Annotated in this window: 50 protein-coding genes (2 of these 50 cut by a window edge); 32 read left to right on the plus strand and 18 right to left on the minus strand. The window is 71.1% G+C overall.

Annotation, left to right across the window (positions count from 1 at the left end):
- The 9 genes from larAH to FXF68_RS23280 all read right to left on the minus strand — a co-directional run.
- Window positions 1–869, minus strand: partial view of an NPN-dependent hydroxyacid isomerase, LarAH14/15/16 family gene (gene larAH, locus FXF68_RS23240; RefSeq protein ID WP_187438064.1) — the 5' portion only. 709 nt of this gene lie to the left of the window's left edge; the window shows 869 of its 1,578 coding nt (coding positions 1–869); it begins with the start codon at window positions 867–869; its stop codon lies off the left edge, out of view.
- A complete protein-coding gene (locus FXF68_RS23245) occupies window positions 866–2,218 on the minus strand; it encodes a zinc-dependent alcohol dehydrogenase (protein WP_148762620.1) in 1,353 nt (450 codons plus the stop codon). The genes larAH and FXF68_RS23245 overlap by 4 nt, the downstream gene beginning before the upstream one ends.
- A 151-nt stretch (window positions 2,219–2,369) precedes the next feature.
- Window positions 2,370–4,679: an HAD-IB family hydrolase gene (locus FXF68_RS23250; protein ID WP_148762622.1), complete on the minus strand. Its 2,310-nt coding sequence runs from the start codon at window positions 4,677–4,679 to the stop codon at window positions 2,370–2,372.
- A complete protein-coding gene (locus FXF68_RS23255) occupies window positions 4,676–5,593 on the minus strand; it encodes a ferritin-like domain-containing protein (RefSeq protein ID WP_148762624.1) in 918 nt (305 codons plus the stop codon). The genes FXF68_RS23250 and FXF68_RS23255 overlap by 4 nt, the downstream gene beginning before the upstream one ends.
- Before the next feature lie 10 nt (window positions 5,594–5,603).
- Window positions 5,604–7,625, minus strand: coding sequence for a sensor histidine kinase (locus tag FXF68_RS23260; protein WP_148762627.1), 2,022 nt, complete (start codon window positions 7,623–7,625; stop codon window positions 5,604–5,606).
- 71 nt (window positions 7,626–7,696) lie between these two features.
- Complete coding sequence (locus FXF68_RS23265) at window positions 7,697–10,654, minus strand: helix-turn-helix transcriptional regulator (RefSeq protein ID WP_187438065.1); 2,958 nt, start codon at window positions 10,652–10,654, stop codon at window positions 7,697–7,699.
- Window positions 10,655–11,095: 441 nt separating this feature from the next.
- Complete coding sequence (locus tag FXF68_RS23270; RefSeq protein ID WP_148762631.1) at window positions 11,096–11,752, minus strand: response regulator transcription factor; 657 nt, start codon at window positions 11,750–11,752, stop codon at window positions 11,096–11,098.
- Window positions 11,753–11,844: 92 nt separating this feature from the next.
- Window positions 11,845–12,513 (minus strand): TetR/AcrR family transcriptional regulator, encoded by a 669-nt coding sequence (locus FXF68_RS23275; RefSeq protein ID WP_148763679.1) that lies wholly within the window; start codon window positions 12,511–12,513, stop codon window positions 11,845–11,847.
- A gap of 191 nt (window positions 12,514–12,704) precedes the next feature.
- Window positions 12,705–13,721: an ABC-2 transporter permease gene (locus FXF68_RS23280; protein ID WP_148762633.1), complete on the minus strand. Its 1,017-nt coding sequence runs from the start codon at window positions 13,719–13,721 to the stop codon at window positions 12,705–12,707.
- A 201-nt stretch (window positions 13,722–13,922) separates the two neighbouring features.
- On the opposite strand from FXF68_RS23280, the gene FXF68_RS23285 reads away from it, so the two are divergent.
- The 3 genes from FXF68_RS23285 to FXF68_RS23295 all read left to right on the plus strand — a co-directional run bounded on the left by FXF68_RS23285 (window position 13,923) and on the right by FXF68_RS23295 (window position 16,928).
- A complete protein-coding gene (locus FXF68_RS23285) occupies window positions 13,923–14,591 on the plus strand; it encodes a lysophospholipid acyltransferase family protein (protein ID WP_148762635.1) in 669 nt (222 codons plus the stop codon).
- Window positions 14,592–14,878: 287 nt separating this feature from the next.
- Window positions 14,879–15,643: a crotonase/enoyl-CoA hydratase family protein gene (locus FXF68_RS23290; RefSeq protein WP_222870048.1), complete on the plus strand. Its 765-nt coding sequence runs from the start codon at window positions 14,879–14,881 to the stop codon at window positions 15,641–15,643.
- A gap of 37 nt (window positions 15,644–15,680) precedes the next feature.
- Complete coding sequence (locus tag FXF68_RS23295; RefSeq protein ID WP_148762639.1) at window positions 15,681–16,928, plus strand: cytochrome P450; 1,248 nt, start codon at window positions 15,681–15,683, stop codon at window positions 16,926–16,928.
- Window positions 16,929–17,021: 93 nt separating this feature from the next.
- Here the strand turns inward: FXF68_RS23295 and FXF68_RS23300 are convergent, their stop codons facing one another.
- On the minus strand, window positions 17,022–17,975 hold the full coding sequence (locus tag FXF68_RS23300) for a 2-hydroxyacid dehydrogenase (RefSeq protein ID WP_148762641.1): 954 nt from the start codon (window positions 17,973–17,975) through the stop codon (window positions 17,022–17,024).
- Window positions 17,976–18,005: 30 nt separating this feature from the next.
- Here FXF68_RS23300 and FXF68_RS23305 point away from each other — a divergent pair, with 30 nt between their 5' ends.
- The 5 genes from FXF68_RS23305 to trxA all read left to right on the plus strand — a co-directional run bounded on the left by FXF68_RS23305 (window position 18,006) and on the right by trxA (window position 23,466).
- Window positions 18,006–19,031, plus strand: coding sequence for a nitronate monooxygenase (locus FXF68_RS23305; protein WP_148762643.1), 1,026 nt, complete (start codon window positions 18,006–18,008; stop codon window positions 19,029–19,031).
- Between the two features lie 172 nt (window positions 19,032–19,203).
- Window positions 19,204–20,400, plus strand: a complete 1,197-nt coding sequence (locus FXF68_RS23310) for an HNH endonuclease signature motif containing protein (RefSeq protein WP_148762645.1) — start codon at window positions 19,204–19,206, stop codon at window positions 20,398–20,400.
- A gap of 575 nt (window positions 20,401–20,975) precedes the next feature.
- Window positions 20,976–22,325 carry a carbohydrate-binding protein gene (locus FXF68_RS23315; RefSeq protein ID WP_246178902.1) on the plus strand — a complete coding sequence of 450 codons (1,350 nt, stop codon included), beginning with the start codon at window positions 20,976–20,978 and terminating at the stop codon, window positions 22,323–22,325.
- A gap of 432 nt (window positions 22,326–22,757) precedes the next feature.
- Entirely contained in the window at window positions 22,758–23,270 is a 513-nt protein-coding gene (locus tag FXF68_RS44005) for a MerR family transcriptional regulator (RefSeq protein WP_148762647.1), read from the plus strand.
- Window positions 23,152–23,466 carry a thioredoxin gene (gene trxA / locus FXF68_RS23325; RefSeq protein ID WP_148762650.1) on the plus strand — a complete coding sequence of 105 codons (315 nt, stop codon included), beginning with the start codon at window positions 23,152–23,154 and terminating at the stop codon, window positions 23,464–23,466. The genes FXF68_RS44005 and trxA overlap by 119 nt, the downstream gene beginning before the upstream one ends.
- A 311-nt stretch (window positions 23,467–23,777) precedes the next feature.
- Here the strand turns inward: trxA and FXF68_RS23330 are convergent, their stop codons facing one another.
- Together FXF68_RS23330 and FXF68_RS23335 are read right to left on the minus strand one after the other, a co-directional pair.
- Window positions 23,778–24,611, minus strand: coding sequence for a phosphoribosylaminoimidazolesuccinocarboxamide synthase (locus FXF68_RS23330; RefSeq protein ID WP_148762652.1), 834 nt, complete (start codon window positions 24,609–24,611; stop codon window positions 23,778–23,780).
- A 306-nt stretch (window positions 24,612–24,917) separates the two neighbouring features.
- Window positions 24,918–26,402: an aminotransferase class I/II-fold pyridoxal phosphate-dependent enzyme gene (locus FXF68_RS23335; RefSeq protein WP_148762654.1), complete on the minus strand. Its 1,485-nt coding sequence runs from the start codon at window positions 26,400–26,402 to the stop codon at window positions 24,918–24,920.
- 216 nt (window positions 26,403–26,618) lie between these two features.
- Between FXF68_RS23335 and FXF68_RS23340 the strand changes: the two genes are divergently transcribed.
- Together FXF68_RS23340 and FXF68_RS23345 are read left to right on the plus strand one after the other, a co-directional pair.
- Window positions 26,619–26,978 carry a DUF3140 domain-containing protein gene (locus FXF68_RS23340; protein ID WP_148762656.1) on the plus strand — a complete coding sequence of 120 codons (360 nt, stop codon included), beginning with the start codon at window positions 26,619–26,621 and terminating at the stop codon, window positions 26,976–26,978.
- Between the two features lie 36 nt (window positions 26,979–27,014).
- Window positions 27,015–27,785 (plus strand): MgtC/SapB family protein, encoded by a 771-nt coding sequence (locus FXF68_RS23345; RefSeq protein ID WP_246178903.1) that lies wholly within the window; start codon window positions 27,015–27,017, stop codon window positions 27,783–27,785.
- 263 nt (window positions 27,786–28,048) lie between these two features.
- Here FXF68_RS23345 and FXF68_RS23350 read toward each other — a convergent pair whose 3' ends face one another.
- Together FXF68_RS23350 and FXF68_RS23355 are read right to left on the minus strand one after the other, a co-directional pair.
- Window positions 28,049–28,933 (minus strand): arylamine N-acetyltransferase family protein, encoded by an 885-nt coding sequence (locus tag FXF68_RS23350; protein ID WP_148762658.1) that lies wholly within the window; start codon window positions 28,931–28,933, stop codon window positions 28,049–28,051.
- A 338-nt stretch (window positions 28,934–29,271) separates the two neighbouring features.
- Window positions 29,272–30,651: a sensor histidine kinase gene (locus tag FXF68_RS23355; protein WP_246178904.1), complete on the minus strand. Its 1,380-nt coding sequence runs from the start codon at window positions 30,649–30,651 to the stop codon at window positions 29,272–29,274.
- A gap of 118 nt (window positions 30,652–30,769) precedes the next feature.
- Here FXF68_RS23355 and FXF68_RS23360 point away from each other — a divergent pair, with 118 nt between their 5' ends.
- The 3 genes from FXF68_RS23360 (at window position 30,770) to FXF68_RS23370 (ending at window position 34,880) form a co-directional block, all read left to right on the plus strand.
- Window positions 30,770–31,510, plus strand: coding sequence for an ATP-binding protein (locus FXF68_RS23360; RefSeq protein ID WP_148762661.1), 741 nt, complete (start codon window positions 30,770–30,772; stop codon window positions 31,508–31,510).
- Window positions 31,511–32,004: 494 nt separating this feature from the next.
- Window positions 32,005–33,075 carry a GlxA family transcriptional regulator gene (locus FXF68_RS23365; RefSeq protein WP_148762663.1) on the plus strand — a complete coding sequence of 357 codons (1,071 nt, stop codon included), beginning with the start codon at window positions 32,005–32,007 and terminating at the stop codon, window positions 33,073–33,075.
- A gap of 1,382 nt (window positions 33,076–34,457) precedes the next feature.
- The gene (locus FXF68_RS23370) at window positions 34,458–34,880 is read left to right on the plus strand and encodes a hypothetical protein (RefSeq protein WP_148762665.1); all 423 of its coding nucleotides are present in this window, start codon (window positions 34,458–34,460) and stop codon (window positions 34,878–34,880) included.
- Here FXF68_RS23370 and def read toward each other — a convergent pair.
- Complete coding sequence (gene def / locus FXF68_RS23375) at window positions 34,866–35,417, minus strand: peptide deformylase (RefSeq protein WP_148762667.1); 552 nt, start codon at window positions 35,415–35,417, stop codon at window positions 34,866–34,868. The two genes, FXF68_RS23370 and def, sit on opposite strands and share 15 nt — an antisense overlap.
- A gap of 846 nt (window positions 35,418–36,263) precedes the next feature.
- Here def and FXF68_RS23380 point away from each other — a divergent pair.
- From FXF68_RS23380 to FXF68_RS23390, 3 genes are read left to right on the plus strand one after another with little or no spacing between them, the layout of a single operon-like run.
- Entirely contained in the window at window positions 36,264–36,515 is a 252-nt protein-coding gene (locus tag FXF68_RS23380; RefSeq protein WP_148762669.1) for a hypothetical protein, read from the plus strand.
- Between the two features lie 10 nt (window positions 36,516–36,525).
- A complete protein-coding gene (locus FXF68_RS23385) occupies window positions 36,526–37,326 on the plus strand; it encodes a hypothetical protein (RefSeq protein ID WP_148762671.1) in 801 nt (266 codons plus the stop codon).
- The gene (locus FXF68_RS23390) at window positions 37,319–37,546 is read left to right on the plus strand and encodes a hypothetical protein (RefSeq protein ID WP_148762673.1); all 228 of its coding nucleotides are present in this window, start codon (window positions 37,319–37,321) and stop codon (window positions 37,544–37,546) included. Before FXF68_RS23385 ends, FXF68_RS23390 begins: the two co-directional genes overlap by 8 nt.
- Window positions 37,547–37,652: 106 nt before the next feature.
- Here the strand turns inward: FXF68_RS23390 and FXF68_RS23395 are convergent, their stop codons facing one another.
- Window positions 37,653–37,853, minus strand: a complete 201-nt coding sequence (locus FXF68_RS23395) for a hypothetical protein (RefSeq protein ID WP_148762675.1) — start codon at window positions 37,851–37,853, stop codon at window positions 37,653–37,655.
- Between the two features lie 83 nt (window positions 37,854–37,936).
- Here FXF68_RS23395 and FXF68_RS23400 point away from each other — a divergent pair, with 83 nt between their 5' ends.
- The 13 genes from FXF68_RS23400 to FXF68_RS23460 all read left to right on the plus strand — a co-directional run bounded on the left by FXF68_RS23400 (window position 37,937) and on the right by FXF68_RS23460 (window position 52,408).
- Entirely contained in the window at window positions 37,937–38,191 is a 255-nt protein-coding gene (locus tag FXF68_RS23400; protein ID WP_148762676.1) for a hypothetical protein, read from the plus strand.
- Between the two features lie 1,071 nt (window positions 38,192–39,262).
- Complete coding sequence (locus FXF68_RS23405) at window positions 39,263–39,622, plus strand: DUF488 domain-containing protein (RefSeq protein WP_148762678.1); 360 nt, start codon at window positions 39,263–39,265, stop codon at window positions 39,620–39,622.
- 286 nt (window positions 39,623–39,908) lie between these two features.
- A complete protein-coding gene (locus tag FXF68_RS23410; protein ID WP_148762680.1) occupies window positions 39,909–40,580 on the plus strand; it encodes a DUF4360 domain-containing protein in 672 nt (223 codons plus the stop codon).
- Between the two features lie 13 nt (window positions 40,581–40,593).
- Window positions 40,594–41,238 carry a DUF4360 domain-containing protein gene (locus tag FXF68_RS23415; protein ID WP_148762682.1) on the plus strand — a complete coding sequence of 215 codons (645 nt, stop codon included), beginning with the start codon at window positions 40,594–40,596 and terminating at the stop codon, window positions 41,236–41,238.
- A 144-nt stretch (window positions 41,239–41,382) separates the two neighbouring features.
- The gene (gene gdhA / locus FXF68_RS23420; protein ID WP_148762685.1) at window positions 41,383–42,759 is read left to right on the plus strand and encodes an NADP-specific glutamate dehydrogenase; all 1,377 of its coding nucleotides are present in this window, start codon (window positions 41,383–41,385) and stop codon (window positions 42,757–42,759) included.
- 346 nt (window positions 42,760–43,105) lie between these two features.
- Window positions 43,106–43,651 (plus strand): potassium channel family protein, encoded by a 546-nt coding sequence (locus tag FXF68_RS23425; RefSeq protein ID WP_148762687.1) that lies wholly within the window; start codon window positions 43,106–43,108, stop codon window positions 43,649–43,651.
- 117 nt (window positions 43,652–43,768) lie between these two features.
- Complete coding sequence (locus FXF68_RS23430; protein ID WP_148762689.1) at window positions 43,769–45,436, plus strand: thiamine pyrophosphate-binding protein; 1,668 nt, start codon at window positions 43,769–43,771, stop codon at window positions 45,434–45,436.
- Between the two features lie 8 nt (window positions 45,437–45,444).
- The gene (locus FXF68_RS23435) at window positions 45,445–45,990 is read left to right on the plus strand and encodes an HD domain-containing protein (RefSeq protein WP_148762691.1); all 546 of its coding nucleotides are present in this window, start codon (window positions 45,445–45,447) and stop codon (window positions 45,988–45,990) included.
- 343 nt (window positions 45,991–46,333) lie between these two features.
- Entirely contained in the window at window positions 46,334–47,716 is a 1,383-nt protein-coding gene (locus FXF68_RS23440; RefSeq protein ID WP_222870050.1) for a zinc-dependent alcohol dehydrogenase, read from the plus strand.
- A 58-nt stretch (window positions 47,717–47,774) separates the two neighbouring features.
- A complete protein-coding gene (locus tag FXF68_RS23445; RefSeq protein ID WP_148762693.1) occupies window positions 47,775–49,037 on the plus strand; it encodes an ABC transporter substrate-binding protein in 1,263 nt (420 codons plus the stop codon).
- A gap of 16 nt (window positions 49,038–49,053) precedes the next feature.
- The gene (locus FXF68_RS23450; RefSeq protein WP_222870051.1) at window positions 49,054–49,911 is read left to right on the plus strand and encodes a class II aldolase/adducin family protein; all 858 of its coding nucleotides are present in this window, start codon (window positions 49,054–49,056) and stop codon (window positions 49,909–49,911) included.
- Complete coding sequence (locus FXF68_RS23455) at window positions 49,911–51,176, plus strand: amidohydrolase family protein (protein ID WP_148762695.1); 1,266 nt, start codon at window positions 49,911–49,913, stop codon at window positions 51,174–51,176. The genes FXF68_RS23450 and FXF68_RS23455 overlap by 1 nt, the downstream gene beginning before the upstream one ends.
- Window positions 51,176–52,408, plus strand: a complete 1,233-nt coding sequence (locus FXF68_RS23460; RefSeq protein ID WP_148762697.1) for a cytochrome P450 — start codon at window positions 51,176–51,178, stop codon at window positions 52,406–52,408. The genes FXF68_RS23455 and FXF68_RS23460 overlap by 1 nt, the downstream gene beginning before the upstream one ends.
- 10 nt (window positions 52,409–52,418) lie before the next feature.
- On the opposite strand, the gene FXF68_RS23465 is transcribed toward FXF68_RS23460, so the two are convergent.
- Window positions 52,419–53,153, minus strand: coding sequence for a FadR/GntR family transcriptional regulator (locus FXF68_RS23465; protein ID WP_222868335.1), 735 nt, complete (start codon window positions 53,151–53,153; stop codon window positions 52,419–52,421).
- A 175-nt stretch (window positions 53,154–53,328) separates the two neighbouring features.
- Here FXF68_RS23465 and FXF68_RS23470 point away from each other — a divergent pair, with 175 nt between their 5' ends.
- Window positions 53,329–53,766, plus strand: coding sequence for an acyl-CoA thioesterase (locus FXF68_RS23470; RefSeq protein ID WP_187412043.1), 438 nt, complete (start codon window positions 53,329–53,331; stop codon window positions 53,764–53,766).
- Between the two features lie 29 nt (window positions 53,767–53,795).
- Here FXF68_RS23470 and FXF68_RS23475 read toward each other — a convergent pair whose 3' ends face one another.
- Window positions 53,796–55,421 carry a class I adenylate-forming enzyme family protein gene (locus FXF68_RS23475; RefSeq protein ID WP_222870052.1) on the minus strand — a complete coding sequence of 542 codons (1,626 nt, stop codon included), beginning with the start codon at window positions 55,419–55,421 and terminating at the stop codon, window positions 53,796–53,798.
- 97 nt (window positions 55,422–55,518) lie between these two features.
- Here FXF68_RS23475 and FXF68_RS23480 point away from each other — a divergent pair, with 97 nt between their 5' ends.
- Together FXF68_RS23480 and FXF68_RS23485 are read left to right on the plus strand one after the other, a co-directional pair.
- Window positions 55,519–56,391, plus strand: a complete 873-nt coding sequence (locus tag FXF68_RS23480) for a branched-chain amino acid ABC transporter permease (protein ID WP_222868333.1) — start codon at window positions 55,519–55,521, stop codon at window positions 56,389–56,391.
- Window positions 56,388–57,153, plus strand: the 5' portion of a protein-coding gene (locus FXF68_RS23485) for a branched-chain amino acid ABC transporter permease (RefSeq protein WP_148762699.1). Its footprint extends 239 nt past the window's final position; 766 of the gene's 1,005 nt are visible here — the first part of the coding sequence; its start codon is at window positions 56,388–56,390; its stop codon lies off the right edge, out of view. The genes FXF68_RS23480 and FXF68_RS23485 overlap by 4 nt, the downstream gene beginning before the upstream one ends.

Below are 57,153 nucleotides of genomic sequence, written 5' to 3' on the forward strand. Positions count from 1 at the left end.
CGCTTCCCGGCGAGGAACTTCGCCTGGTCCTTGAGCGTCCACTCCCATTCGCGCTTGTTCAGGAACTGGAACGGCGACGGGAACACGTCGTTGTTGACCGTGCACTCGATGTGGAACACCCGCACCGACTCCGACAGCAGCGAGTGCATCCGCTCGTACGAGTGGTGCATCGCCGAGTTCGGCGGGTCGTTGAACGACCGCGAGTGCCGCAGCGTGTGGACGTTGTGGTGGTGCCGCAGGCTCTTGTACGACGCGAGCCCCACCGACACGGACTTCGCGCCGCCGCTCATCGCGACCAGCGTGATGTTCACGTACACGATCAGGTCGCTCTGCGCGGCCCGCGAGTTGATCTCGACGTCCTCGCCGTGCCGGGTCTGGCCGAGCGAGGTGAGGTTGTCGCGGTCCTCGGCGTCGTGGTTGCGGAGCCGGTCCGGCCAGAAGGAGTTGAACACCCGCTCGCCGACGATGTGCTTGATCTCCGCCGGGGTCATCCGGCGGTGCAGCGCGTTACCGGCGATCAGCTCGACGTCGTCCACCCCGGCGGCGGCGGCCATCTCCAGGACCTGCTCGATGATCCGCCCCCGGACGTCCGGCGCCTGCATCGGCGGGAGCGGCAGCGACAGGTCGTCGAACACGATCGTCAGCCGCATGCCCGAGTGCAGCAGCTCCGGCAGCGGCTCGCTGCCGAGGGGGTTGAGCAGCGCGTCCTGGATCCGCCGGTTCACGTCGCGGATGCCCGGTAGCGAATCCGGGGGATAGATCACCCGGGTGCCGAGGGGGAACCGCTCCAGCCGGAACCCCTCCCCCTCGTGCACCAGCAGCGGGGGCGTCCGCTCGTCCACCTCCAGCACGAGTCCCGGTCTGCTCATCCATCGGCTCCTTCGCGGTCGAGATGGTCGGTGTCACCGGTCGAGGCGGTGTCGCTGGTTGAGGTGGTGTCGCTGGTCGAGGTGGTGGTGCTGGTAGAGCGGGTGTGGCCGGGCAGGGCGGCGGGCTCGGCGGCGTCGCCGTTCTGCGCGTACCGGTCGCCGTTCCGCGGGTCGAAAGCGATCTTGACGCTGCCGGAGCGTCCGGCGGACAGGGCGTGCGACAGCGCGTCCCGCCAGCGGGTGAGCGGGTAGACGCTGTCGACGAAGCCCGCGAGGGCGTCGTGCGAGGCCAGGTCGAGCGCGGTGGAGAAGTCGTCCGCGCCGCGGCTGGCGTAGGAGCCGACGATGTTCAGCTCGCGGAACCAGGCGGGCGTCAGGTCGGCGGGCTTTCCCGGCATGCCGGACAGCAGCACTGTCCCGCCGCCGCGGACGAGCCGCAGCGCCGTGTCGAGCCCCTCGCCGCCGGTGCACTCGACGACGATGTCCGCGCCGCCGAGCAGGTAGCCGGGGCCGAGCTCCGGCCGGACGAGCGACCCGCCGGTGATCCGGCGCAGCCCGCGCAGCGCCGCCTGCGGCGCGATCGTCTCCGTCGCGCCGAGCGCCACGGCGCGCCGCCGCTGCCCCGGATGCCGGGCGATCACGGTGATCGGCCCGGCCGGGGTCAGCTCGCGCAGCGCAAGGACGGTCAGCAGCCCGACCGTCCCGGCGCCGACCACGACGATCGACGTCCCGCGCGGCACGTCGATGCGGCGCACCGACCGGACCGCGCAGGCCAGCGGCTCCGCCAGCACGGCCCGCTCGGACGGCAGCGCGTCCGGCACCCGGTGCAGCTGGCTGCGGTGCGCGACGAGCCGCTCCGACCAGCCGCCGCCCGTGTCGGCGCAGAAGCCCGTCTGGAGCCCGGCGGAGATCCGCCCGGCGTTGACGTGGTCGCACCGGTTCTCGTGCCCGCTCGCGCAGGACGGGCACGGGCCCGTGCCCCGCGCCCGGCACGGCAGCACCGGGTCGATCACGACGCGCGTCCCGGCGCGGAGGTCGGTCCCGTCGTCCATCCGGACGTCGTCCATCAGCTCGGCGAGGACCTCGTGGCCGGGCACGAACGGCATCGACGTCAGCGGCCCCAGGTAGGGGGACACCTTGCCCGCCGCCATCGCCAGGTCCGACCCGCAGATCCCGGACAGGATGGTCCGGAGCCGCACCCAGCCGGGGCCCGGCGTGTTCGGCACGGGCCGGTTCGTCAGCCGCAGCGGCGCCAGCGACGGCACCGCCGCGGGCCGCAACCGCCCCGGCAACCGCGCCGCCGCGAGATACCGCGCAGGCGACCGGTGATACTCCAACGCCAGAATCATCGGGCCCTGCCTTCCTGGGGGACGACCCCCAGATCCCCGAGCCGCAGGCTCGAAGATCCTCGCTTCGCTGCGGTCATCGGGTCCTGCCTTTCTGGGGGACGACCCCCAGACCCCCGCGACGCAGAGCCCGAAGATCCTCGCTTCGCTGCGGTCATCGGGTCCTGCTTTCCGGGGAGGCGCCCGCGAGGGCCGCGTCGAGGAGGGTTGTGACGGCGCCGGAGTCGCCGTCCCAGTCGGCGATCGACCAGCGTTGCCGTTTGGCGTGCCGGTACAGGCGGGCGTCCGGGTTCACGGCGACAGGATGCCCGACCTGCTCCAGCACCGGACGGTCGGAGTAGTGGTCACCGTACGCCCAGCTCCCGGCGAGGTCGATGCCCTCCTGCTTGGCCCAGGCGCGCACCCACGCGGCGCGGGCCTCGCCGATCAGCGGCGGCTGCTCGAAGGTGCCGGTGCAGCGCCCGTCGACGACCCGGAGCCGGGCGGCGAGGACGTCGTCGAACAGCGTGCGGAGCGGCTCGACGAACACGTCCACGGTGCCGGTGAGCAGGACGGTCCGGTGCCCGGCCGCGCGGTGCCGCCGGATCCGCCGGATCGCCTGCGGCCACGCCCGGCGGAGCAGCACGTCCGACAGTCGCTCCTGCGCGAGCCTGCGCAGCTCCGCCTCGTTCGCGCCCTCGTACCGCTGGACGAACTCGCGCAGGAACTCGCCCCGGTCGCGGTGCTCGGTGCGCAGGTAGCGGGGCACGCTCCGCAGGACGGGCAGCATCGTCTGCGGCCACGCCTTCAGCGGGGCGTCGAGCAGCCGCGCCCACAGGTGCGCCTCGACGACGTCGGACGCGACGATCGTCCCGTCCAGGTCGAAGACGGCCGCGACGTCGCCGCGCTCCTCGAACACGATCGGCGGGGGCGCGGGACGTCCCGCCGTCAGGGCGGGCTTCGGCTCCCGGACGGGCGGCGGCACCCCCCGGAACGCGGCCGTGACCGCGGCGCAGTGTACGTCGCGCAGGTAGTACGCCCAGTCGATGACGGCGGAGTCGCAGCCCGCGCCGTCCGGCAGCGAGGCGTCGAGCGCGAGGGTGGCGGAGTCGGCGTAGACGACCTCGGCCGCGCCGTACGCGCCGTACAGGTCGCGGTAGCGGCGCAGCATCCGCACCTCGCGGCCCTGCTTGTAGAGGTTGCGCTGCCAGCCGCGGGTGCGGTCCCCGCTCGGCAGCATCAGCAGGGCCTTCTCGGCGAAGTCCATGGCGCGCTCGGCGGTGCCGAGCATCTTGTCGGCGCGGCCCTCGCTGAGCAGCGTCACATCGCGCGGGCGGATCGCGCCGCGGCCGTCCGTGCCGGGCAGCGGGTGCTCGTCGAAGTACTCCTGCACCAGCTCGATGAGCCGTTGCAGCGTCAGCGGGTTCCGCGCCCCGGACCCCACGTGGTAGTACGCGGGAGTGCCCGGCTCGGGCGGCGCGGCGGCGGCGGCGAGCAGCGCGTTCACGACGAGGTCGACGGGGATGATGTCGACGATGCCGTCCGGGATCCCGGCGAGCGCCCGGAGCATGCCCTGCCCGTAGGCGAGGATCAGCGGGTCCGCCATCTTGAACCCGTCGATCCAGCCCGGGTACGGGTGCCGCAGGCTGCTCTCCACGATCGCCGGGCGGACGATCGACAGCGGCACGTCGTGCGCCGTCTGCTCCGCCGCGCGCTCGCCGAGCGCCTTGGTCAGCGTGTAGACGTCCGGCCAGCCGAGACTGCGGGCCCGCTCCCGGCCGTAGGCGATGAGCCGGTCGTCGACCTCCTTGCGGCGGCGCTGCTCGGTGTCGGCGGCGACGGCGGTCGGGCCCGCCTTGCCCTGCTCCTTGAGCGCGGCGGCGCGCAGCCGTCCGAGGACCTCCGGACGCCGCGAGTCGCGCTCCACGGACCGCCGGGCCTCCACCGCGCACTCCAGCTCCGTCGCCCAGTCGACGTCGTGCTGGAGGGACGTCTCAGCGACGATCCCCTTCTTGGAGCCCGCGACGTACGCGGTGGACACGTGCACGATGTGCGGCTTCCTGCCGCCCCGCTCCCCGGCCCGCCGGACGGCGTCGTACAGGTCGACGGTCCCGACGACGTTGGTGCGGAACGCCTCGTCGATCGGCGGGTCGAACGACACGATCGACGCGCCGTGGATGACGACGTCGATGTCGTCCGGCAGCTCGGGGACGGAGTCGGTGAGGTCGGCGGCGACGACCCGCACCCGCTCCCGGACGGCCGCCCGCGCCGCGTCGTCCCCGACCCGCTCCCGCCAGGACCAGAACACCGGCTTGTCGATCAGCTCGTCCAGCCGCTGCTCGGCGGTCATGCCGGGACGTTCGCGCAGCACCGCGACGACGCGGGTGTCCGGATACCCGGACAGGACGCGTTCCAGCAGAGCCTGCCCGATGAACCCCGTGACCCCGGTGAGCAGAACGGTTCGTCCAGCGAGGCCGTCAGTCATGCGGCACGCTCCCTGTGTACGCCGGCGTGGGCCAACGCCCAGTCGGAGGCCATCTGCGGTATGCGGTCGCGCGGCACGCGCTCCAGCGACCGGCGCCGCGCGTCCTGCGCGAGCGTCGCGTCGCTGAAACCGGGCAGCCGCGCGATGGTGGCGTCGATGCCGCGGAGCCGGTCGAGGCCCGCGTCGTCGCCGAACAGCCAGACGAGCGCGAAGTCGCTCTCCTCCTGCGGGCGCAGACCGGTTCCGACGGGCGCCCAGAGGCGCTCCATCGCGAACCGGGCGAGCCTGCGGGCCCGCGCGCTGCGCTCCAGCCGGAGGCGCGCCTGCGCGCGGTAGAAGGCGAAGTGGCGGCGCTCGTCCTTGATGACGCGACGCAGGATGTCGCGCAGTACCGGGTTGTCGCTCTTGTCGATCATCGCCTGGTAGCTGTGGATCGCGCTGAGCTCGTTCATCGCGCCCCACGTCATGTGGATCGCGATGAAGTCCCTGGTCAGCGCGGAGCCGAGCATCGAGGCGAGATGCCCGGTGTAGACGCCGCGGCCGAGCGCCCGGCGGATCCGCTCGTTGCGCGCGACCTTCGTCGGATAGCGGGACCGGACGCCGACCCGCTCCCGGTCCGGCGCCAGCGTGAAGCCCGCCTCGCCGAGGAACCGGGAGAACGCCTCGCCGTGCCAGAACTCCTCGTAGATCCAGCAGCTCATGAACGCCGTGATCTCAGGGTCGAACGCGGCCCGCGTCGCGAGCAGGTCGCGGGCGTACATCACGGTGTGGGTCTCGATGTCCATCATGAAGGTCAGGGTGCGCGCCTCCGCGCCCGACACCGGGTGTGAGGGGATCTCGTGCCACGCCACCCCCGACAGGTCGACCGCCTTGGAACTTCGCACATAGCGGTCAAGGTCGAAGTCCTGCGTCATGCCCGGAACGCTAGGCACGGAAGGGGAGCGGCGAATCCGTCATATGACGGGCCTCTTCCGTTGTGCTCCCCGCACCCTTCGCCGCCGCGCTGAACGGCACTTCCGCGACGAGGGTGAAACCGCCCTTGCCGTCCGTCCCGGCGGACAGCGAGCCGCCGAGCGCGCCGGTCCGCGCGGTGAGGTTCGACAGGCCCTTCCCGGTGCCCGGGTCGGAGCCCGTGTAGGACGGCGGGATGACGCCGTCGTTGCGGACCGTGAGCCGCACCACGCCCGCGTCGACGACGACCGTCACGCCGCAGTGCTCGGGGTGCGCGTGCCGCAGGACGTTCGTGACGGATTCGCGCAGCACCGCGGCGAGCACCCCGTCCACCGGGGACGACGGCGGCAGGTCGGCCTCGTCCGGCAGGTGGACGCGGACCTCGGCCCCGGCGGCGGCGAGCGCGGCCCGCGCGGAGACGGCCTCGTCCCGCAGCGAGAGCGACCGGTCCTGTTCGGCGACGGCGCGGGCGTCCGCGCGGGACCGCTCGGCCAGGTCCGCCAGCTCGCCGATCTCGTTCGCGGCGCGGGACGGGTCGGCCGTCACCAGCCGCCGCGCCAGCTCCGCCTTCACCGTGATCGTCGACAGGCCGAGGCCCAGCAGGTCGTGGACGTCCCGGGAGATGCGGAGCCGCTCGTGCAGCGCCGCCATCCGGGCGAGGCGCTCGCGGGCGACGTCGACCTCGCGGGCGAGCATCGGCAGCCGGTACAGCGCGTACACGACCACGCCGATCTGCACGGAGATCGCGCACGTGTAGAGGTAGGAGAGCGTCCCGTAGGAGGCCCACAGGGCGGGCAGGCACCAGCCGAGGATCGTCAGCGAGAACAGGATCCACGCGCGCCGCCCGCGCGACACGAGCAGCACCGACCCGGACGCCAGGCACGCCATCGTCGCCCATTCCTTGCCGAACGCCGCGTACGGGACGAACACCAGCAGCGCCTGCGCGAGGAGCGTCCACGCGCCGCCGCGCGGCCGGTGCCCGCGCAGCACGGTCGAGGAGTGCCGGAGCTGGAGCACGGTGATCGCCGCCGCGACCGCGACGGCCCCGCCGGTCGCGGGCCACGACCCGCCCGTCCCCGCGTACACGTTGACGACCTGCTGCCAGGCGAGGCCCAGGGTGAGGAACATGAGGATCGTCCAGGCGAGGCGCGACTGCGTCACGCGCCCCGGACGCTGCCGCCGCGCGGACGGCCCCTGCAACGCCCCGACGATCGACCGGACGTCCGTCGCCGCCCGCCGCGCGGTGCGCGCCACCTCGTCCAGGTCGGCGCGCGCTCCGGCGGCGTCGGTCTGGAGCCGGTCGCGGGCGCGGCGGCTGACCTCCTCGATCTTGACGAGGGCGGCGCCGAGCACGGCCCGCAGGCTGCCCGCCGCCTCCAGCCGCTCGCGCGCCGCCGCGGCCGCCGCGAAGCGCTCCCGCGTCGCGTGCAGCTCCCGGACGAACCCCGACAGCCGCGTGATCGCGTACATCGCCACGCCGACGTTCACGGTCGTCACCATGCAGAACGACACGTCGCGGGCCGTCCAGCCCTGGTAGTGGCGGAGCAGGCCCTCGGCGGCGGCGACCAGCGCCACCATGAACCACGACAGCGGGGGTCTCAGCAGGAGGAGCATCGACCCGGCGAGGAAGCCGCCCGCTACCGGATACCAGTCGTTGCCGAACACCAGCAGCGGCAGCAGCGCCAGCGCCGTCTGCACCGACAGGTGCGTCCAGATCACCCAGCGACGGGGCTGCTGCGACCGCGGCCCGTACAGGACGAGCAGCCACTGCACGCCGAAGATCCCCGTGATCACGAGGGTCGCGGACAGCAGCATGTGCGTCGGCCCGGTCTCCGCCTGCTTCACGAGCCGCGTCTGCAGCATCAGGACGAGGTACATCCCGGTGATGGTGCGCGCGAACAGGGGAGTCCTGCCCGCGTGGCCCCCTGGCCCCGCCGGCTCGTCCCGTCCCGACTTCGTCACGCTCCGCTCACCGGCCCCCCAACGCCGTCCCATCGGATGATTAAACGACGGGACCGACCGATCAAGGGAAATAAGCGGGCGAATATTTTTTTGTGGCGGGGACGTCAGGCGGTCCGGTCCGCCCCGGCCCTTCCCGCCGACGCGCTTCCGACCGGGACCGACGCGGTCCTGACTCGGCCTGACGCGGTTCCGAGCGGGCCTGACGCGGTTCCGACCGGGCCTGACGCGGTTCCGACCGGGCCTGACGCGGTTCCGACCGGGACTTCGGCCGGGACGTGCCGGTGCAGCTCGGCGCGGGACGCCACGCCGAGCTTCGGGAACGCCTTGTAGAGGTGGTAGGCGACGGTCCGGTGGCTGAGCCGCAGCCGCGCCGCGATCTGCCGGTTCGTCGCACCGGTCATCGCCAGCCGGACGACCTGCATCTCCTGCGCGGTGAGCCGTCCGGGAACGTCGTCGGACCCGGACGTCCGCACGCCCTGCCCGGCGGCGCGCAGCTCGCCGCGCGCCCGCTCCGCCCACGGGACGGCGCCCAGCCGCTCGAAGATCTCCAGCGCAGCCTTCAGCCGCGCCCTGGCCTGCGCGCGGCGCCGCGACCTGCGCAGCCACTCCCCGTAGAGCAGCTCGGTGCGGGCCCGCTCGAACGGGCGCCCGCCCTCCCGGTGGGCGGCGAGCGCCAGGTCGAAGTGCCGCTCCGCCTCGGCGGGGTCGGCGGTGAGCAGCGCCCGGCAGCGGGACGCGACGCCGTCCGCCCAGGCGTGTCCGGCGTCGCGCGCGAACGCCTCCAGGCGGGCCATCGCGTCCGCGCCCGCCGTGGGACGTCCCGCCGCGACCGCCGCCTCCACGGTGTCGGCCAGCGCCAGCACTCCGGGGGGACCGGGCGTGTCCGGACGGGCGTCGCGGAGGTGCTCCAGGGCGTCCTCGGGACGGCCCAGGCCGAGCGCGAGCAGCCCCAGCGCGTCGCCGACGCCTCCGCCGCCGTCGGCGGACAGCGCGCGGCAGCGGACCTCGTCTCCCTCCATCGCCGCCTGCCGCGCCTGGACGGCCCGCGCCTGGCTGGCCTGTGCCTGACTGGCCCGTGCCTGGCTGGCCTGTGCCTGGCTGGCCTGTGCCTGGACGATCCGTCCCGCCGCCTGCTGCCGCCGCGCCGCCGCCTGCTGCCGCTGCCCGGCCGCCTCGGCGGCCTCGATCGCGTCCCGGGCGAGGGCCCGCGCCTCGTCGTGCGCGCCGTGGAACAGCCGCGCCCACGCCTGGACGGCCAGCCCGCGCGGGACCGGCCCCGGCGTCCCCCGCTCCCGGCACCGCGCGACGAGCCGCGCGGACGCCTCGGCGGCGGCGTCGTCGTCCCCCGCGAGCAGGGCGACCTCGGCGGCGAGCAGGTGCAGCCGCTCGTCGCCCGCCGTCCCGTCCTGGGGCAGCCCGGCGAGGACCCGGCGGGCCTCCGCCACGTCGTCGTCGAGCAACGCACCCAACGCCTCCGCCAGCCCGTTCGTCGGCCCTGCGATCCCGGCGAGGAGTTCGCGCGCCCGGACGGCCGTGTCCCGATCGCCGCACGCCCACGCATGCAGGACGGCCTCTTCGAGCAACCGCGTCCTGATCTCCGGCTCGCTGTGATCGCGGGCCCTTTCCATCAGCAGCCGAGCGGCCGCCTCCGGGACGCCGTGCTCCGCCTCGACGCCCGCCCGCACCAGCTCCGCCCGCGCCCTGGTCTCCGCGTCGCCGCTCCGGGCGGCCTCGTCGGCGAGGGTGCGTGCCTTCTCCGGGTTCCCGGCGGCGAGTTCCGCCTCGGCCGCCGCGGCCAGCCGGCGGGCCCGCACCGCCGGTTCCCCGGCGAGCCGCGCGGCCCGCTCGTACGCGAACGCCGCGACGGCCGGACCGCCGTGGTGCCCGGCACCGTGGTGCCCGGCGCCGTCGTGCCCGATGCCGTCGTGCCCGGCGCCGTCGTGCCCGATGCCGTCGTGCCCGATGTCGTCCGCCGCCGACTCCAGCTCGGCGGCGACGGTCTCGTCCGTGCCGAGCGCGGCGGCGGCCAGGTGCCGGACGCGCAGGTCCGCGTCCCCCGCCCGCGCGTGCACGGCGGCGAGCGCCCGATGCACCGCGATCCGCCGCGTGACCGGAACGCCCTGGTACGCGGCGGCGCGGGCCAGCGGATGCCGGAAGCCGATCGACGTCCGGGTGACGGACACGAGACCCGACTCCTCCGCTGCCTCCAGCGCGTCCAGCGGCACGCCGAGATCCCGCGCGGCGCGCACCACCACGCCCGGCTCGCCCGTCTCGTCGGCGGCGACGGCCGCGAGCAGCAGCCGGACCGGCTCGTCCAGCTCGCGGACGGCACGCCCGAACTCCGCCGGGACACGCGCCAGCCGTCCCGACCCGGCCTCGGCGAACGCGGCGAGCGCGAGGGGATTCCCACGCGCCTCCCGCACGAGCCCGTCACTGAGCTCGCGGTCGTGGCTGTGCTCGCGGTCGGTGCTGTGCTCGCGGTCGGCCCCGAGGTCGTCCAGGAGGCGACGCGCGTCGTCATCGTCCAGACCGTCCAGGCGCAGCTCCGGCAGACCGGTGCGCGACCGGTCGTCCCGCGTCGCGATGAGGAACACGATCGGACGCGACGCCGTTCGCCGCGCGGCGAAGAACAGCGCGTCCGCCGACTCCTGGTCGAGCCACTGCGCGTCGTCGATCAGGCAGACGAGCGGCGTCTCGTCCGGCCGGGCGAGGAGCGACAGCACCGCGAGCCCGACGAGAAGCCGATCCTCCGGCCGCGGCCGAGCCAGCCCCAGCGCCGCCCGCAACGCCGCCGCCTGCGCGGCGGGCAACTCGTCGACGCCACCGGGAATCCCGCCGAACAGCAAATGCAGAGCCGCGAACGGCACCCCGGCCTCGGCCTCAACCCCGCCGCCCCGCAGCACCCGCAATCCGGCCGCCTGTGCCTCGGCGTGGTCGAGCAACGCGGTCTTACCAATCCCCGCCTCCCCGCGCAGGATCAGAACTCCACCGCCCGCCCCGGCCCGCACCCGGTCGAGAACCCGGTCGATCGCGGCGACTTCTCGAGCACGCCCATAGAGCACGCCACCCGCAGCCCCACCGCCGCTGACACAGCCGTCACCCACCATGCCCCGGAGCGTGTCACCCCCCGTCCCCCCTGCCCAGTGCGGCGCACACCGATCCACATATGAATCGCCCGCAGATCAACCCATGCATTCCTCACACCCCCTCCAAACAAAGATCTTCCTCACACCCGCTCCCGTCCGGCCATCGCTCACATCCGCCGCTCTGCGTCAGCGGGTCGCTCAGCTCCGCTCGGACCACCGATTGCCCACGCGCGGCGGATCGCTCACACCGCCTTCTTCGACCGCCCGCCGCTGAGGCCTGCCCGCCGGTCGAGGGCCGCCGCATCTCAGGCTGGGAGGCACCTCAGGCTGGGACGTCGTTCAGACTGACCGCAGGGTGGGCCTGGCAGCGTGCCAGGGTCAGGGTCAGGTCGAGCGGTGGGGTGGGTTCGGGGTGGGTCAGACCCAGCCGAAATCGCCCGCTATGCGTACGGCGTCTATCCGGTTGCGGGCGTTCAGTTTGCTGATGCAGCTCGCCAGGTAGTTGCGGACGGTTCCCACCGTCAGGCCGAGGACGAGCGCGATGTCGTCCACGTCCGCGCCCTCCGCCGCGAGCCGCAGGACCTGCGCCTCTCGGGGGGTAAGCGGGCTCTCCGGCTGGCGCAGCGCGACCAGCGCGAGCTGCGGGTCGACCACCTGTTCGCCCGCCGCGACCCGGCGGATCGCGGCGGCCAGTTCGGCGGGCGGCACGTCCTTCAGGACGAACCCGTGCGCGTGCGCGTCCAGCGCCCGCCGCAGGTCGCCTGGACGGCCGAGGCCCGTCAGGATCAACACCCGGCACTCCGGCAGCCGCCGGTGCAGCTCGGCGGCGGCGGTGACGCCGTCCACGCCGGGGAGGTCGACGTCGAGAACGGCGACGTCCGGCCGGAGCCGCAGCGCCGCCCGGACGATCGCGTCGCCGCTGCCCAGCTCCGCGACGACCTCCAGGTCGGGTTCGAGGTCGAGCAGTCCGGCGAGGGCGCCGCGCAGGAGCGCGACGTCCTCGGCCAGCAGGATCCGGATCGTCCGGGACGCTGAACACTTCTCATCCGGACCGTCCGCGGAGGCATCGGCCATACGCACCTCCCGAGGATGAAAAGCGTCCATCGATTCCGCCGGTGCCCGGGAGGAGTCGCGGTCCAGGCCCGCCATCGTCACGTCCTCCAGGATCAGGCGTCCGGGGACTTCCGCTGGTCGCGGAAGACCGCCCTGATGAACAGTTCGGTGTGTCGCAGCGCCCGCTCCCGGGCCTCCTGCCGTTCTCCAGGCGCGGCATCGGCGTGCAACCACAGTAGCCGCGCTTGGCCGATCGGCCCGAACAGAGCCCAGGCCAGGTCGGCTGGACGACCGAGATCGGACGGTATCCGCCCCATCTCGATCCACCGCTCGAACAGCGAACCCGTCTCCTCCATGGACGCGGCGATGGTGGCGCCCATGGCCGCGCTGTGCACCAGGCCGTCCCGGACCATCAGGCTGATGAAGAGCCGTCCGCTCGGCGAGTCCCAGGAGTCGAGGACGTGCTCGACCAGCGCGCGGATGTAGCCCGCCGGGTCGCGGTCGGCCAGCTCCGGGTCGAGGCTCTCCCGTCCGGCGACCAGGCCCTGCGGCCCGAGCTTCGCGACGGCGGCCTCGAAGATGTCCTGCTTGCTCTCGAAATGGGCGTAGAGCACGCTCTCGCTCAACCCGACCTCGCGGGCGATCGCGCGGATCGACGTGCCCGTGTACCCCTTCTGCGCGAAGAGCCGCAGCGCCGCCTCGACGAGCGCCGCCTTGGTGTCCCCCGCCTCCGTCTTCGGGGGACGTCCCGGACGCCGGTGCGTCCGGCCCCCCGACTTCATCGCCACGTCCTGCTACCTCCTCGGTCCATGAGACCAGCGTGCCGGACAGCCCCACCGAAAGTCCCACCGGAGCCTCCGACGAACACTCGACCGGAGCCCCCGGCGAACGTCCCCGGACGTTCGTCGGGATCCCGGCGAATGTCTCACTGTGTGTTCGGTGGAGGGTTTGGTGGGCCTGTTGTGCTCGTTGGTCACGTGCCGGTGGCGGGTTCGGGGGCGGTGGGCGTCACTGTTTCGCGTTGTTCTCGCGTCCTCCTCTTTGGTGCTAGGACCAGTGCGATCCCCGCCGCTGCCCAGAGGCCGAGGACGAGCAGTGGACGTCCGAGCGCGTTCCCGTCGAAGTAGACGACGTTGCGCACCGCGCTGATGGCGGCCGAGGGCGGGAGCCATTCGCCGAATGCCGCGTACCACTGGGGGATGAAGCGCGGGCCCATGGGTCCGCCGCTCGCGGGCAGTCCGATCGGGACGAGCAGCAGGGCGGTCAAACCGGCTCCGGGCGGTCCGGCGACGTGAAGGGCACCCGCTGTGAACGAGGCGACCGCGAACACCAGCAGGGACGTGACGCCCCACAGCGCCCACGGAGCCCCGGCCAGTGCGCCGAGCATCGCGTCCGCGACCAGGACGTTCGCCCCGCCGAGCACGACCGACCCGGCGAGGAGCAGCGTGATCCGCCGTCCGGCCCCGGCGGTGGGGACGGCGAACGCGAACAGCACCGCCATGATCACGGCTGGGATCACCGTGGTGACGACGAAGAAGATCGACGAGATGCCGTTGTTGTCGTCGGACGGCAGCGGCACGATGTCCTCGACCGCCACCTGTATCCCGGTGGCCTGCCCGAAGCCCTGGAAGACCTCGGTCAGCACGCCGTTCTCGATCCTGCCGTTGGCCCCCGCGACGATCAGTCGCGCTCCCCGGCCCTGTCCCGCGACGCGGCCGTCGCCCAGGACGAAGACGGCGTCGACGTCGCGGTTCAGCAGCGCGTCGCGCGCCATGTCCTGGCTGCCGTAGGCGGTGAGGTCGAACGCGCCTTTCGCCTTCCGGTCCAGCATCACGCCGAGCCGGTGCACGTCGGTCTCGGGCGCGACCACGGCGACGGGGACGTCATGCGGCCGGGTGTGGTGCAGCGCGCCGAGGAACGACCCTGCGAAGACCATCCCGATCAGCGACGCGACCACCATCACGATGACGGGCTTGCGCCTCTCGTGCATCACTGCCTCCTCTCCCGGAGGTTGTCTCGGTTCCTCCTGGTCTAGAAAATAATCGCTCGTTCGATTAATTTCCAGCGGCGAACGGACCCGGATGCGGGCGCTGGGCATGAAGCTGGTCACATGGCGGATTCGCGCGGCCCCGAGGCTTCCTAGATTCGGCTTCGTGCACCCCGTCCCCGGTGCCGAGTCACAGGAGGCTGCGTGTTCTACGGTGTCGTGTCGCACACGGTCGGGCCCCTGCTCCGCGTGCTGCTGCGTCCGAAGGTCGAGGGCAGGGAGAACATCCCGGCCGAGGGACCGTTCATCCTGGCGAGCAACCATCTGTCGTTCGTGGACAGCTTCGTGCTGTCGCCCGTCATCCCGCGCCGGCTGTGGTGGCTCGCGAGGGCCGAGTACTTCGAACTGCCCGGCGTGGCCGGACGGCTGATCAGGTGGGGCATGCTCGCGCTGGGGAACGTCCCGATCAGGCGCGGACCCACCCGCGCCGCCGTCCGCGCCCTCGAACGGATGGCCGCCTTCCTCGACGCGGGCGGCGGCATCGCCATCTACCCCGAGGGCAGCCGCTCCCCGGACGGACGCCTCTACCTCGGCCGCAGGGGCGTCGCCTGGCTGGCCCTCAGGTCGGGCGCGAAGGTGGTCCCCGTCGCGCTCGGCAAGACCGACCAGATCATCCCGCTCGGCACCTGGAAGCCGCAGCTCAACGTGCGTCCGACCGTCCGGTTCGGCGAGCCCATGGACTTCTCCCGCTACCGCGACCTGCCGCCCGGCCGGGCCCGCCGCGTCATCACGGACGAGGTCATGCAGGCCATCCGCAAACTCTCCGACCAGGAATGGGCAGGGACCCTGAACCCTCGCGCCGACGACGAGTAAGCCCCCCCGGCGGAGTCGGCGGACTCGGCGGTGCGGCCCCACCGTCCCGTCCGCGAACACGCTGTGTGGCACACGCTCTGCAGAACACGCTGTGTGGCACACGCTCTGCAGAACACGCCGTGTCCGACCCGCGAACCCGTGCTCTTCTGGCCCCTACGCTCGAACCCGGGCGGCCTGCGTGCCGCGGCTCCGAACGGTCGAGTGACCCGCACGGATTGGGGTGGACCGTACGGGCTCGGCCTTGCGGGGAGAAGAAGCTTGCGGGGAGCAAGGAGGAGGAGGTTTCGGTGGCGGTGCGGATCGAGCGGGACGGGCCCGTCACCACGGTCGTCATGGCGCGGCCCGAGACCCGGAACGCCGTGGACGGCGCGACCGCCCGTGATCTCGCCGCCGCCTTCCGGGCGTTCGACGCGGACGACGGCGCGAGCGTCGCCGTCCTCTGGGGCGAGGGCGGGACGTTCTGCTCCGGCGCCGACCTCAAGTCGATCGGCACCGTGGACGGCCCGCGTCTCGACCCGCCGCCCGCCGACGCCCCGCTCGGTTGCACCCGCCTGCGCCTGTCCAAGCCGGTGATCGCGGCGGTCGCCGGTTACGCGGTCGCGGGCGGCCTGGAGCTGGCGCTCTGGTGCGACCTCCGGGTCGTGGAGGAGGACGCGACGTTCGGGGTCTTCTGCCGTCGCTGGGGCGTCCCGCTCGTGGACGGCGGGACGTTCCGCCTGCCCCGCCTGATCGGTGCGAGCCGCGCCATGGACCTGATCCTCACCGGACGTCCCGTCGCCGCGCGCGAGGCGTTCGACATCGGCCTCGCGAACCGGCTCGTCCCGCCCGGAAAGGCGCGGGAAGCGGCCGAGGAACTGGCAGCCGAAATGGCGCGACTCCCGCAGGCGTGCCTGCGCAACGACCGCCTTTCCCTGCTCGACGCGGAGGGCCTGCCGGAGGACGAGGCGATCGCCGTCGAACACCGGCACGGCGAACGCTCCCTGCGCGACGCCGCCGAAGGCGTGGCCCGTTTCGCGGCCGGTCTCGGACGGCACGGGACGGCGGCTGAGTAAGTTGACACTTGCGGACAATCCGAGGAGGAGCCGGCGCATGACGCTGACCGTGGCCGAGGCGGGACTCGCGATCGCCGACCCGAAGACCTACGCCGACGACCAGGTCCTGCACGACGCGCTCGCCTTACTCCGCCGCGAATCCCCGGTGCACCTCGTGAAGGCCCCCGACTACAACCCGTTCTGGGCGGTCACCAAGCACGAAGACGTCATGGAGATCGAGCGCAACCACCAGATCTTCCTGAACGCGCCGCGCCCGATCCTCGCCACCGCCGAATTCGACATACTGAACCGGCAGCGGGCCGAGCAGGGAATCGCACTCCGGACGCTCGTCCACATGGACGACCCCGACCACCGCGTCATCCGCGCGATCGGCGCGGACTGGTTCCGTCCGCGTGCCATGCGGGCGCTCGAACCCCGCATCAAGGAACTGGCGAAACGGTACGTCGACCGGATGGTCGACCTCGGCGGCGAATGCGACTTCGCGCAGGACGTCGCCATCTATTTCCCGCTCTACGTGATCCTGTCGCTGCTCGGCCTGCCCGAGGACGACTTCGACCGCATGCTGACACTCACCCAGCAACTGTTCGGCGGGGACGACGACGAATTCCAGCGCGGCACGACCAACGAGGAGAAGATCCAGGTCCTGCTGGACTTCTTCGCCTACTTCCAAGGGCTGACGGAGGCGCGGCGCGCGAACCCGACCGACGACCTCGCGTCCGCCATCGCCAACGCGCGCGTGGACGGCGAGCCGCTCAACGACTTCGACACGGCGTCCTATTACGTGATAATCGCCTCGGCCGGTCACGACACCACCAGCGCGACGATCGCGGGCGGCCTGCACGCGCTGATCGAGCACCCCGACCAGCTCACCCGCCTCCGCGCGAATCCCGAACTGATGCCGTTCGCCGTGGACGAGATGATCCGCTGGGTCACGCCCGTCAAGGAGTTCATGCGCACCGCGACCGAGGATTACGAACTGCGCGGAGTGACGATCCGGGAGGCCGAATCGGTGCTGCTCTCCTACCCGTCCGCGAACCGGGACGAGGACGTCTTCGACGACCCGTTCCAGTTCGACGTCGGACGCGACCCCAACAAGCACCTGGCGTTCGGGTTCGGCGTCCACTACTGCTTGGGCGCGGCATTGGCGCGGATGGAGGTCCGCGCGTTCTTCGACGAACTGCTGCCCCGCCTCAACTCGATCGAACTGGCCGGGTCGCCGGAGAGCATCGCCACCACATTCGTGGGCGGCCTGAAGCGACTCCCCATCCGCTACAGCCTGTCCTAACGAAGCTCTGCTGTCGCCGGAAGCGGCGGTTCAAACCGGCTTTCCTGAGAGGGTGCCTTCTTATCGGAGGTGTCTTCTTAAGAGACGCGCTCTCTAGCGGACGCGGTGGAGAAGTTCCTCGCCTCGTGCTAGGCGGCGGCAGTTCTCCGCCGCGACCGCGAAATACCGGTCCCATGTCTCATGGGTCAGCCATGCGACATGCGGCATGACGACGACATTCTCGAGCTTCAAAAGCGGATTCCCCGCGTCCACAGGTTCGGTCTCGAAGACGTCGAGTCCGGCGCCGCCGAGGCGTCCCCCCGTCAGTGCCGCCACCAGCGCGGCCTCGTCGATCACCGCGCCGCGAGCGGTGTTCACCACGATCGCGTCGCGCGGCAGCAGCGCCAGCCTTCGCGCGTCGAGCAGGTGATGCGTCTCCTCGGTCAGCGGGACGTGCACCGAAACGATGTCGCTTGCCTGCAGCAGGTCGTCCAGTTCCATCCAGGACGGGTCGCCTGGACGCTGCCGTCGCGACGTGTAGACGACCTTCGCGCCGATCGCCTCCAGCATGCCGCGCAGCAGCGTCGCGATCTCGCCGCCGCCGAGGAGACCGACCGTCCGTCCGGCGAGTTCCCCGCCGACCAGGGCCCGGTCGGCGGGCCAGCCCTCGCCGCGCCGCGTCCGCGCGTCGAACGCGACGACCTTCCGCAGTGCCGCGAGCATCAGCAGCAGGCTCGTCTCCGCGACCGCCTGCGCGTTCCGCCCCGGCATGTTCGCGACGGCGATCCCGCGTTCGGCCGCCGCGTCCAGGTCGATGGTGTTCACCCCGGTGCCGAGCTTCTGGATCAGCCGCAGCTTCGGCGCGCGGTCCATGTCGGCCGCGGTCAGCGGACGCAGCACATGCCAGATGACCTCGGTGTCCGGCAGCAGCTCGGCGAACCGCGCGTCGTCCTGCTCGGAGCAGCTCACGATGTCGAGGTCAGGCTCCTCGTGGTCGGTGTCCTCGTGGTCCGTGTCCCCTTGGTGCGTGTCTCCGTGGTCCGTGTCGTAGTGCAGCAGTACCTGCATCGCGGCCCCTTCCCGTCTATCGTCCTGATCATGACGCATGCGCCGTGGCCCGAACGTCCGATTGTGCAGGCGCCGATGGCAGGTGGGCCGTCCACCCCCCGGCTGGCCGCCGCCGTATCGGACGCGGGCGGCCTCGGCTTCCTCGCCGCCGGGTACAAGACACCGGACGCGATGCTCGCGGACATTGCCGAGACCCGCGCGCTCACCTCCCGGCCTTTCGGGATGAACCTGTTCATGCCGTCTCTGGACGACCCCGACCCGGCCGCCGTCGCCGCCTACCGCGACCGCCTCGCTCCCGAGGCGGAACGGCTCGGCGTCGCGCTGGGCACGCCGCCGTCCGCCGCGCGCGACGACGCCTACGAAGCCAAGGTCGCCGCCCTGCTGGACGACCCGCCCGCGTTCGTGAGCTTCACGTTCGGCTGCCCGTCGCCGCAGGTCATCCGGGCTTTCCGGAACCGCGGCGCGGTCGTGATCGTCACCGTGACGTCCGTGGACGAGGCACTCCGGTCGTCTGGCGCCGACGCGCTGTGCCTCCAGGGCGCCGAGGCCGGGGGACACCGGGGCACCTTCAGTAACACCAGCTCCGACACGCCGCTGCCGCTGCCGCTCCGTGACCTGCTGGCCGCGGTCCGCGCGATGACGCCGCAGCCTCTGCTGGCCGCCGGCGGTCTCGCCACTGCCTCCGACGTTGCGGACGTCCTGGCGTCCGGGGCTTTTGCGGCCCAGTTCGGGACGGCGTTCGTCCGCTGCCCGGAGAGCGGTGCCAGCGACGTGTACAAGGCGGCGCTGGCGGACCCGCGCTTCACGTCCACCGCGATGACCCGCGCCTTCAGTGGACGTCCTGCCCGTGGCCTGGTCAACCGCTTCCTGACCGAGCACACGGCGCACGCACCGGCCGCTTACCCCGATGTCCACTACATGACCGCGCCGCTACGCAAAGCGTCCGCTGCCCAAGGCGACCCGGACGGGATCAACCTGTGGGCAGGAGAGTCCTACCAGTCCACTACTGAAACTCCTGCCGCCCACCTGGTAACCACCCTGACCTCCACTCTGTAGAACTCCTGCCTAAGCGGAGTGGACATTTTTTCGCGTCCTATGGGGTCTGTCGGATGGTTGACTATCCAGAGGGTGAGGAAAATCGAACCTTAATTTGGCGTGAGTTGGAGTGGATGTTCGATAAGTTTGGGGTGTGAGTTCGGTAAGGGTTGATCTCGATGGGGCGTCCACCATGGAATTGGTCGACGCTCTGCTCGCGATCGCCGGCGAACTCGCCGACCGCGACGCTCCCGACTCGCCAGCGGCATGCATGCAACTCGCCGAGAGCCTGGCCAAGGCCGTCGACCAGCAGGAAAGCGCACTGGCCGACCTGATCGGACGGGTGGACGCCTCGGGCGAGACGCGCCGCTGGGGCCTGCCGTCCACCCAGGCCTGGCTGCGGTCGCGGCTGGGCATGCGCGAGTCACGTGCCAGGGAGCGGATCACCTTGGCCCGGCAGCGACACCGCCTGCCCCAGGTGACGAGGCTCCTCGCGGCAGGAGAACTGACCTATGGTTACGCATCTACCGTGGCCGATTCCGTAGCACGGTTGGACGACGTCGATTGCGCGAAGGCCGAGACCCTCCTGCTGGAAATGGTCGACCAGGGCTTCTCCGCTGGAAAAGTGGCCTCCTTCGGCCGTCGCATCCGCGACGTCATCGCCGAACGCGAAGGCACCGAGACGCCTGACGACGACTCGCAGCGCGGATATGAGCAGTCCTGGATCACGACCACGCGCTCGCTGGACGGCGGCCGGTACATCAAGGGTTGGCTGAACGCCGAAGACGCCGCCGTCTGGGACGGCACGCTCGCCCCGCTCGCCAAACCCGCCGGCCCCGACGACCAGCGCGACCTCCCCGAACGCACCGCCGCCGCGTTGACGTCCGTCCTCTCCGGCGGGCAGAAGGCCACCAAGGTCACCGTGATCTGCGATCTCGACACCCTGACCGGTGGACACACGCCGGGCCGCCTGACCGACGGCACGCCGATCCCCGCGGAGCAGGCCCGCCGCATCGCGCTCAGCGCCGGGGTCTCGCCGCTCCTCCTGGGCCGCGGCCATGTCCCGCTCTACCTGGGGCACCGGCAACGCTTCGCCACCGCCGGACAACGTCAAACCCTGGAAACCCTCTACCCGACATGCGCGGTCCAGGGGTGCGAGGTACCCGGCATTCTCTGCGAAGTCGATCACGTCAAGGGCTGGACTCTCGGCCGCAGCCCCACCGATATCGACCAGCTCGCCCTCTGCTGCGGATGGCACAACCGCTTCAAACACGCCAACGCCGAACAGATGCACATATCCCGGGACTCCACGGGACGCTACGTCTACCGCGTCCTTCCTCCACCGAGCCGTACCGCCGCCCCACCAACCGACTACCCCCGAGCCGCCTAGGACGCGCTCTGTCCGGTAAAGGGGTCGCGGACGCCATGCTGTTGCCCCGTGACCCCCCGCCCGGCCGCTTCGCGATCTTGGATTTGGACGACTGGCTGCTCGCCGCCGACGAGCGCGGCGAGCACGGTCGACCGGCTGGCCGCACATCGTGGCGCTCGTTGTGGTGGGCGGGAAACGGGGGGGGGGGGGGCTTCGGTGCGGTGCCGTGCGGGCTCGTGAGCTGGGCCGCTCTTCCTGTTGGAGACCATCGAAGATGCGATCGCGTTGTTGCGGGCCGTCCAGGAAGAGGAAGGTTCGGTGGAGCCTACGGTTGAGGATGGGCTCTCCACCTAGGCCGGGATCGGGTGGACGACCATCCTGATCAGTGGGCCGACGCCGGCGATCTACGTGCTCGTCCATTGGCCGACGTGATCTCTACGCGGTGAAATGCGAAAGGTCTTCCCGGCGTCGCGCGGCACGGTTACTCTGCTACTGGCGTCCATGCCGGTTATGCGCCTTGCGCCTGGGAGGGTCCCGTTCGCGGGACTTGTTTGGCTCTGCGCCGGCTCCTCTGTCCCGCTTCGCTGAGGAGTCCCGTGAAACTCAAGCACAAGCGCGTCAACGTCAGACGCGGCCGACGGTCCGCGGCCGCCGCGGCGTTGGCGTCGGCCGGTGCGGCGCTGGTGCTGTCGGCCGGCGCCGTGGTCGCGCTCTCCGCCCCGTCGTCCGCCCAGTCCCCGTCCCTGGTCGCGTGTACCTTCCCGGCCTGGGCCGAGGGCACCAGCTACACGGCCGGCTCAAAGGTCGTCTACACCGGCCACGGCTACCAGGCCTCCGTCGCCCACACCGCCTACGCGGGCGCCAACTGGAACCCCGCGTCCACCCCCACGCTCTGGCGCGACCTCGGTGCCTGCGACGGAACCACGCCGCCGACCGACCCGCCCACGGACCCCCCGACGGACCCGCCGACCACCCCGCCGAAGGGGAGCGAGACCTGCGCGACGAAGGGCAAGCCGGCGGGCAAGGTGCTGCAGGGCTACTGGGAGAACTGGGACGGCGCGTCCAACGGCGTCCACCCGCCGTTCGGATGGAGCCCGATCGAAAACCCCGTGTTCAAGCAACACGGCTACAACGTGTACAACGCGGCGTTCCCCGTCATCAACTCTGACGGCACCGTCCTCTGGGAGGACGGCATGGACAACACCGTGAAGGTCGCCACGCCCGAGCAGATGTGCGCCGCCAAGGAGGCGGGCGCCACCATCCTGATGTCGATCGGCGGCGCGACCGCGGGCATCGACCTCAACTCCTCCAGCGTCGCGGACAAGTTCGTCTCGACGATCGTGCCGATCCTGAAGAAGTACAACTTCGACGGCATCGACATCGACATCGAGACGGGACTGACGGCCAGCAGCAGCATCACGCAGCTGTCCGCGTCGCAGTCCAACCTGATCCGCATCATCGACGGCGTGCTCGGCCAGATGCCCGCGAACTTCGGGCTCACGATGGCTCCCGAGACCGCGTACGTGACCGGCGGCAGCGTGACGTACGGCTCCATCTGGGGCGCGTACCTGCCGATCGTCAAGAAGTACGCGGACAACGGCCGCCTGTGGTGGCTGAACATGCAGTACTACAACGGCAGCATGTACGGCTGCCACGGTGACTCCTACTCCGCCGCGACCGTCGAGGGCTTCGTCAAGCAGACCCAGTGCCTCAACGACGGCCTCGTCATCCAGGGCACCACGATCAAGGTCCCGTACGACAAGCAGGCACCGGGCCTTCCCGCCCAGCCGGGCGCCGGTGGCGGCTACATGTCGCCCGGCCTCGTCGGCCAGGCCTGGAACTCGTTCAACGGCCAACTGAAGGGCCTCATGACCTGGTCCATGAACTGGGACGGGTCGAGGAACTGGACGTTCGGCGACAACGTCCGCAGCCTTCAGGGCCGCTGACGGTTCCCGGCCACATCGACGGGCCCGGCGGGATCACCCGCCGGGCCCGTCCCGCGCCGTCCCTGGCTCGCCCTGTCCAGCTCGGCTCGCCTCTTGGCTGGCCTTCCCCACCCGGCTTGTTTCCTGCTCAGCTCGTCTCCCGCTGCCCCATCCCCGCACGGCTCGTAAACTGCCTGAGCCAGCCGCCACTCTGTCGAGCCTTTCGCCTTCTGGCTCTTCCTGTGCTCTCGGCTTGCCCTGGGCTCGGTCTGTCCTCTGTGCGCCAGGATCTCTGGTCGGCTTGGGCCCCTGACCTGCCCGGTCTGTCTTCTGTGCGGCTTGTTTCCCTGGATAATTCGTCTGTGTCCGGCTCGTCTCTTTGGTGGGGAGCGGGCTTGACCTTGACGCCGGTGTGAAGGGATAGCTTCGGAGGCGGCCACGGAAGGAGGGGCGATGCGGATCGGGGAACTGGCCGCACGGGCCGGTGTGAGCACCCGCACCCTGCGCTACTACGAGGAGCAGGGCCTGCTCCCGGCGCGCCGCGCGGCCAACGGGTACCGGCAGTACGAGGAGTCCGACGTCCGGCTCGTCGCGGAGATCCGCGCGTTGCTGGCGAACGGATTCACGCTGGACGACGCCCGGCCGTTCGTCGACTGCCTGCGGGCCGGGCACGACGACGGCGCGTCCTGTCCCGAGTCGGTGGCGGTGTACCGGCGCAGGCTCGCCGAACTCGACGCCGAGATCCGCGCCCTGACGAGGCGGCGCGCCGAGATGGCGGGCCGGCTGACGCGGGCCTGCCCGGGGTGCGTCCTGTCCCCGGGTTTCGCGAACGACCGGGAGACCACCGATGCTCACGCTCACGACGGCGAACTTCGACGACCGCGTACTCCGCGCAGACAAGCCGGTACTGGTCGAATTCTGGGCGGACTGGTGTCCTCCCTGCAAGATGATCGCGCCGATCCTTGAGCAGATCGAGGCGGAGCACGGCGACCGGCTGACGGTCGCGAAGCTGAACGGCGACGAGCATCCGGAGATCGTGTCGCGGTACGGCGTGCTCGGCTTCCCGACGCTCAACCTGTTCCGGGACGGGAAGGTCGTCCAGCAGATCGTCGGCGCGAAGCCCAAGCGGCGACTGCTCGCCGACCTCGACGGCCTGTTCTGACCCCGTCAGCGATTCCTCCAGACGGACGTTCCCGCAGGTCGGACGGCCCGTTCCCGACAGTTGGACGACCTCTGGCGAACCGCTGACCTCTGACGAACCGACGATCCGTGATGCGCCGCTGACTCGTGATGCGGCGATGCCTCGTGATGCGGCGACGGGTTCTGGCGCGGCGGACGAATTCTCGTTTTTGGGCCTGGCCCCGGGACGGGGAGGAGTCTGCCTCCACCCAGACGGCTCGGAGGTCGCGGGATCTCAGCAACACCGAGTCGCGGACGACTATCAGCCGGGGCAGGCGGTCTGGGGCTGGTGCGTCAGGATTCCCAGCGGTCGCCGGTGAGGCGTTCGTAGACCTCGACGTAGCGGGCCCGGGTGGCGTCCACGACGTCCTGCGGGATGGGTGGGCCGGGCGGGGTGCGGTCCCAGTCGAGGCCGCCGCTCCAGTCGCGGACGTACTGCTTGTCCAGCGAGTGTTGCGGGCCTCCCGGCTTCCACTGGTCGGCGGGCCAGAACCGCGACGAGTCGGGGGTCAGGACCTCGTCGCCGAGCACGAGCGTCCCATCGGCGGCACGGCCGAATTCGAGCTTCGTGTCGGCGATGACGATGCCGCGTTCGGCGGCGAGGGCCGCGCCGCGCCGGTAGACGTCGAGGGTGGCGTCCTTGAGGCGGGCGGCGGTGTCCGCGCCGATTTCACGGACGACGTCGTCGTAGGTGATGAACTCGTCGTGCCCCACGGTCGCCTTGGTGGTCGGCGTGAAGATCGGCTCGGGGAGCCGGGACGCCTCGACCAGACCGTCCGGCAGCGGAACGCCGGAGACGGCGCCGCCCTTCTCGTACTCCTTGAGGCCGAGCCCGGCGAGGTAGCCGCGTGCGATCCATTCGACGGGGAGCATGGTGAGGCGCTGGCAGCGGATCGCGCGCCCTCGCCATTCGTCCGGGACGTCCGTCGCGGACACGACATGGTTCGGGACGATGTCCGCGAGCTGCTCGAACCACCACAGGGAGAGCTGGGTGAGGATCTTCCCCTTGTCGGGGATCGGCGTCGGCAGGACGACGTCGTACACGCTCACCCGGTCGGTCGCGACGAGGATCAGCTCGTCGCCGTCCGCGTAGACGTCCCTGACCTTGCCCGAGTGGACCAGCTCCATGGCGCTCCTCACCTCTACATGCCGGAATGGAGTCTCGCACAGCTCTCGTCAGCCATTGCGATCAGGCTTCCCCACACAGTCTGTCCTCCCGACGCGCGGTCTGGCTTCCCGCAGGGTCTGGTTTCTCATCGCGCCGTCTGGCTTCCCCGGACGGTCTTGCTTCGCCCTGCGTCCTCTGGTTTCCCACCCGTGCCCTCTGGATTCCCTAGGCGCTGCTCTGCCTGCATGTGCCCGGGTGGGAGTCATGTGCGCGGGCTGCTTGGCTCGTGGACGGCTCGTCCGTGTGAGGCTCGGCTTGCCGCCGGGTCAGGGTTCTATGTGTACGCGGATGGATTTGACCGTCGGGTCGGCGGCGTCTGGGATCAGCATTCCGGCGTCGACGCCTGTCCGTAGGTACTCGATGACGGAGGCGTTGATCCGTTCGCCCGGCAGGACGGCGGGGATGCCGGGCGGGTACGGGGTGAGCATCTCGGCGCAGATCCGTCCGACCGCCTCGGCGGCCGGGACCTGCTCGGCGTCCCCGAAGAAGGCCTCGCGGGGCGGCCGGACGAGTTCGAGGCGCAGTTCCTCAGGGGACGGGACGGCGACCCTGGCAGGCCCGCCGCCACCCGCTCCGTCCGTGGTGCTCTCCACGTGCTTGCGTAGGTCGCGGAGGGCGGTGAGCAGCGGCGCGACGGTGTCCTCGTCGTCGGCGAAGGTGAGCTGGGCGCTGATCCTGCGATGGTCGGCCAGGTGGAGGTTGATCCGGTGGTGCTCGCGCAGCCAGTCGGCGGCCCAGTAGCCAGTAGTGCCGAGCTCGGCGATGTCGATGACGACGGGCAGCGGATCGAGGTCGTGAGCACGGCCTGGCCCGGTGAACTCGTCCCGCCCCTGGACGACGAAGCCGGGAATGCCCGAGATCTCATCCCGAACACGTTCGGCCAGGTCCAGCGCGTTCTGGAGCAGGTCGCGGCCATGCTCGACCATCTGCCTGCGCCATCCGTCCAGCCCCGCGTAGATCAGCACGGACGGGCTGGTGGTGCCGAGCAGGTCCTCGCGGGCCTTCAACTCGGTCGGGTGGACGAGGTCGCCCTGCTGGTGGAACACCGAGCCCTGCTCCAGCCCGGCGCCCATCTTGTGGACGCTCGTCACGCACACGTCGGCGCCCGCGTCCATCGCCCAGGTCGGCAGGCCGGGATGGAACGGCAGGTGCGCGCCCCATGCCTCGTCCACGATCAGCGGGCGGCCGCGCTCGTGGCAGACCGCGGCGATCGCAACGAGGTCGGCGGTCCCCCCGTACGGGGTGGGGCTGGTGACGAGGGCGCCGCGCGCCTCAGGGTGCTCGTCCAGCCGGGCGGCGAACGCCTCGGCGGGCGGCGGGTGCGCGAGATGCCGGTCGGGATCCCAGCGCGGTTCCACCCAGATCGGCCGGACACCCGACAGGATCAGCCCCGACACCACGGACTTGTGCGCGTCCCTGGCGATCACCAGCTCCTCTCCGGGACCGGCGACGGCCAGCATCGCGCTCTTCACCGACAGGCTGCTCCCGCAGGTGGAGAAGAACGTCTGCTCGGCGTGGACGGCGTCCGCCATCAGCTCCTGCGCGTGCTCCAGGACGCCGTGGCCGGACGTGCGGTCGTCCAACCCGGAGATCGCGAGGACGTCCGAGTGGAACACGGCGTCGCCCAGCACCTCCCGGACGCGCGGGTCCGCGCCTCGGCCCTGCTTGTGGCCGGGCGGCGTGAACGGGAGCTGTCCTTCCCGGTGGAAGGCGGCGAGGGCTTCGAGGACGGGGGCACGCGAATGGTCCATGCATCGGCGTGTTCCCAAGCCGCCCGGGATGTAACGGACGCGGAACGGGCAGGGAATGAGTCAGGAACGAAGGCGGAACGCGCGGCAAGGCGCAGGAAAAGCAGCAAAGCGCATGGAAAGCGGCAAAGCGCAGGGAAGGTGCACGGCACGGGAGGGGAGTGGGAGCGACGGGTTGCGGGTAGAGCGGGTTGATACGGGCGACAGGGAGTTTGTCCAATGAACGATCGCATTCCGGTCGACACGGAGCTGGCCTGGGAGGACTTCCACCGGCTCGTCAACATGACGTCCGACGAACTGCGGAACTGGCTGCTCACGGACGCGTCAGGGGAGGAGGCGTTCCCGGAGCCGGGCCCCGGCCCGGGCGTGTCCGAGTTGGGCGCCCGCGTGGTGGACATCCTGCGCAAGCGCAAGGTCGACCTGACCGACAGCGACACCGACGTGATGCGCCGCGTCGTCGACTATGTGGAGGACAGGCTGGACGACCCGCCCCGCGAAGGGCTGCGGGACGACGCCTGGCGGCACGCGCTGATGACGGTGGGCCACGACCCGCTGCGTCCTGAGCCGTCCCGCGCGTAGCGGCATGCCGGTCATGCCCGACCCGCGGCCGAGCGGGTGATCGAGCTCTCCCCTGGGCAGGGGATCGAGCAGGTCGGTGAACTGCTCCTCGCGATGGTCCTGTCCGCGGCCATCGGGTTGGAGCGGGGGCTGCGCAACAAGAGCGCCGGGCTCCGCACGCATACCCTCGTCGGTGTCGGCGCGGCGCTGTTCATGCTGGTCAGCAAGTACGGGTTCGAGGGCGCGCCGGGGCCGGTGTCGTTCGATCCGTCCCGGGTGGCGGCGCAGATCGTGTCCGGGATCGGGTTCATCGGCGGCGGACTGATCTTCGTCCGGCGGGACGCGGTGCGCGGCCTGACCACGGCGGCGGTCGTGTGGGTGACGGCCGCGGTCGGGATGGCGGCGGGCGGCGGACTGCCCGTCCTCGCGGTCACGGTCACGGCCCTGCATTTCCTCGTCGTGTACGGGCTGAGCGCGGCGACGCGGAGGCTGCCGCTCGACCGGTTCCGTCCGCTGGGACGGGCACGGATACGGCTCGTCTACCGGGACGGCAAGGGCGCCCTGCGCCGAGCCCTCATGGAGTGCACGCAGCGGGAGTTCGTCGTGATCGAGCTGAACGTCGAGCGCGAGTACCTGCCGGACGACTCCGACCGCGGCCGAGACGAGCGCCGAGACAGACGCGAGGAGGACCGGCGACGTCCCGGCACCGCGGTGGTGACCCTCGTCGTCGAGGGCACCGGATCCGTCCCGGAACTGACCGCGAGCCTAGGCGAACTGCCGGACATCCTCGGCGTCACGATCGGCTCCGACCAGGACGACAACGAGTGACCGGTCAACAGTGCCGAGCCAACGAGCGACCCAGCCGACGAGCAACCGCGGCCGACGAAACGACCCAGCCGAACGAGCGAAACAACCCAACCAGAGCGCAGCGCAACGCCTCGAACGACGAGTGACCTGGCAACAACCAGCCCTTCACCGAGCCCTCCGGACGACCAGCGCCTTGGTTGACGATCGGCTTGGACGACGAGGGCCCGCCTTCCCGGCGGGCCCTGCGCCAGGTGAGGTTCTGGCGTGCTGGGTGGAGTCTTGACCTAGGACTCCTTCTGATGGGTGCGCATGAAGTCGGTGAGGCGCGGGATGTCGGCGTCGTCCAAGACGATCCCGAAGTCTTTCGCCAGGACGTCGGGCAGGTCGTCAACGCCGTGTGCATAGCGCTTCACGGGGCCGTCCGGGTAGGTGACCGACTCGTTCGTCCCGTCCAGGACGTAGAGGGCGTCGCCAGTGAACTTCTGCACGAACGGACGGGTCGTGAACGGCGAGTGCGGACTCGTCGAGACGAAGTAGTTGAACAACTCGAAGTCGATCCGGAAGACCTCGTTCATCGCGAACGTGTGGCGCTGGACCCAGCCGTCCGGGCCCCGCTGGTGCAGTTCCCAGCCGACGGTGTTCGGACTCCATGCGCTGACCGTGCGGCCCTGTTGGAGGCGGAAACCCCAGCCGTCCTGGTCGACCTCCTCGCCGTCGAGGAACCGCAGCGGCTCCAGCGGTCCGGACCCGAAGCCGACGTCGCAGAGCCAGGCGGGCTCGTCCCGCGGCTGTCCCGGCGGTCGGACGTGCAGCAGCGCATGCGTCGACGGAAGGATCTTGCGCGCCCCGAGCGTGACCCGTCCGGCGAGCGCGATCACCTCGTAGCCGAGCCGCTCCAGCACGGCCGCGAACAGCCGGGTGTGCTCGAAGCAGTAGCCGCCGCGTGGCCGTCCGACGAGCTTCGCCTGGATGGCGTCGAGCGCCAGGTCCACCGGCCGCCCGAGCATGACCTCCAGGTTCTCGAACGGGATGGACGTGGTGTGCGCACGGTGCAGGGCGCACAACGTCGCGACGGTCGGGGCGACGTCTCCGTCGTACCCGACCCGCTCCAGGTAGGCGGACAGGTCGACAAGATCGCCCTGCCATCCGTAGCCGAGATCCTCGCTCATACCCGTCCCCTCGCCCTCATGCCCGTCCTGTCACACATGCCCACCCCTTCGCCACCCGCCGCGTGCAGGCACCGTCCGCCATGCCGGTGCACCGCCCCGCCGTAAACCGCCCACCCGCCGTACACCGCCCGCCGGGGGCAGGGACCGCCCGTCGTGCACCGCCAGCCGCACCCTCGCACCACCCGTCGTGCACCGCCGCAGGCCCATGCACCGCCCGCAGTGCCCATGCAGCGCGCGTCGCACGCCATGCACCGGGTGCACGGCGGACGGCCCGCGCCTATCGTGCGCCGTGTGGTCACGTTTGCGACAACGTTTGACTTGCCCCAGATCGTCCCAGATCAGTGGGCGGGAAGGCGGAGGACGAAGCGGGCCCCGCGGGGGCTGTCGAGGATTTGGAGCGTGCCGCCGTAGATCTCGGCGATCTCGCGGGCGATGGGCAGGCCGAGGCCGGTGCCCTGCGGGTCACGCTCCCGGGACTCGGGGAGGCGGGCGAACCGCTCGAACACGCGCTCGCGCGACTCTTCGGGGATGCCGTCGCCGTCGTCGAGCACTTCGAGTACGGCGTCGTCGCCGTCCCGCGCGACGGTCACGTCGACGCGCCCGACCGCGTGCCGTTCGGCGTTGCTGAGCAGGTTGCCGAGCACCCGGGACAGCCGCACCGGGTTCGCCAGGACGACGACGTCCGGCTCCAGCCGCGTCACGACCGGCACGCGCGGTGTCCGCCGGTCGACCTCCCGGCAGACGAGCCCGGCGAGGTCGACCGGCTCCACCGGGACGGGCGAGCGTGCGTCGAGCCGGGACAGTTCCAGCAGGTCGGAGACGATGTCGTTGAGCCGTCCCGCGTCGCGCAGTGCCGCGCGGACGGCGGGCTTCCAGTCGTGGTCGGCGGGCTCGTCCAGCAGAACTTCCAGCCGCGTCTGCAACCCGGCGATGGGATTGCGCAGGTCGTGCGAGGCGTCCGAGACGAACCGGCGCTCCCGGTCCGTGGCCTCCTGCAACCGGGCGAGCGTCGAGTTGACGGTCTCGGCGAGCGACCGGACCTCGCCGCCGGTCTCCGGGACGGGCACCCGGTGGTCGAGACCCCGCGCGCTGAAGTCGGCCATCTCCGCCCGGATCCCGTCGATCGGGACGAACACCCGCCCGATCGTGTGCCACGTCCACCACGTGATCAGGACGAGCAGCCCCGCCATCACCACCGCGATCACGGTCGGCAGCACCCACACGCTCAGCGTGTCGGGCAGCGGCGCCGCCGCGATGACCAGAACACCCTCACCCCACGGCGACGTTCGCAGCCGGACGCCGAAGACCCACACGCACTCGTCGAGGAACCCGGGACAGTCGCGGTGGTCGACGAGCATCCTGCCGTTCCGCGCGTCCGCGGCGGCGAGCGCCGGACGCCCGCGCAGCGCCTCGCTCGACGCACGAACCCGCCCGTCCGGCCCGACGACCTGGATCATCCGTGTCTCGTCCGGCTGGGGGACGAGGGCACCCGCTCCGTGACCTCGGGCGATGTCCGTCACGACCCGTTCGACGGTCTCCTCGGACTCCCGCAGGACCCGGTTCAGCACGTAGTCCCGCCCGAGCAGCATCAGCAGGACGAACACCAGCGCGAGGATCAGCGCCGACACCGCGGCGGTGATGACCGTCGCGCGTCCGCGCGCCGAATGGAGCAGGCGTGCCCGCCACCCGACGTCACGTTCCCGCTCCGCCGTCCGCACAGCCGACTCCCCGGATCCGAAACGGTTGGATACTCAGCGTGACTATCCGTCACTCAGGGTAGGTTATGGTCGCGTGTCCGCGTGCGGAACGTGCGGTGCGATCAGGCGGAACGGTCGATTGGAACGTGAACGGAACGCGGGCCTCCGGCCGTACTGCGAGGTGACGGGCGACTTTCCGGACGCGAAGGGAGCCGTCGCGATGGGTGCCGAGGACGTGGTGCGGATGGCCGGCCGGGTGACCGAGGCCGCCCGGTCGGGCGAAGCGGCCCGGGCGGTCGAGGCGGTCCGGGTGGGCGAGGCGGGCCGGGCTCCCCGGCACGCCCGGCGTCGGGGAGGCGGTGCGGTGGGCGAGTCGCGGGACCCCACGGTGATCGGCGAGGTCACCCTGCCCGGGACGCGACGGGCGGTCGGCCACGCGCGGAACTTCGTCCGGGACCTGGTCCTGGGCAAGAACACAGGCGGCCAGGACGGCGATGGCCAAGCCGACATCGCCCAAGACGCCTCCGACCAGAGCGAGGTCGATCACGGCGACGTCGACGAGACCATCTTGGACGACATCGTCATGGTGGTGAGCGAGACGGTCGCGAACGCGATCACGCATACGGCGTCCGGGCTGGACGGAGGCAGGGTGACGGTCGTCCTCGCCGCCGGAGACGGCCGGTACCGGCTGGAGGTCGGCGACGACGGCGCGGCCGACGGAAAACCCCACGTGAAGGACGAGATCGGCGCCGAAACGGGCCGCGGCATGCGAATCGTGGATGCCCTCGCGTCCCGCTGGGGCGTCCGAGCCGAGGGCCCACGAACCGTCGTCTGGGCAGAGTTCCCGGCCCCGTCCACAAAGCCCAGCACCCCAGACTGACCCCCCAACAACCGCGTTGCACGCCACGTTGGACGGGGCGCTGGACATCGCGCTGGATACAAGCTTGGGCACCGCGCTGCACAGCACTGGGAACGCCGCGACAGACGCCGCGGTGGTCGTGGCGGTAGACGCCGAGATGGGCGGGCGCAGTGGACGCCGTGATGGACGGGGCCGTAATGGGGTGCGCGGTGGATGGGCGAGGTGAACAAGCGCGTGATGGGCGTGCGTGTTGGCGTACGCGGTGGGGCGTGCGTGGTGAGGCCGCAATGGACGTGCGCGTGATGAGCGTGCAGGTAATGGGTGTGCGGGCGGTGGCGGGCGCTGTGGACGCGTGGTGGATTGCCACGTTGTAGGGGCGCGTTGCGATGGGCGTATGGAGGAAGGAGGTGGTGAAGGGCGCGGTGGCTGATGCGTGGACGCTCGGTGGAGGACGAGAGAGGTGGCGTGATGTGTGGGATGTATGGCGTTGACGCCATCTTTGGTGAAGGGCCAGCCTGGGAGGCATGCGCGTCGCGTTCGTGATCTATGACGGGTTCCAGGTGCTGGACCTGGCCGGGCCGCACGAGGTGTTCAACGCGGCCGGGCGGTACGAAAGCCTGGTCGCCGCGCCGGACGCGGGGCCGGTGCGGTCGTCCGGAGGGCTGCCCGTGCACGCCGATCACGCCCTCCGCGACCTCGACCCCGCCCTCGACCTCGGCGACATCGACACGCTGGTCGTCGCGGGCGGCCCCGGCGTGGATGCGGCACGCGCGGACCCGGCGCTCGTCGGCTGGCTCACAGTGGCGGCCGGACGAGTGCGACGGGTCGCCTCGGTATGCAGCGGCGCGCTGCTGCTCGCCGAGACCGGACTGCTGGACGGCCGCCGCGTCACCACCCACTGGGCACGCGAACGTCAGCTCAGGCGCGAGTACCCGGCGCTGGACGTCGACTGCGACCCGATCTTCGTCCGGGACGGGCGGTTCTGGACGTCCGCCGGAGTCACCGCCGGGATGGACCTGGCCCTCGCCCTGGTCGAGGACGACCACGGCCGCGACGCGGCCCACGCCGTGGCCCGCGAGCTGGTGTTGTTCCTGCGCAGGCCGGGCAGTCAGTCGCAGTTCAGCGTCCCGCTGTGGTCGGCGCAGCCCGCGACGGACCCGGTGCGGGCGGCGGTGTCGTCCGTCCAGGCCGATCCAGGGGCTAGGCACACCATCGTTGACCTGGCCGGACGGTCCGGGCTGAGCGCGCGGCACCTGCAACGCCGGTTCACGGCGGAGATGGGTGTCCCACCCGCCGCCTACGTCGAGCGGGTGCGGGTCGAGGCTGCGCGCCGGGCACTCGCTGAGGACGACGAGCCGGTCGAGACGCTGGCCCGACGGCTCGGCTTCGGGACGGCGGAGACACTGCGCCGAGCGTTCCACCGGCATGTGGGAGCCGCGCCGTCCGACTACCGAGCCCGCTTCCGAGGCACACGTCTCCCCACCGACCGCCTCCCAGAGGACCCTCCCCTCGACGGCCCTCCCGCCAGCGACCGTCTTCACAGCGGCTATCTCGCTGGGGACAGCCTCGCCGACGTCTCCGGATGAAGGCAGCATTCCGCCATATCAGGTGATGATCTTCGCTTATCGGCATAATCACCCGGATGGCGATGTCGCTTCCGGTGCGGTTCCGCAGTGACGGGGTGCGGGTGGCCGTGGAGACCGATCCGCTGCACGCCCCTCTGCGCGACTTCCTTATCAACGACCTGGGTGAAGACGTCGCCGCGATCGTCCACGCCCAGGGACGGCTGCGCGGCGCCCCCGCCGAGCCCTGGCAGGAGCACTACCGCTACCACCGCCTCGACTTCGACGGGACGATCGTCCACGTGCGGGACATCGGCGGGTGGGCGTCCTGCGACCTCGACCCGACCATCCTGCGCCAGTGCCTGGACGAGTACCTCCAGGAGGTCGGCACCCTGCAAAACCGCCGCAGCCTCGAACGCGCCGTCACCCAGCCGCCGCCAAACAAACCGTCCCTGAACAGGCCAGCCCCGAACGAGCCGCCGACGCAGGGACCACCACCTAGCAGAACACCCTGGGACGGTGCAGCGACACACCGGCCGCCGCCCAACGAGCCGCCACTCCACGGGCCCACGCTCAACGAACCCACGCCGGACGGATCAACGCCGAGCAGGCCGATGCTGGACGGGTCCACACCAGGCGGATCGACGCCGGGCGGACGGACGTCGGGCTGGCCCACGCCGGGCGGGCCGCCGCTGGGTGCATCCACGCTGGGCGGGCCGCCCCCGGATGGGCCGCCCCTAAGCGGGCCGGGACCAACGCTAGGCGGGTCCACACTAGGCGGGGCCACACTAGGCGGGGCCACGCTGAACGGATCGACGCCGAACGGATCGACGCCGGGCGGGTCCACGCCGGGCTGGCCCACGCTGGACGGGGCGGCGGGGCGCGGAGCGACGTTCAACGAGCCGCCCCTGAACAGGTCGGCGCCGGGCGAATCATCGCTCCGTGGGGCGACGGCAAACGAGTCCGCGCTGAACAGGGCGGTGACGAATGGAGCACCGTTGAACGAGCCACTCGGCGGGGCGGCTTACAGCGGGACCGGGTTCGGCGGAGCTGTGTTCGGTGGGACGGCGCCTGGTGAGTCTGTTGCGGCGGCGTTGGCACTGGGGTCAGTGTCGTGGCGGACGCAAGGCTGGGGTCTCGTCCGGACACAGCGTTCAGTCCTGGAGGACCTGGCGGGCCTTACTCCGCACCCAGACGCATGCCTTCCCCACGGCGTCCTTGAGACCGGGACCGGCCCCTGCTGGGCGGACCTCGCCGTCCTAGACGAAACAGGGACGCGCCTACGCGGCGGCACCAAAACGTTCATGCCGCGTGGCATCGACCCTGAGCGCCTCATGGCCGAGCTAGGGACAGCCCTCCCGCGAGCCCGTTTCGTAGACGGCATCCCAGGAGCGTGGTCGGGGGTCGTGGCAGGCGTTCCGGTGCACGGATACGTCGATCCAGAGTCGGTGCTGCGTCTCCCCTGCGAACCGATCGAGGTCAGAGGCGTCCTCAAGCGCGTGCGGGTGTTCTTCCCGGAGTTGGCCGACTCCGGCGTCGAGATGGTGTCCGCGGCATCCAGCGCGAGCGTGTTCCCCTCGACCGTGGACGGCCCGCGCCATGTCCTCGCCGCGTTCCTGCTCCACGACGTGCAGTGCCACCGCCACCACCTGGAGGTCGTTCGGGGTGCGCGGCCAGGATGGGAGCACACCGGGAACGCCTGCCATCTCCGGGTGGACGCGCAGACCGTCCGACTGGAGCATCTGTGGCTTCCCGGACACGTGTGCGAGGTGCCGGTCAGGGAGTTCGCCGGTGCCCTCTACGAATACGAACGCCTACTGGCCGCCTGACGCGAGCGACTCCTCGGCCTCCGCCCGCGCCGCCTCGTACTCCTTCAGCACCTTCTTGCGGGCGCGGGCGGAGAGGCGGTCGATGTAGAGCCTGCCCTCCAGGTGGTCCGTCTCGTGCTGGAGGCAGCGGGCGAGCAGACCCGTCCCCTCGACCCTGACCGGCTTCCCATTGACGTCGAAGCCCTGAACGGCCGCGTGATCCGGACGTGCGAGCCGCGCATGCGGGCCGGGCACGGACAGGCAGCCCTCGTCGCCGTCGTCCAGCCGCCTGTCCTCCAGCGTGGGCAATTCCAGGACGGGGTTGACGACGGCGCCCCGGTGCCGCGTGCCGTCCGCGTCCGGGCAGTCGTAAACGAAGACGCGCAGGTCGACGCCGATCTGGTTGGCGGCGAGGCCGACGCCGTCCGCCTCGTACATGCTGGCGAACATGTCGTCGACCAGCTCCGCCAGCGCGGCGTCGAAGTCCTCGACATACCGGCACGGCGCGTGCAGGACCGGTGTCCCCACGAGCGTGATCGGTCGCACCTGTCCCGCCATCGGCCGCGTCCCTCCCGCTAGGCGTCCCGCCCACACGGCGACCGCCCTCAACAAGCGTAACGACCACATGCGACCCCAGCACCACGCCACCGCTCCGCCACCAAGGCTCCGTCCCCGCGCCGCTGAGGCTCCGTCCCCGCGCCGTCGAGGCCCCGCCGCCGCGTCGCAGAGGCTCCGTCGCCAGGGCACCGGCGCGCCGCACGGGGCTCCGTCGCCGGGCTCCTTCGCCGCGCCGCCGATGCCGCGCCGCCGATGCCGCGCCGCCGATGCGGCGCCGGTTCCGGGTTGGGTGGCGTGCTGAGGGAACGCAAGGCGTTCGGGTCAACGCGGAGCGTGGTCCGCTCGTCGCAGACTGTGGCCCGCTCATCGACGTGCGGGGGTAAAGCCACCGCCACGGTGCATCCAGGTCGCTACCTTCTACACATCCGCCGGGCGGGCCGGGACGAGCCGCTTCGGGGGGAGCGGCCGGTCCTGTGTGCGCGTCCCGGCTCGGCTCGGCGGAACGGGGGGAGAGGGGTCACTTCGGGGGAAGTGGCCCCTCCGTCCGTTGACAGCGGCCTCTCCATTCACAGGCCCTTCCCGCGCCCGGACGTCTCCGAAATTCTCACCCGGCGACTCCCGCCCCTTCTGCTTCTCCCGCCGCACTGGAATCTTTCGTAAAGAAATACCCTGGCTCGTTCCAACGAAATACTGAGCGGCCCAAGGATAAGAAGATTCCCGCGCCTCTCCGCGACATTCCGGGGCGTACCTCGCGAGATATCGGTGAACGCATCCACGGACCTCCCGACCGGAAAAATTGACGCGGCGGAGTTCGACTTCCCCGGCCCGCTGCGGAATGGTCTCCCCATGGATTCACGCATTAGAAGCGCCGGACCCGCCGGATGGCTCCTGGCCTTTCTCGGCGCGCGCGAACGGGCGCTGCGCCCCCACACCGGACTCGCCGCCGGCCCCGCGGAGTGGCTGCTCGTCTTCCTGGAGGTCGAGCGGGACGGGCTCGCGTCCCGGCAGCGTCCCGCCGCGGTGCCGCCGAACCGCGAGAACGCGACCGGGCAGCACTGGGAGTCCCCGTTCGGCCGACTGACCGCCCGCAGCGCGTAAAGGAAGGCCCATGACCGTCGAGATGATCCTCGCCGCCGTGATCGGTGGTGCGATCGGCCTCGCCGAACTGGTCGCGCGATATCGCGACAAGCCGTTCGCCGCGCTGCTGTCCCCGGGCGGCCTGCTGTTCGTCTTCATCAACGCGAGCGCGTCGATCGTCGCGTTGATCGCGGTGACCGCGTCCGGCTGGACATTCGGACTGCCCCTGACGACCCCGCCCGCGAACATCACGGTCGTCCGGGTGCTCGTCGCCGCGATCGGGTCCGCGGCCGTCCTCCGCATGTCGTTCGGACCCGCGTCACCCGGGACGATCGGCACCGGCCCCGTCGCGCTGCTCGGCGGCGTGCTGCGGCTCGCGGACGGCGAACTGGCCCGCAAACGCGCGCTGAGCAGGCTGTCCCGCGACGACCTCGCCGGGCTGTCGTACGCGCGCGACCACGCGGCCCTCGCCGAACTGTGCTGCCACCTCATGCGCGAGTTCGACCTGGCCGAGGCGCAGCGGCTCGGCGGACTCGCCGCCGAGCTCAGCCACCGCGACGACCTCACCGACGCCGACAAACTGGACTGCTGGGGGCTGGAACTGACCCGGCTGGTCGGCGAGCGCGCCCTCCGGCAGGCCGCCCGGCGGCTCCGGGACCGGCCCCGCGACGAGCCGCCCAAGCCCGAACCCGCGGAGGAACCCGCCGAGCCGAAGCCGGACCCCGAGCACACCGCGCAGATCCCGCCGCCCCGCTCACCCGTCGCCAAGACCTCCCGCCTCGCCGCGAGCTCCAACGGCCGGACGGAGCGCAGGACGTTCAGCGATGCCTGACCGCCACCCGAACACCGACCCGCGCAACACCGGCCCTCGAAAGACCGGCCTGCGCAACACCGGCCCTGGAAAGACCGGCCCTCGAAACGCCGGTCCGCGCAACATCGGTTCGCGCAACATCGGTTCGCGCAACATCGGTTCGCGCAACATCGGTCCGCGCAACATCGGTTCGCGCAACATCGGTCCGCGCAGCAGTGACACGCGAAACAGCGGTGCCTGAAACGCGGGTACCCGAAATGCCGGTATACGAAATGCCGGTATACGAAATGCCGGTGTATGAAACGTTGGACGAATGCCGGTGCGCCCTCCGCGGGTGCACCGGCACTTCACTTTTTCGGACGAGCGGGCAGCGCCGGAACGATCTCGGGACCGTCCTCCTCCTCCAGCGCCGCCGCGACACGATGCAATGCCTCCGCGATCGAAACAAGCGCGTGCACTTGGGCCGCCGCCATTTGATTTCCCGGGGACGGATCCGCGGCCTGCGACTCGGCCGCCGCGTCGAAGGCGAGCTGGCTCCACCAATGCACGCGCCAATCCTATTCGACCGGGTTGCGGCGGACGGGCCGCCGCGCCGCCGCCGTCCGACAGCGAAAAGGAAAGGATGTGACCCGTGAACAAGGAACCGCGCGCCGCGCCGTACGGCGGACGTCCCGGCCCGGCGCCGCCACGCTGGGCCGCGAAGCCGGTAGGACTCCTTACCGCTGGCGAACTGGCCGAGGCACTCACCTTCTTGGAACGTCACAGACCGGACGACGACGTACTCAGCCGCGCACTGGCGGGCGAGTTCGCCCGCCGCACCGCCGCCGCCGAGTTCGCCCGCCGCACGGCCGCCGACCGCCCACCACCCCCACCCCACGGCCCGTAACAATCCGTCACACCCCACCACCTCCAACCCCCTCCCACTCGCCCGCGCCACGTACCCGCGCCACGTACCCACGCGGCGTGCCCGTTCCGCGCACCCGCGACCATCCCCGCGCATCCACCCGCATCCACCCGCATCCCCGCGCGTCCCGGCACATCCGCGCGCACCCTCGCGCATCCGTGCCCATCCCCGCGCATCCGTGCCCATCCCCGCGCATCCGTGCCCATCCCCGCGCATCCGTGCCCATCTCCGCGCATCCGTGCCCATCCCCGCGCGTGTGTCCCCGTGTGTCCCCGTGTGTCCCCGCGCGTGTCTCTTCGCGCGGCCCCCGCGACGTGTCTCCGCTTGCCTCCGCCCGCGTTTCCCGCGCGTGTTCGCAGGTGTATCCGTGTGTGTTTCCGCGTCTCGCCTCTGCGCGTCTCCGTGCGTCCCATGGGTCCCGCGCGTGTCCCTGCGCGTCTCCGCGCGTGTTCCCTGTGTCCACGTGCCTGTGCCGCGTGGTCGAGCGGCTCTCCGCTGGCCCTTCATTGGGCGGATCCTGCAGGTCCGCGCTTCCTTCTGCGTTCCTGGTTGCGCGCGTTTCCGGTGCCTCCGGGCAGTCGGCGTTGTTGGCGGGGACGCGGCCGTCGTCGAGTACGAGCTCGGCCCGCCAGGAGCCCGTCTAAGAGACAGTGCGTCTGCGTGCGTTGCGGGCGCTTGCGAGTGCCTGCGCGTGTTTCTACGGGCTTCCACCCACCTTCACGCATGTCCGCGCGTACCCGCGTATGTCCGCCCTTACCGGCGTGTGCCCGCGTGTGCTTGCGTGTGTACGTGGGGGTTGCGTGGGGGGTTGGGGGGTGTGGCCTTGGTGGATAGCTCTTGGGGTGTCTTCGGCGGTGTATCTGCGGCGTCCGCCGACAGTGGTGTGTCTCCGGTGCGGGGCTGTTGGAGTGCGTGGCCAGCGGGTGGCTCTGGGGTGTGTCTTGTGGCTCCAGGACGGGACGTGTGTCGTCGCGGACGGCGCGGGGAGCGTAGAGGGGACCCCGGCGTCCGGCGCCCGGAGCGGTCGGGGTAGACAGGCGGGGGAGGGGGATCATGGACGTGAGGCTGCGCAGGGTGTACGAGCCCGCCTCGGACGACGACGGCAGGCAGCGGGTGCTGGTCGACCGCGTGTGGCCTCGTGGCCTGTCCAAGGAGAAGGCCCACCTGGACGAGTGGGAGAAGGACGTCGCCCCGTCCACCGATCTGCGCAAATGGTACGGGCACCGGGTGGACAGGTTCGAGGAGTTCACCCGCCGATATGAAGGCGAACTGAACGAGCCTGAACGAGCCGCGGCCTACGACCGTCTACGAGGCCTTGCGGGACGGGGTCCCCTCACTCTCCTGACCGCGACCAGGGACGTCGAGCACAGTCAGGCGGCCGTTCTCGCGGCCCGGCTGCGCGCCGAGGGCTGACGCGGACCCTTCGTCACCGAGTGTGACAAGGCCCTGGGCTCGCGCTTTCCGCGCGAGGTACCCCGAGGCCGTTTTCTATGGGTTCTGGACAAGCGGTTGAAACGTTCAAACGAGCTTGATGGAACGGTCCCATTCGAAACCCGGCCGTTGGACCTTCCATTTCTCCTGATCACGCCCGTCAACCGCCCCGGCTTCGATCGTTTTCTATTGTTAAAAAGTGGTGATTGACCAAGTTGATCAGCCGAGTTTACGCTCCGTTTGCGCAGGGCCAAGAAGGAGGAATCGCATGCGAAAAGGGATCGCCAGCTGCGCCGCGGGCGCAATGGCCGTGGCCGCGGTGACGGCCCTGACGGCCACGCCGGCCTCGGCCGGTTCCTACGGCTCGTACTTCGTTCCCGGGCCTAAAGGAGTGACCATCGAGATCGCGACAGTGAACGGCTCCGGCTGCCCCGCCGGTACCGCCGCCGTCGCGGTGTCGGAAGACAAAGAGGCATTCACTGTCACGTACAGCGACTACCTCGCGCAGATCGGCGGCGACGCGAAGCCGACCGATTTCCGCAAGAACTGCCAGATCAGCATGAAGGTGCACGTCCCGCAGGGATTCACCTACGCGATCTCCTCTACCGACTACCGGGGGTTCGCCAGCCTGGCCCACGGCGCCACTGCCGTGGAAAAGGCGAGCTACTACTTCCAGGGGCAGGCGCAGACCGCCACCAGAACGCACAACATTAGTGGCGAGTACGCGGACAACTGGCAGTTCACGGACACGAACGACGTGGCCCAGTTGGTGTGGAAGCCGTGTGGCGAAGAGCGCAACTTCAACATCAACACCGAACTGCGAGTGGCGAAGGGTACTTCCGCCGCCGACGACGTGAGTTTCATTTCCATGGACTCCACCGACGGCAGCATCAAGACCACGTACCACTTCGCGTGGATGACCTGCCCCCCGGCCTGGTAAAGGAGTAGAAAAAATGCGCAAGGGTCTGACCGTCTCGGCGGCCTGCGCGGCCGCCCTGGCGCTACCGGCGTCCATCGCCCCCGCAGCACACGCTGACACCACCCCTCCCCCGGACAAGATCGTCATCGACGTCCTGACCGTGAACGGCTCCGGCTGCCCCGCCGGTACCGCCGCGGTCGCGCCGGCGAGCGACAACACCGGGTTCACCGTCACCTACAGTGACTACCTCGCACAGGCGGGCGGCGGCTCCAAGCCGACCGACTTCCGCAAGAACTGCCAGCTGAACCTCCGCGTCCACGTGCCGCAGGGATTCACCTACGCGATCGCCGGGGCGGACTACCGCGGCTTCGCGAGCCTGGCGGACGGCGCGTCCGGTCTGGAGCGCGCCAGCTACTACCACCAGGGTCAGTCGCAGACCACGCCCGTGAGCCACTCGATCAAGGGCGAGTACTCCGACAACTGGCAGTTCTCCGACCGCACCGACGTCGCCGAGCTTGTCTGGAAGCCGTGCGGCGAGGACCGCAACTTCAACATCAACACCGAGCTCCGCGTTTACGCGGGCGGATCGTCGGAGACCAGCTTCCTGGCCTTCGACTCCACAGACGGAAGCGTCAAGACCACGTATCACTTCGCGTGGAAGCAATGCCCTGCCGCCTGACCTTCCGTCTTTCGCCGGGCCGCGCCCTCACCCAGGGAGGACGCGGCCCGGCGTTCCATGTTTCGCCCAGGTCGCGGCGTGCCTGTCAAAGCCGGTGAGGACAGGTTTTACAGTGGAGGGGTTGTCTGAGGAAGGACCTTCACCATGCCCTTGGCCCCCCGTCTGCCGGCTCCGCCCGAGATCCTTGCCACCCTGGAGGAGACCTACGAGCGGGTCCTGCGACGCGACCCGGGCGAGGTGGAGTTCCACCAGGCCGTCCACGAGGTGCTTGAGTCCCTCGGTCCGGTGCTGGCCGCGCGGACCGGCCTCGCCGACGCCCGGCTGCTGGAGCGGCTGATCGAGCCCGAGCGGCAGATCATGTTCCGCGTCCCCTGGCAGGACGACGAGGGCCGCGTCCACGTCAACCGCGGGTTCCGCGTCGAGTTCAACGGCGCGCTCGGCCCGTACAAGGGCGGGCTGCGGTTTCATCCGACCGTGAACCTCGGCATCGTGAAGTTCCTCGGCTTCGAGCAGATCTTCAAGAACGCGCTGACCGGGCTCGGCATCGGCGGCGGCAAGGGCGGCAGCGACTTCGACCCGCACGGCCGCTCCGACGAGGAGGTCATGCGGTTCTGCCAGTCGTTCATGACGGAGCTGTACCGCCACGTCGGCGAGCACACCGACGTCCCGGCGGGCGACATCGGCGTCGGCGGCCGCGAGATCGGCTACCTGTTCGGGCAGTACCGCCGGGTCACGAACCGGTGGGAGGCGGGCGTCCTCACCGGCAAGGGCTTGTCGTGGGGCGGCTCCGCGGGCCGGACCGAGGCCACCGGCTATGGGAACGTTCTCTTCACCGCCGAGATGCTCCGGCACCGCGGCGAGGACCTCGACGGCCAGCAGATCGTCGTGTCCGGGTCCGGCAACGTCGCGATCTACACGATCGAGAAGGCGCAGCAGCTCGGCGCGAACGTGATCACCGTGTCCGACTCCGGCGGCTACGTGGTGGACGACAAGGGCATCGACCTCGACCTGCTCAAGCACGTCAAGGAGGTCGACCGGGGGCGCGTCTCCGACTACGCCGACCTGCGCGGATCGTCGGCCCGGTACGTCGCGGGCGGCCGGGTCTGGGACGTTCCCGCCGACATCGCGCTGCCGTCCGCGACCCAGAACGAACTGGACGCCGACGCCGCCGCGCTCCTCGTCCGCAACGGCGTGAAGGCCGTCTCGGAGGGCGCCAACATGCCCACCACGCCCGAGGCCGTCCACATCTTCCAGGAGGCGGACGTCGCCTTCGGCCCCGGCAAGGCCGCGAACGCGGGCGGCGTCGCGGTGAGCGCCCTGGAAATGCGCCAGAACGCGGCCCGCGCCGCCTGGTCGTTCGCCCAGGTCGAGGACGAGCTGGCCGGGATCATGAGTGACATCCACGCGACCTGCTACGAAACGGCCGAACGCTACGGCGCCCCCGGCGACTACGTGGTCGGCGCCAACATCGCGGGCTTCGAACGAGTAGCCGACGCAATGCTCGCCCAAGGCATTATCTGACCCGGTCTCCTCCTGACCCGGTCTCCTCCTGACCTGGTCTCTCCTGAGCGGGGCGTCTGCCGGGCAGCGTGTCTGGACGGTACGGGGCGTCATCCTCTGGCAGTGCCTTCTAGTCGGCAGGTGTTCTGAGCAGGGTGTTTTCTAACGGGGCCTCGTCTACAGGGGCTCCATCTGGAAGGCGTCCAAAAGCGAACGATCCATACAGTCGGGCCATCAATGGGGCTGAACGACCCTCCGGACCAGGCTGATCGCGCGGATTGAACGGCTTCAGAAGGCTTTCTGAAGCCGAACGATCCTCGCGTGCCGGCGGCGGCACGTACGGTCCGTCAGCGGGCATGAACAGTGCGTGGACACTCGCCGGGTCCGTCGCGGGCCCCTGCTCCGGACCGTCCTGCGCGTCGCGCTGACGACGGCGGCGCTGCTCGGCGCGTTCTTCGCGGCACCGCTGACCAGGTCGTTCACCGCGACGTCGGCGGTGGTGCTCAGCGCCCTGCTGGCCGCGCTCGCGGGGCTCATGGGCTGGCAGGCGCGGGCGATCGTGCGGGCGCGGTCGCCGCGGCTGCGGACGGCTGAGGCGCTGGCGACGTCCGTCCCGGTTTTCGTCCTGGCGTTCGCGACGGGGTACTGCCTGCTCGCCAACAACGATCCGCCCGGATTCAGCGAGCGGCTGACGCACGTCGACTCGCTGTACTTCACGATCACGGTGTTCTCGTCGGTCGGATTCGGCGACATCGTGCCCGTGTCCCAGGCGGCACGCGGGCTGACCACCGTGCAGATGCTCGGCGACCTGGTCTTCCTGGGCTTCGCCGCCAAGGTCTTCCTGGAGGCCATGCGCCGCGGCATAGAACGCCGCTCCCACGACCCAGACCATCCACCAGACGCCCCGCGCTGACGATCTCGGGGTGGGTGGGTTGGTTTCAGGAGGTCGGGAGCTCTTGACTGATGGCTTTCTTTTATAAGATAGTCCCTCTCAGTGCGGCGGGTAGGGCGGCCGCGTTGGGAGGCGCTGATGCGGGTGGCCGAGGTGGTGGCGAGCACGCTTGCCGCGCACGGGGTCTCGTACCTGTTCGGGGTGCTGGGCGACGGGAATCTGCCGATCTTGGACGTTCTCGTCCGGGAGCATGGGGCTGACTACGTCGCGGCGGCCCGGGAGGACGGGGCCGTCCTCATGGCTGACGGGTATGCGCGTGCGGGTGGACGGCTCGGCGTTGCGACCGTTACGCACGGCCCGGCGCTCACCAATGCGGTGACCGCGCTGACCGAGGCGGCGCGGGCGCGGACGCCGATGCTGGTCGTCGCCGCCGACACGCCGCCGGGCGACCGGCGCAACCCGCAGGCCATCGACCAGGAGGACGTGGTCCGTCCGACGGGTGCGGGCGTCCAGCACGTCCACTCGGCGGAGTCGGCGGCGGCGGACACGGTGCGCGCCGTCCGGAGGGCGTTCGTCGAGCGGCGGCCGATCGTGCTGAACGTCCCCACGCCGCTGCTCGGGCTGGACGCCGGGACCGGCGATGCTGGAACGTTCCGCGAAGATCGGACGCCCGCGCCCCCGCCGAGCGCCGAGGAGGTCGCGCGCGTGGCGGAGGCGCTCGCGCGGGCCGAACACCCGGTGATCGTGGCGGGGCGAGGCGCCGCGCACGCGCGTGCCGACCTGGTCGTTCTCGGTGAGCGCGCCGGGGCGCTGCTCGCCACCACGTTGAAGGCCAAAGGGTTCTTCGGCGGAGATCCGTTCGATGTCGGCGTGTGCGGAGGTTTCTCCACCGCGCTCGGACGGGAGCTGATCCGAGCCTCCGACCTGATCCTCGCGGTCGGCGCCGGGCTGAACTCCTTCACCGTGGACGGCGGCCGGATGCTGGCGGGCGACCCGGTGATCGTCCACAACGATGTGCGGTCGGCGGCGTTCGACGAGTGGGTGCCCGCCGACCTGCGGATTCTCGGGGACGCGAGCGCGCTCGCGCGGATGCTCGCCGAGACCGTCGAGCCGAAGACCGGCTGGCGCACGCCCGAGATCGAGCGGCGTATCGCTGAGTACGCCTACGAGGACGAGTTCCCGGACGCCAGCGACGAGACCGGTCTCGACCCGCACACGGTGGTGGCGGCGCTGGAGCGGATGGTCCCGAGGGAGCGGACGCTCGTCGTCGAGGGCGGGCACGCCGCGCTGTCCGAGCCGTGCCGGGGGCTGTCGGTGCCGGACCCGTCCGGGTTCGTGTTCCCGGTCAACTTCGGGTCGATCGGGCTCGGGCTGGCGTCCGCGATCGGCGCGGCGACGGCGCGTCCCGACCGGGTGACGCTCGCCGTGACCGGGGACGGCGCGCTGATGATGAACCTCGCCGAACTGGACACGGCCGTCCGCCGCGGGCTGCGGCTCGTGGTCGTCGTCATGAACGACGCCGCGTTCGGCTACGAGTACCACAACATGCTGCACCGGGGCATGGACGTCGGGCTGTCGCTGATCCCGCGTCCCGACTTCGCGGCCGTGGCCCGCGCGTTCGGCGCGCAGGCCGTGACCGTCGCGACGCCCGGTGAGCTGGACGACCTCAAGACGCTGATCGCCGATCCGTCCGGCCCGGTGCTGGTGGACGCGCGGCTGACCCGCAACGTGCGGACGCGCTGGTTCGCCGAGCACGAGAACGGGCTCGACCCCGCGGACCCGGACTTCCGGCCGCGCTACCGGTAAGGAGGCACATGTTCACCCGAATGGACGAGGGCACCCGCGAGGAGTGGCTGCACATCCGCCGCGAGACCCTGAAGACGCAGGACGACGCGCCCGACCGGGTCATGCCGATGCTGGCGAGCCTGTCGGCGTTCCGCGACGGGTTCGCCGTCGACCAACTCCAGCACAGCCTCCAGACCGCCGCGCACGCGGAGGCGGCGGGCGCCGACGACGAGATGGTCGTCGCCGCGCTGTGCCACGACATGGGCAAGGTGATCTCCACGGCGAACCACGCTGCGGTCGCCGCCGAGATCCTACGGCCCTACGTCCGGGACGAGGTGTACCGGATCATCTACGCTCACCAGACGTTCGAGGCCAAGCACTACGGCCACCACTTCGGCTGGGACCCGGCGGAGCGCGACTCGTTCGCCGACCGTCCCTGGTACGCGCAGGCCGTCCAGTTCGCGGACGAATGGGACCAGCTCGCCTTCGACCCCGACTTCGACACCCCGCCGCTGGAGCATTTCGCCCCGCGCGTCCGCCGCGTCTTCGGCGGCATCCGAACAATCACCAAATGACGCCGAACGCCAACAACGGCGAATGCCAGCGAGGGCGAATGCCAGCGAGGGCGAACGCCAGCGAGGGCGAACGCCAGCGAGGGCGAACGCCAACGACGGCGGGCACTCGATGGCCGTGAACGCTAATGACGGCCGACGCTAATGACGGCGGACGCCCAGCCACGGCAGGTGTCCAGTGTCGGCGGACGTCCATGACAGCGGACGCGCAGTCGGCGGACGCGCAGTGTCGGCGGATGCCTGATGGCGGCGGAGGCCCCATGGCCGTGGACAGCCTGGTGATCGTGGACGGCGAACGCCCGTGAATGCCCAATGACCGTGGACAGCGAATGACGGTGGTCGGTAAATGACGAGTTCCTGTGGCGGGACGCATCCGCAGCGTCCTCGGGGCAGGTCGGGGGCGGCGCGTGCCGTTCTGCAGCGCGGCCCCGGCAACCTCGACCTGGTCGAGTTGCCGTTGCCCGACATCGGTCCGGACGAGGCGCTCCTCCAGGTCGAGGCGTGTGGCATCTGCGGCACGGACGTCGAGGAGTACAGCGGCGCGCTGTTCGACACGATCGGGCCGACCTCGCCGTTCGTCCCAGGCCACGAGCCGGTCGGACGGATCGCGGCGATCGGGGCGCGGGCGGCGCGGCGTTGGGGGCTCGCCGAGGGCGACCGGGTCGTGGTCGAGCCCGCGCTGCCGTGCGGCGCGTGCCGCGACTGCCGGACGGGCCGCTACGTCCTGTGCGCGGGCTGGGACCACTTTCCGATGAGCTACGGGTTCATCCCCGCGAAGATCCCGCCCGCGCTGTGGGGCGGGTTCGCCGACCGCATGTTCCTGCACGCGAACAGCGTCGTCCACAAGGTCTCGGACGCCGTCGCCCCGACCACCGCAGCGACGTTCAACGCGGTCGCCGCCGGGGTCGAGTGGGCGGTGGAGGTGCCGGGCACCCGCGCGGGCGACTGCGTGGTCGTGCTCGGCGCCGGGCAGCGCGGGCTCGCCTGCGTGCTGGCGGCGCGGGCGGCGGGCGCCGACCCGGTGATCGTCACCGGACTCGCGTCCGACCGGCACAAGCTCGACCTCGCGCTGGAGCTCGGCGCGACCGCCGCCGTGGAAGTGGACGGCGAGGAGGCGGACGAGGGCGGCGTCCCGGCGAAGGTGCTGGAGCTGACCGGTGGCGTCCAGCCGGACGTCGTGATCGACGTCGCCGCCTACGACCCGCAGACCGTGCTGGACGCGATGACGCTCGCCCGGCCCGGCGGGACGGTCATCCTCGCCGGGCTGAAGGGCGGGCGGCCCGTGCCCGGCTGGATCAGCGACGACGTCGTCACGAAGGGGCTGCGCGTCCAGGGCGTCCGGGCGGTGGGGCACACGTCGTTCCGCCGGGCGGTCGCACTGATCAACTCGGGCGAGCATCCGCTGCACCGGCTCGTCACCCACACCTTCGGCCTCCACGACGCCGCCGAGGCCATCGAGACGCTCGCCGGAAACCGTCCGGGATCCAGGCCGATCAGCGTCGTGATCACCCCTGACCAGACCACCCAAGACCAGACCACCTCAGACCAGAGGGCTTCGGGCCGAACAGCTCAAGCCCAGTTCGTCCCGGATCAGAGCACTCCGGACCAGATCACCCCGAAGCGGATCGTCCCGGACCAGAGAACTCCGGGCCGGATCGTCCCGAAGCAGAGGACTCCCGGCGGAGGCGTCTTGGACCGGATCGCCCCCGGCCGACCCGTTCCGGAATAGGCCACTGCAGGTCAGACCGTCCCCCCGCCTCCAACCCACCCCCAGGAGGACAACCCCCATGGCTTTCAAGAGCAAGGCGTTCACGAGTATCGGTTCCACCAGCACGCCGTTCGCGAGACGCGGTCGAGCGGGGAGGACGCTGGTCGTGGCCGCGGCGGCGGTGCCCGTGCTGGTGGCGAGCGCGTGCGCGTCCGGGTCCGGGTCGGTGAAGACCGATGACGACACGATCGTCATCGGGATGGACCAGGACCTGTCCGGCGGCGCCGCCGCGTACGCCTCCATCGTCGGCAAGACGATCAAGGACGCGGTCGCGCAGGTCAACGACGGCGGCGGGGTCGGCGGCAAGAAGCTGAAGCTCGTTGTGAAGAGCGACGACAACGACGCGACGAAGGCGCCGACGGTGGTCCGGCAGTTGCTCAGCCAGGGCGCGCAGGCCGTGATCATGAACTCCGGCGGGCAGTCGGTGCTCCAGGTCCAGTCGCTGCTGAAGCAGCAGAAGGTGCCCGCGATCGCGCCGGTGAACATCACGCCCGGCATCGGCGACGGCCCGAACTCCGCCTACACGTACTCGCTCGCGAACCCGACGTCCGACTTCGGCAAGGTCTACGCGGAGGCGTTCAAGAAGGCCGGGTTCAAGCGGCTCGCCCTGTTCAAGGACGACAGCGCGTCCATCGCTGGGATGGAGAAGGCGCTGATGACGCCGATCAAGGACGCGGGCATCCAGGTCGTCGCGACCGAGACGGCCCCGGTGGACGCCAACGACGTCACCGCGCAGGTCACCCGCATCAAGCGCGCCAACCCGGACGCGATGCTCGTCGCCGCGCTCGGCGGGCAGATGGAGGTGCTCGTCCACAACACGGCGCACCAGCTCATCCCGGACGCGGACCGGTTCTCGCTCGCGTCCATCGGCAACCAGCCCGACCTGTGGGGGCAGGCGAAGCCGGGCGCGCTCGACAAGCTCGTGTTCGTCGGGTCGATCACCGACCAGAACGAGAAGACCGCCGAGCTGCGGAAGTTCCTGTCCGGCAAGCGCGGCGGGACGGTGGGCGTGACGGCCTACGACGCGCAGGCGTACGACGCGATCGGGATGCTCGTGAAGGCCATCGAGAAGGCCGGGTCGAAGCCGGACGGCGAGTCCATCAACAAGGGCCTGGAGCAGGTGGCGTCCTACCCGTCGTCGTTCGGCCAGAAGGGCTACACGCTGTCGTTCAAGCCCGGCAAGCACAGCGGGACGGACGGGCTGTGCGGCCTGATCCTCATGCAGTTCGAGAACAGCAAGCCGGGCCGCCAGTGGCCCACCTACCAGCCCGCCTGTGGCTGACGGAAGGGAGGTCACCGTGACAACGGACACGCACACGGACACGCATACGGGCGCGGACACGGACACGCCCACGGGCGCGGGCACGGACGTCGACCGGGAACGCCAAGCCCCGCCCCCGGTCGCGGGCGGCGCGGCCGAGTGGACGCCGAAGGTGATGCCGCCGATCGGCCTGGAGCTGACCGACCGGCAGAAGCTGGCCTGCGCGTTCCGCATCCTCGGGACGTCGGGCTTCAGCGAGAACATCGCGGGCCACATCACGCTCCGCGCGGGCGACACGCACGACCTGCTGGTCAACCCGTGGGGCCTGTGGTGGGAGGAGATCACGGCGTCCGACATCTGCAAGGTGTCGCCGGACGCGGAGGTCCTCGACGGCAAGTGGGACGTCACCCCCGCCATCCACATCCACACCGAGCTGCACCGCCGCCGTCCCGACGTGCGGGTCGTCGTGCACAACCACCCCTACTACTCGACGGTGCTGGCGGCGCTCGGCGTCCTGCCGGAGTTCCTGCACCAGACCGGGTCGATGTTCGAGGGCGACCTCGCGTTCGTCGACGAGTACACCGGCGAGATCGCGAACGCCGACCTCGGCGCCGACCTCGCCGACCGGATCGGCGACAAGTCGGTGGTGCTGCTCGCCAACCACGGCGTGATCGTGACCGGTCCCACGGTGGAGGAGACCACCTACCGGGCCGCGACCATCGACCGGCAGTGCCGACTCATGTATGACGTGCTGGTGACAGGTCGCGACCACACGCTCGTGCCGCCCGGCCTGCGGCGCAGCATGAAGGCGTCGCTGCTCGAACGCGGAACCGACTTCTTCTGGAACGGCGCCGTCCGCGCGCTGCTCCGCAACGACCCGGAGGTGGTGCAGTAATGAGCATCAACATCGACGACCTCGCGTCCGACCTGGGCTTCACCACCGGCGGCAAGGGCGCCGAGGGCCCGACGTGGCTGCCCGAGCCGGAGCGGCAGGACCGCAAGTACACCGTCATCTCCGTGGACGACCACATCGTCGAGCCGCCCGACACGTTCGAGGGCCGCCTCCCCGCGAAGCTCGCCGACCGCGCGCCGAAGATCGTGGAGCGGGACGACGGCGCCGAGGTGTGGGTGTACGACGGGCAGGAGTTCCCGAACGTCGGCTTCAACGCGGTCGTCGGACGCCCGGTGTCGGAGTACAGCTTCGAGCCGTCCCGGTTCGACGAGATGCGGCGCGGCGCGTGGGACATCCACCACCGCATCAAGGACATGGACCTCGCCGGCATCTACGCCTCGCTCAACTTCCCGTCGTTCCTCCCCGGGTTCGCGGGCCAGCGGTTGCAGCTCACGACGTCCGATCAGGAGTTGGCTCTCGCGTCCGTCCGGGCGTGGAACGACTGGCACCTGGAGGATTGGGCCGGGGCCTACCCGGACCGGATCATCCCGTGCCAGATCCCGTGGCTGCTCGACCCCGAGCTGGGCGCGGAGGAGATCCGCCGCAACGCCGAGCGCGGGTTCAAGGCCGTGACGTTCTCGGAGGCGCCGCAGAAGCTCGGGCTGCCGTCCCTGCACACCGGGCACTGGGACCCGATCATGCGCGCCTGCGCCGAGACCGGGACGGTCGTGAACCTGCACATCGGATCGTCCGGGACGTCCCCGGCGACGGCCGACGACGCCCCGCCGGACACGGTCGGCGTCCTGTTCTTCGGGTACGCGATGTTCGCCGCGGTCGACTGGCTGTACTCGATGCTGCCCGTCCGCTACCCGGACCTGAAGATCTGCCTGAGCGAGGGCGGCATCGGCTGGGTCGCCGGGCTGATGGACCGGCTCGACCACATGCTCAGCTACCACGACATGTACGGGACGTGGACGAAGGACATCGGCCTCACCCCGGCCGAGGTCCTCAAGCGCAACTTCTGGTTCTGCGCCGTCGAGGACCAGTCGTCGTTCGTCCTCCGCGACCGGATCGGCGTGGAGAACATCCTGCTGGAGAGCGACTACCCGCACTGCGACTCGACCTGGCCGAACACCCAGTCGGTCATCGAGTCGGAGATCGGCGGGCTGCCCGACGCGGACGTGCGCCGCTTCACCTGGCAGAACGCGTCCGAGCTGTACCGGTTCCCCGTCCCGGCCGAAGTCCAGGCCGACCCGAACGCCTTCTGATGACGGTCATGCGCCCCGCCGGGAGCGAGCCCGGCGGGGAGTCCGGCGGGGAGTACGACCCGTTCGCGCCGGAGGTGCTGGAGGATCCGGCCGCCGCGCACCGCGCCCTGCGCGAGAGGTGCCCCGTGCACCACCACACCGGGTTCGGGGAGAACGGCTTCTACACGCTGTCGCGCCACGCCGACGTCGCCGCGCTGTTCGGCGACGTCGGCCTGTGGTCGTCGGAGTGGGGCCAGGGGCCGATCTTCACGAAGGAGGGCGGGCTGCGGTCCGACCCGCCGGAGCACACCGTCTACCGGCGGCTCGTGACGGCGGCGTTCACGGCCCGCCGCACCGCCGCGCTGGAGGACTGGATCACCGCGACGGCGGGCGACCTGATCGACGGCTTCGCCGCCGACGGCCGCGCCGACCTGTGCGCGGCGTACGCGGTGCCGCTGCCGGTGCTGGTGATCGCGAAGATCCTGGGCGTGCCCGCGGCCGGGGTGGACGAGTTCAAGGAGTGGTCCGACCAGTTCATGGCCGGGCAGAACGCGGCCGACCCGGCGGTGCAGGGCGCCGCCCGCGCGAAGATCGACGGGTACTTCTCCGAGGTGCTGGAGGAGCGTCGCGCGGTGCTCGCGTCCGCCGGGCCGGACGCCCTCCCGGACGACCTGCTGACCGCGCTGCTCACCGCCGAGCACGACGGCCGCCCGTTCACGACCGAGGAACTGCTGCCGCTGATCCTGTTGCTGCTGGTCGGCGGCAACGAGACCACCACCTCGCTGATCGCGAACGCGGTGTGGCGGCTGCTCGACCTCGGACTGTGGGACGACGTCCGGGCGCGTCCCGAACTGGTGGACGCGGCGGTGGAGGAGAGCCTCCGCTACGACCCGCCCGTCCTCGGACTGTTCCGGACGAACACCCGCCCGGTCATCATGCACGGCGTCGAGATCCCGGAGGGGTCGAAGGCGCACGGCCTGTACGCGTCCGCGAACCGGGACCCGGAGGCATGGGACGACCCAGACACGTTCAGACTCGACCGCGACCTCGCCGACCTGCGCCGCCGCCACATGTCATTCGGCGCCGGCCAGTACCTGTGCCCGGGCGCGGCCCTCGCCCGGCTGGAGGCGCGCATCTCCCTGCGCCTCCTCGGCGAACGCCTACCCGGCCTACGCCTGGACGGCGCCCCGACCCGCGTCGACTCCTTCATGATGTGGGGCCCGTCCAACCTCCCCATCACCTGGTCCAGCTAGCCGGGCGCGGTCAGTCCAGGACGTGGCACTGGGCGGCGGTCAGGTGGCGTCGTGCGGCGCGTTCGGCGCCCGCGGCGTCGCCCGCCGCGATCAGTTTGATCAGCCGGTGGTGGGCGCGGACGCCGTCCGAGCGCTGGTCGAGGCCGGGGAAGTCGCCGCGGGCGGCGGTGTCGCGGGCCCACTGCTCCTCGGCGGCGGTCCAGAGCCGTTCGAGCGCGCCGACCGCGACCGACATCGCGGCGTTCCCGCAGCCGAACACGAGCTGCGCGTGGAAGTCGCGCGCGGCCCGGACGAAGCCGAGCAGGTCGTCGAGGTTCTCCTCCACGTCGCGCTGCGCCGCCTCCAGCGCCGGGACGACGCTCGTCGCCCGGTCCGGACGCTCCGCGCAGAGCCCCGCGCACACCGGTTCGAGCCGCACCAGCGCGACGGCGATGTCACCGGGCGCGGACTGCCGCGTCCGCAGGACCAGGTCGATCGCCTGCGCCGCCGTCTCGGTGCGCGGGACGTGCACGACCGCGCCGCCCTTGTTCCCGCGCAGGACCGTGATGAGCCCCTCGGACTCCAGGATCCGCAGCGCCTCACGCATGGACGGCTTGCTGACGCCGAACTCGGTGAGCAGGTCGTCCTGCGGGCCGATCAGCGCGCCGTCGGCCAGCTCGCCGCTCACGATCCGCTCGCGCAGGACGGAGGCGACCATGTCGGCGAGGCGCGGCTGGCGAATGCGCGACTGGCGCGTTCCCTCCACCGGACCTCCGCCCTGGACGAGATGGCGTGCTGTGTGAGAAGCCGTGCTCTGTGAGGCGTCGTGCTCTGTGAGACGTCGTGCCTGCGAGCTGCCGTGCCGCACGGGACGCCGTCATGAGTCAGATGGGCTTACCGCCCTTAACATCTAAATCTTAGCATCTGCAAAGGGAGTGAATGTGCCGGACGAGCCGCTGCACCGCGTGACCTTCCGCCTGTCCTACGGCGACTGCGATCCCGCCGGGATCGTCTACTACGCCAACTACCAGCGCTGGATGGAGCGCACCCACACCGAATGGTGGTTTCTGCGCGGGCTGCGGTTCGACCGGCTTCCGGAGCGGCTCGGCGTCGCGGTGGTGACGCGGGCCGCGGCCGCCGAGTACGAGAAGACGATCACACTGTTCGACCAGGTCGAGTGCCGGTTGTACGCGGACCGCGTCGGTCGCACCTCGTTCACCATGCGCGGCGACTTCATCACCGAGGACGGCGACCGCGCGTCGACCGCCGTCCTCACCCTCGTCTGCGTCGACCCGGACGCCCCGGACAAGGCGGTCCGCGTCCCCGACGAGATCCGCCGCCTCCTCCTGGACGGCGGCGCCGCCGCCTTCACCCCATGACGCGCGCGCTCGCCCTGGGGCGCCGGGCGTTACCCCGTGACGTGCTCTTCTGCGTCGTGTCCTTCCGTGACGCGGCGGCGGATGTCCGCGCGTAGGTCGCCCTTGGCGACCTTGCCGCCGGACGAGCGGGGCAGCGCGTCCAGCACGATCAGGCGTTCGGGGTGCCATTCGCGGGAGACGCCGCGCTCGGTCAGGTGCGCGGTGAGGTCTTCGAGGGTGAGCTTCGTTCCGGGACGCAGTTCGGCGTAGACGCAGACGCGCTCGCCGAACACCTCGTCCGGCATGGCGACAGCGGCGGCGAGCGCGACCGCCGGGTGCGTCGCGACCTCCTCCTCGACGGCGGCGGCGCTGATGTTCTTGCCGCCGCGGATGATGAGGTCGCTGAGGCGTCCGACGACGCGGAGGTAGCCGTCGTCGTCGATCTCGACGATGTCGGCCATGAGCATCCAGCCGTCCGGGGTGAACAGCTCGCGGTTCGCGGCCGGGTCGTCGTAGTAGCCGGGGCAGGTCGCCGGGCCTTTGCAGCCCGGCTGGCCGGGCCGTCCCGAGCCCGTGATGTCCGTGCCGTCGGACGGGTCGAACAGCCGTACCTCCATTTCGGGGATGATCCGTCCGGCGGTGCGGAGGCGGTGCTCGCGGGTGTCGTGGAGTCCGGTGTAGCTGAGCGCGCCCGTCTCGTTCGAGCCGTAGAACTGGAGCACCTTCGCGCCGGTCGCGTCCTCGAACGCCGCCGCCCGGTCATACGGGACGGCCTCCCCGCCCGTGAACATGCAGCGCAGCGACGACAGGTCGCGCGGACGCTCGGCCTGCGCGTTCAGCATCATGATGAACTGCGTGCTCACACAGTGCAGGACGGTCACCCGGTGCTGCTCGATGAGGTCGAGCGCCATGTGCGCGTCGAACCGCTCCATGACGACGGTCGGGACGCCGAGCGCGGCGGGGGAGAAGTGCGCCGTCCACAGCCCGAACCCGAACGGCGACGGCACCGCGCCCATGAACACGTCGTCCGAGTTCAGCTCGCCTGACCGGCAGGCCAGCTCGTGGAAGTAGAACCAGCGGTTCTGCGTGTGGGACACGCACTTCGGCAGCCCGGTCGTCCCGGACGTCGAGTTGAGTATGGAGAGGTCGTCCGGGCCGAGGGCGCGTCCGGCGATGTCGGTCTCGCGCGGGTCGGCGGGGACGCCGAGCCGGTCGACGATCACGTGCTGGGCGAGGTCGAGGCCGTCCGCGCGCAGCTCGTCCACCAGGGCGGCGGACGGCGCGCCGCGGTGCTCGGCGAGCGTGATCAGGGCGCGTGAGCCGGTGCGTCCGAGCAGGTGGCGCAGCTCGCGGCGGCCCGCCCGCGCACCGACGCCGACCAGCACCAGGCCCGCCTTCTCCGCCGCGACGGCGGCGACGTGCCAGGCCGGGCCGTCCGGGAGCTGCGTCGCGACGCGCTCGCCCGGCGCGAGGCCGAGCGCGGCGAGGTGCCGGGCGAGCCGGGTCGAGTGGTCGTCGTACTGCGTCCAGGTGAGGGTCTCGCCGGGCGTCACGTAGGCGGCGCCGCCGGGGCGCCGCGCCGCGTGCCGCCGGACGTGGTCGGCCACGGTCTCCGACCCCCACCAGCCGGCCGTCCGGTACTCCGCCACGGTCGCCTCGTCGAACGGACTGGTCAAAGCTGCCTCCCGCGGTTTCGCAAGCTGCCCCGAAGTTAGCATTGTCATGGCTTTCTTTTAAACATAAGATCCCACAGACGCAGGCAGGAGGAGCGTGATGTCAGCGCAACTGTGGGTCTCGGTCGTCCAGATCGGGTGCTTCTTCGGACTGGTGGCCCTCGGCTACTACCTCGTCCTCGAAGGAGCGGATTTCTTCAACTTCGCCCTCGGCCCGTTCGCGATGTTCTCCGGACTCACCGCGTCGTGGCTCATGGCGAAGCAGGGCTGGCCGCTCGGCCTCGCCGCCGTCCTCGGCATCGCGATCGCCGCGGTGCTCGCGGTCGTCACCGAGGTCGCGCTGGTCCGGCCGATCGACGCGCGGACGGGCGGCGGCGAGCTGCCGTCCCTCATCGCGGTCGTCGCGGTCCTGTTCGCGGTCGAGCAGCTCGCCGGGACGCTGTTCGGACGGCAGCTCATGCCGGGCCGGTCGTGGCTGCCCGGCACGTCCCTCGACCTCGGCTTCGTCACCGTGGACGGCCAGACGATCGTGCTCGTCGCCGCGACCATCGTGTCCTTCACCGGCGTGTGGCTGTGGATGCGGAAGTCCAAGTACGGGCGGATCCTGCGCGCGGTCGGGTCCAACCGGGAGGCGGCCCGAACGCTCGGCATGCCGGTCGGACGGGTGCGCCTGGTCGCGTTCGCGCTGGCCGGGCTGGTCGTCGGGCTCGCCGGGCAGCTCTTCTCCGCCAAGGCGGGGGTGAGCTTCCAGTCCGGGTTCGGATGGGCGCTGTCCGGATTCCTCGCGCTTGTCATCGGCGGGACGGGCTCGGTGTGGGCGCCGCTCGCGGGCGGGCTGCTGCTCGCGCTGGCGCAGACGCTCGTCCCCTATTACCTGGGGAGCGCGTCGCTCGACTACGCCGTCCTCGCCGTCGCGATCCTGTTCTTCGCGCTGCGCCCGAGCGGTCTGTTCGTCAGGAGAGTCCGGGTATGAGTGCGTTGCCTTTGCAGAAGGCCGTGGGGTCGGTTCGGTCGGCGGAGTCGGCGCGGATCCTCGGGACGCTCGTCCTCACCCTCGCCGTCATCGGCTGGGCGGGCGCGGACCTGTTCCGGCAGGACCTGGCGCTGCTCGGCGCGACCTACGCGCTGCTCGCGCTCGGCATGTACATGCCGTTCAACCTGGCGGGCGCGCTGTCCCTCGCCTACAGCGCCTACGTCGCGATCGGCGGGTACTCGGTCGGGCTCGTCGCGACCAAGACCGGCTGGCCGCTGCCCGTCGCGTACCTGCTCGGCGCGCTCGCGTCCGCCGCGCTGGCGGTGGTGCTCGGGTTCGCGACGCGGCGGCTGTCGGGGTTCTACCTCGCGGCGGTGACGCTGCTGTTCGGCATGGCCTTCCAGAGTTTCCTGCTGGACGCCAAGGACATCACCGGCGGCGCGGTCGGCATCGGCTCGATCCGGCCGCTCACGATCTTCGGTAGCGAGCTGGACCGGCAGACGTTCATCGCGCTGACCCTGCTGATCGTGTGGATCGTCGGCGTCGCCGTCGACCGGGTCCGCCGGTCGCCGTTCGGCGTCGCGCTCCAGAGTTCGCGGGACGTCCCCGCCGCCGTGGAGGCGGCCGGGGTCGGCGTCCCGGCGCTGCGGCTGACGGTGCTCGGCGCGGGCGCGGCGATCGCGTCCCTCGGCGGCGGCCTGTTCACCACCGCGAACCTGACCATCGGCCCGGACACGTTCACCCTGCACCTCGTCATGCTGG

The organism is Actinomadura decatromicini (genome assembly GCF_008121305.1).
GTDB lineage: Bacteria > Actinomycetota > Actinomycetes > Streptosporangiales > Streptosporangiaceae > Spirillospora > Spirillospora syzygii.

Bases quoted from the DNA above. Each gene is read 5' to 3' on its own strand.
- FXF68_RS23435 (WP_148762691.1), top strand. From the start codon at position 45,445: ATGTTCACCCGAATGGACGAGGGCACCCGCGAGGAGTGGCTGCACATC.
- FXF68_RS23480 (WP_222868333.1), top strand. From the start codon at position 55,519: ATGTCAGCGCAACTGTGGGTCTCGGTCGTCCAGATCGGGTGCTTCTTC.
- FXF68_RS23300 (WP_148762641.1), bottom strand. From the start codon at position 17,975: ATGCAGGTACTGCTGCACTACGACACGGACCACGGAGACACGCACCAA.
- gdhA (WP_148762685.1), top strand. From the start codon at position 41,383: ATGCCCTTGGCCCCCCGTCTGCCGGCTCCGCCCGAGATCCTTGCCACC.
- FXF68_RS23350 (WP_148762658.1), bottom strand. From the start codon at position 28,933: ATGAGCGAGGATCTCGGCTACGGATGGCAGGGCGATCTTGTCGACCTG.
- FXF68_RS23340 (WP_148762656.1), top strand. From the start codon at position 26,619: ATGAACGATCGCATTCCGGTCGACACGGAGCTGGCCTGGGAGGACTTC.
- FXF68_RS23440 (WP_222870050.1), top strand. From the start codon at position 46,334: ATGACGAGTTCCTGTGGCGGGACGCATCCGCAGCGTCCTCGGGGCAGG.
- FXF68_RS44005 (WP_148762647.1), top strand. From the start codon at position 22,758: ATGCGGATCGGGGAACTGGCCGCACGGGCCGGTGTGAGCACCCGCACC.
- FXF68_RS23405 (WP_148762678.1), top strand. From the start codon at position 39,263: ATGGACGTGAGGCTGCGCAGGGTGTACGAGCCCGCCTCGGACGACGAC.
- FXF68_RS23260 (WP_148762627.1), bottom strand. From the start codon at position 7,625: ATGGGACGGCGTTGGGGGGCCGGTGAGCGGAGCGTGACGAAGTCGGGA.
- FXF68_RS23460 (WP_148762697.1), top strand. From the start codon at position 51,176: ATGACGGTCATGCGCCCCGCCGGGAGCGAGCCCGGCGGGGAGTCCGGC.
- def (WP_148762667.1), bottom strand. From the start codon at position 35,417: ATGGCGGGACAGGTGCGACCGATCACGCTCGTGGGGACACCGGTCCTG.
- FXF68_RS23270 (WP_148762631.1), bottom strand. From the start codon at position 11,752: ATGGCCGATGCCTCCGCGGACGGTCCGGATGAGAAGTGTTCAGCGTCC.
- FXF68_RS23250 (WP_148762622.1), bottom strand. From the start codon at position 4,679: ATGACTGACGGCCTCGCTGGACGAACCGTTCTGCTCACCGGGGTCACG.
- FXF68_RS23410 (WP_148762680.1), top strand. From the start codon at position 39,909: ATGCGAAAAGGGATCGCCAGCTGCGCCGCGGGCGCAATGGCCGTGGCC.
- FXF68_RS23330 (WP_148762652.1), bottom strand. From the start codon at position 24,611: ATGGAGCTGGTCCACTCGGGCAAGGTCAGGGACGTCTACGCGGACGGC.
- FXF68_RS23380 (WP_148762669.1), top strand. From the start codon at position 36,264: ATGGATTCACGCATTAGAAGCGCCGGACCCGCCGGATGGCTCCTGGCC.
- FXF68_RS23275 (WP_148763679.1), bottom strand. From the start codon at position 12,513: ATGAAGTCGGGGGGCCGGACGCACCGGCGTCCGGGACGTCCCCCGAAG.
- FXF68_RS23305 (WP_148762643.1), top strand. From the start codon at position 18,006: ATGACGCATGCGCCGTGGCCCGAACGTCCGATTGTGCAGGCGCCGATG.
- FXF68_RS23445 (WP_148762693.1), top strand. From the start codon at position 47,775: ATGGCTTTCAAGAGCAAGGCGTTCACGAGTATCGGTTCCACCAGCACG.
- FXF68_RS23390 (WP_148762673.1), top strand. From the start codon at position 37,319: ATGCCTGACCGCCACCCGAACACCGACCCGCGCAACACCGGCCCTCGA.
- FXF68_RS23335 (WP_148762654.1), bottom strand. From the start codon at position 26,402: ATGGACCATTCGCGTGCCCCCGTCCTCGAAGCCCTCGCCGCCTTCCAC.
- FXF68_RS23430 (WP_148762689.1), top strand. From the start codon at position 43,769: ATGCGGGTGGCCGAGGTGGTGGCGAGCACGCTTGCCGCGCACGGGGTC.
- FXF68_RS23385 (WP_148762671.1), top strand. From the start codon at position 36,526: ATGACCGTCGAGATGATCCTCGCCGCCGTGATCGGTGGTGCGATCGGC.
- FXF68_RS23255 (WP_148762624.1), bottom strand. From the start codon at position 5,593: ATGACGCAGGACTTCGACCTTGACCGCTATGTGCGAAGTTCCAAGGCG.
- FXF68_RS23310 (WP_148762645.1), top strand. From the start codon at position 19,204: ATGGAATTGGTCGACGCTCTGCTCGCGATCGCCGGCGAACTCGCCGAC.
- FXF68_RS23245 (WP_148762620.1), bottom strand. From the start codon at position 2,218: ATGATTCTGGCGTTGGAGTATCACCGGTCGCCTGCGCGGTATCTCGCG.
- FXF68_RS23295 (WP_148762639.1), top strand. From the start codon at position 15,681: ATGACGCTGACCGTGGCCGAGGCGGGACTCGCGATCGCCGACCCGAAG.
- FXF68_RS23455 (WP_148762695.1), top strand. From the start codon at position 49,911: ATGAGCATCAACATCGACGACCTCGCGTCCGACCTGGGCTTCACCACC.
- trxA (WP_148762650.1), top strand. From the start codon at position 23,152: ATGCTCACGCTCACGACGGCGAACTTCGACGACCGCGTACTCCGCGCA.
- FXF68_RS23415 (WP_148762682.1), top strand. From the start codon at position 40,594: ATGCGCAAGGGTCTGACCGTCTCGGCGGCCTGCGCGGCCGCCCTGGCG.
- FXF68_RS23280 (WP_148762633.1), bottom strand. From the start codon at position 13,721: ATGCACGAGAGGCGCAAGCCCGTCATCGTGATGGTGGTCGCGTCGCTG.